Origin of the sequence: Breznakia pachnodae (assembly GCF_030814225.1) — a bacterium.
GTDB lineage: Bacteria > Bacillota_I > Bacilli_A > Erysipelotrichales > Erysipelotrichaceae > Breznakia > Breznakia pachnodae.
The window spans coordinates 692058-749728 of the sequence record NZ_JAUSUR010000001.1; the positions used below are offsets into that span (position 1 = coordinate 692058).

51 protein-coding genes, 1 tRNA gene and 1 other annotated feature (2 of these 53 cut by a window edge) are annotated in these 57671 nt (G+C 33.4%); of the genes, 31 read left to right on the forward strand and 21 right to left on the reverse strand.

Translation table 11 applies throughout. The features are described 5' to 3' along the window. Both J2S15_RS03265 and pepT read right to left on the reverse strand, forming a co-directional pair. A protein-coding gene (locus tag J2S15_RS03265; protein ID WP_307405441.1) for a Fic family protein crosses the window boundary here: on the reverse strand, positions 1 to 538 show its 5' end (the start). The gene continues 608 nt to the left of window position 1, outside the view; only the first 538 of its 1146 coding nucleotides appear in the window; it begins with the start codon at positions 536 to 538; its stop codon lies beyond the left edge, outside the window. A gap of 157 nt (positions 539 to 695) precedes the next feature. After that, positions 696 to 1913 carry a peptidase T gene (gene pepT, locus J2S15_RS03270; RefSeq protein ID WP_307405443.1) on the reverse strand — a complete coding sequence of 406 codons (1218 nt, stop codon included), beginning with the start codon at positions 1911 to 1913 and terminating at the stop codon, positions 696 to 698. Positions 1914 to 1995: 82 nt separating this feature from the next. Here pepT and J2S15_RS03275 point away from each other — a divergent pair, with 82 nt between their 5' ends. Both J2S15_RS03275 and J2S15_RS03280 read left to right on the forward strand, forming a co-directional pair. Further along, positions 1996 to 3324, forward strand: a complete 1329-nt coding sequence (locus tag J2S15_RS03275) for a hypothetical protein (protein WP_307405444.1) — start codon at positions 1996 to 1998, stop codon at positions 3322 to 3324. 76 nt (positions 3325 to 3400) lie between these two features. Beyond that, a complete protein-coding gene (locus tag J2S15_RS03280; protein WP_307405446.1) occupies positions 3401 to 4072 on the forward strand; it encodes a transaldolase family protein in 672 nt (223 codons plus the stop codon). A 50-nt stretch (positions 4073 to 4122) separates the two neighbouring features. Here the strand turns inward: J2S15_RS03280 and J2S15_RS03285 are convergent, their stop codons facing one another. From J2S15_RS03285 to J2S15_RS03300, 4 genes are all read right to left on the reverse strand, one after another. Beyond that, positions 4123 to 7440, reverse strand: a complete 3318-nt coding sequence (locus J2S15_RS03285; protein ID WP_307405448.1) for an Ig-like domain-containing protein — start codon at positions 7438 to 7440, stop codon at positions 4123 to 4125. 227 nt (positions 7441 to 7667) lie between these two features. After that, the gene (locus J2S15_RS03290; protein ID WP_307405449.1) at positions 7668 to 9155 is read right to left on the reverse strand and encodes a DUF1846 domain-containing protein; all 1488 of its coding nucleotides are present in this window, start codon (positions 9153 to 9155) and stop codon (positions 7668 to 7670) included. Between the two features lie 256 nt (positions 9156 to 9411). Further along, positions 9412 to 12747 (reverse strand): InlB B-repeat-containing protein, encoded by a 3336-nt coding sequence (locus J2S15_RS03295; RefSeq protein WP_307405451.1) that lies wholly within the window; start codon positions 12745 to 12747, stop codon positions 9412 to 9414. A gap of 256 nt (positions 12748 to 13003) precedes the next feature. Continuing rightward, positions 13004 to 16267, reverse strand: coding sequence for an InlB B-repeat-containing protein (locus J2S15_RS03300; protein WP_307405453.1), 3264 nt, complete (start codon positions 16265 to 16267; stop codon positions 13004 to 13006). A gap of 584 nt (positions 16268 to 16851) precedes the next feature. Between J2S15_RS03300 and J2S15_RS03305 the strand changes: the two genes are divergently transcribed. From J2S15_RS03305 to J2S15_RS03350, 10 genes are all read left to right on the forward strand, one after another. Continuing rightward, positions 16852 to 17841 carry an ABC transporter substrate-binding protein gene (locus J2S15_RS03305; protein ID WP_307405455.1) on the forward strand — a complete coding sequence of 330 codons (990 nt, stop codon included), beginning with the start codon at positions 16852 to 16854 and terminating at the stop codon, positions 17839 to 17841. Positions 17842 to 17853: 12 nt separating this feature from the next. Next, the gene (locus J2S15_RS03310) at positions 17854 to 18777 is read left to right on the forward strand and encodes an ABC transporter permease (RefSeq protein WP_307405457.1); all 924 of its coding nucleotides are present in this window, start codon (positions 17854 to 17856) and stop codon (positions 18775 to 18777) included. Continuing rightward, positions 18777 to 19586, forward strand: coding sequence for an ABC transporter ATP-binding protein (locus J2S15_RS03315; RefSeq protein ID WP_307405459.1), 810 nt, complete (start codon positions 18777 to 18779; stop codon positions 19584 to 19586). The genes J2S15_RS03310 and J2S15_RS03315 overlap by 1 nt, the downstream gene beginning before the upstream one ends. Before the next feature lie 22 nt (positions 19587 to 19608). Continuing rightward, positions 19609 to 20580, forward strand: a complete 972-nt coding sequence (locus J2S15_RS03320; RefSeq protein WP_307405461.1) for an ABC transporter substrate-binding protein — start codon at positions 19609 to 19611, stop codon at positions 20578 to 20580. A gap of 94 nt (positions 20581 to 20674) precedes the next feature. Beyond that, positions 20675 to 22183, forward strand: a complete 1509-nt coding sequence (locus J2S15_RS03325) for an ABC transporter permease (protein ID WP_307405463.1) — start codon at positions 20675 to 20677, stop codon at positions 22181 to 22183. Between the two features lie 11 nt (positions 22184 to 22194). Further along, positions 22195 to 22830 carry an ABC transporter ATP-binding protein gene (locus tag J2S15_RS03330; protein WP_307405465.1) on the forward strand — a complete coding sequence of 212 codons (636 nt, stop codon included), beginning with the start codon at positions 22195 to 22197 and terminating at the stop codon, positions 22828 to 22830. 177 nt (positions 22831 to 23007) lie between these two features. Then, positions 23008 to 23628, forward strand: coding sequence for an ECF transporter S component (locus tag J2S15_RS03335; RefSeq protein ID WP_307405467.1), 621 nt, complete (start codon positions 23008 to 23010; stop codon positions 23626 to 23628). Positions 23629 to 23637: 9 nt separating this feature from the next. Further along, positions 23638 to 24816: a bifunctional phosphopantothenoylcysteine decarboxylase/phosphopantothenate--cysteine ligase CoaBC gene (coaBC, locus tag J2S15_RS03340; RefSeq protein ID WP_307405469.1), complete on the forward strand. Its 1179-nt coding sequence runs from the start codon at positions 23638 to 23640 to the stop codon at positions 24814 to 24816. Between the two features lie 11 nt (positions 24817 to 24827). Continuing rightward, positions 24828 to 25604, forward strand: coding sequence for a type III pantothenate kinase (locus J2S15_RS03345; RefSeq protein ID WP_307405471.1), 777 nt, complete (start codon positions 24828 to 24830; stop codon positions 25602 to 25604). After that, a complete protein-coding gene (locus J2S15_RS03350; RefSeq protein ID WP_307405472.1) occupies positions 25576 to 26274 on the forward strand; it encodes a hypothetical protein in 699 nt (232 codons plus the stop codon). The genes J2S15_RS03345 and J2S15_RS03350 overlap by 29 nt, the downstream gene beginning before the upstream one ends. Before the next feature lie 36 nt (positions 26275 to 26310). Here J2S15_RS03350 and J2S15_RS03355 read toward each other — a convergent pair whose 3' ends face one another. The 9 genes from J2S15_RS03355 to J2S15_RS03395 form a co-directional block, all read right to left on the reverse strand. Then, a complete protein-coding gene (locus J2S15_RS03355; protein WP_307405474.1) occupies positions 26311 to 27363 on the reverse strand; it encodes an alcohol dehydrogenase catalytic domain-containing protein in 1053 nt (350 codons plus the stop codon). Then, a complete protein-coding gene (locus tag J2S15_RS03360; protein WP_307405476.1) occupies positions 27356 to 28390 on the reverse strand; it encodes a Gfo/Idh/MocA family oxidoreductase in 1035 nt (344 codons plus the stop codon). The genes J2S15_RS03355 and J2S15_RS03360 overlap by 8 nt, the downstream gene beginning before the upstream one ends. 10 nt (positions 28391 to 28400) lie before the next feature. Continuing rightward, complete coding sequence (locus J2S15_RS03365; RefSeq protein WP_307405478.1) at positions 28401 to 29777, reverse strand: PTS fructose transporter subunit IIC; 1377 nt, start codon at positions 29775 to 29777, stop codon at positions 28401 to 28403. 18 nt (positions 29778 to 29795) lie between these two features. Continuing rightward, positions 29796 to 30239, reverse strand: coding sequence for a PTS sugar transporter subunit IIA (locus J2S15_RS03370; protein ID WP_307405481.1), 444 nt, complete (start codon positions 30237 to 30239; stop codon positions 29796 to 29798). 5 nt (positions 30240 to 30244) lie between these two features. Next, on the reverse strand, positions 30245 to 30925 hold the full coding sequence (deoC, locus tag J2S15_RS03375; RefSeq protein ID WP_307405483.1) for a deoxyribose-phosphate aldolase: 681 nt from the start codon (positions 30923 to 30925) through the stop codon (positions 30245 to 30247). 126 nt (positions 30926 to 31051) lie between these two features. Continuing rightward, positions 31052 to 31831: a DeoR/GlpR family DNA-binding transcription regulator gene (locus J2S15_RS03380; protein ID WP_307405485.1), complete on the reverse strand. Its 780-nt coding sequence runs from the start codon at positions 31829 to 31831 to the stop codon at positions 31052 to 31054. A gap of 89 nt (positions 31832 to 31920) precedes the next feature. Continuing rightward, a complete protein-coding gene (locus J2S15_RS03385) occupies positions 31921 to 32772 on the reverse strand; it encodes a patatin-like phospholipase family protein (protein WP_307405487.1) in 852 nt (283 codons plus the stop codon). A 10-nt stretch (positions 32773 to 32782) separates the two neighbouring features. Beyond that, positions 32783 to 34318, reverse strand: coding sequence for a cardiolipin synthase (gene cls / locus J2S15_RS03390; protein ID WP_307405489.1), 1536 nt, complete (start codon positions 34316 to 34318; stop codon positions 32783 to 32785). Positions 34319 to 34327: 9 nt separating this feature from the next. Further along, entirely contained in the window at positions 34328 to 35278 is a 951-nt protein-coding gene (locus J2S15_RS03395; RefSeq protein WP_307405492.1) for a hypothetical protein, read from the reverse strand. A 157-nt stretch (positions 35279 to 35435) separates the two neighbouring features. Continuing rightward, positions 35436 to 35641 (forward strand) — a binding site (T-box leader). Positions 35642 to 35714: 73 nt separating this feature from the next. Between J2S15_RS03395 and J2S15_RS03400 the strand changes: the two genes are divergently transcribed. Genes J2S15_RS03400 through argF form a run of 8 tightly spaced genes read left to right on the forward strand, consistent with a single transcriptional unit; the run spans position 35715 to position 43995 of the window. Then, positions 35715 to 36932 carry an argininosuccinate synthase gene (locus tag J2S15_RS03400; RefSeq protein WP_307405493.1) on the forward strand — a complete coding sequence of 406 codons (1218 nt, stop codon included), beginning with the start codon at positions 35715 to 35717 and terminating at the stop codon, positions 36930 to 36932. 1 nt (position 36933) lies between these two features. Further along, complete coding sequence (locus J2S15_RS03405) at positions 36934 to 37362, forward strand: GNAT family N-acetyltransferase (RefSeq protein WP_307405495.1); 429 nt, start codon at positions 36934 to 36936, stop codon at positions 37360 to 37362. A gap of 14 nt (positions 37363 to 37376) precedes the next feature. After that, positions 37377 to 38741 (forward strand): argininosuccinate lyase, encoded by a 1365-nt coding sequence (argH, locus tag J2S15_RS03410; protein WP_307405497.1) that lies wholly within the window; start codon positions 37377 to 37379, stop codon positions 38739 to 38741. Between the two features lie 13 nt (positions 38742 to 38754). Then, positions 38755 to 39795, forward strand: coding sequence for an N-acetyl-gamma-glutamyl-phosphate reductase (gene argC / locus J2S15_RS03415; RefSeq protein ID WP_307405499.1), 1041 nt, complete (start codon positions 38755 to 38757; stop codon positions 39793 to 39795). 12 nt (positions 39796 to 39807) lie between these two features. Further along, on the forward strand, positions 39808 to 41025 hold the full coding sequence (gene argJ / locus J2S15_RS03420; RefSeq protein ID WP_307405500.1) for a bifunctional ornithine acetyltransferase/N-acetylglutamate synthase: 1218 nt from the start codon (positions 39808 to 39810) through the stop codon (positions 41023 to 41025). Positions 41026 to 41036: 11 nt separating this feature from the next. Then, positions 41037 to 41909, forward strand: coding sequence for an acetylglutamate kinase (gene argB, locus J2S15_RS03425; RefSeq protein ID WP_307405502.1), 873 nt, complete (start codon positions 41037 to 41039; stop codon positions 41907 to 41909). After that, a complete protein-coding gene (locus J2S15_RS03430; RefSeq protein WP_307405504.1) occupies positions 41906 to 43090 on the forward strand; it encodes an aspartate aminotransferase family protein in 1185 nt (394 codons plus the stop codon). The genes argB and J2S15_RS03430 overlap by 4 nt, the downstream gene beginning before the upstream one ends. Next, the gene (gene argF, locus J2S15_RS03435) at positions 43090 to 43995 is read left to right on the forward strand and encodes an ornithine carbamoyltransferase (RefSeq protein ID WP_307405507.1); all 906 of its coding nucleotides are present in this window, start codon (positions 43090 to 43092) and stop codon (positions 43993 to 43995) included. Before J2S15_RS03430 ends, argF begins: the two co-directional genes overlap by 1 nt. A 47-nt stretch (positions 43996 to 44042) precedes the next feature. On the opposite strand, the gene J2S15_RS03440 is transcribed toward argF, so the two are convergent. Beyond that, positions 44043 to 44732 carry a PRD domain-containing protein gene (locus J2S15_RS03440; protein ID WP_307405509.1) on the reverse strand — a complete coding sequence of 230 codons (690 nt, stop codon included), beginning with the start codon at positions 44730 to 44732 and terminating at the stop codon, positions 44043 to 44045. Positions 44733 to 44836: 104 nt separating this feature from the next. On the opposite strand from J2S15_RS03440, the gene J2S15_RS03445 reads away from it, so the two are divergent. The 11 genes from J2S15_RS03445 to J2S15_RS03495 all read left to right on the forward strand — a co-directional run bounded on the left by J2S15_RS03445 (position 44837) and on the right by J2S15_RS03495 (position 53024). Continuing rightward, positions 44837 to 45664, forward strand: a complete 828-nt coding sequence (locus tag J2S15_RS03445; protein ID WP_307405510.1) for a MerR family transcriptional regulator — start codon at positions 44837 to 44839, stop codon at positions 45662 to 45664. 165 nt (positions 45665 to 45829) lie between these two features. Then, positions 45830 to 45906 (forward strand) — tRNA-Glu (locus J2S15_RS03450). A gap of 186 nt (positions 45907 to 46092) precedes the next feature. Beyond that, complete coding sequence (locus J2S15_RS03455) at positions 46093 to 46710, forward strand: helix-turn-helix domain-containing protein (protein ID WP_307405511.1); 618 nt, start codon at positions 46093 to 46095, stop codon at positions 46708 to 46710. A 104-nt stretch (positions 46711 to 46814) separates the two neighbouring features. Continuing rightward, positions 46815 to 48050, forward strand: coding sequence for an MFS transporter (locus tag J2S15_RS03460; protein ID WP_307405512.1), 1236 nt, complete (start codon positions 46815 to 46817; stop codon positions 48048 to 48050). A gap of 9 nt (positions 48051 to 48059) precedes the next feature. Next, positions 48060 to 49091, forward strand: a complete 1032-nt coding sequence (locus tag J2S15_RS03465) for an ArsR/SmtB family transcription factor (RefSeq protein WP_307405513.1) — start codon at positions 48060 to 48062, stop codon at positions 49089 to 49091. Positions 49092 to 49167: 76 nt separating this feature from the next. Then, positions 49168 to 49497 (forward strand): PadR family transcriptional regulator, encoded by a 330-nt coding sequence (locus J2S15_RS03470; protein ID WP_307405514.1) that lies wholly within the window; start codon positions 49168 to 49170, stop codon positions 49495 to 49497. Then, positions 49481 to 50140 (forward strand): DUF1700 domain-containing protein, encoded by a 660-nt coding sequence (locus J2S15_RS03475; RefSeq protein ID WP_307405516.1) that lies wholly within the window; start codon positions 49481 to 49483, stop codon positions 50138 to 50140. The genes J2S15_RS03470 and J2S15_RS03475 overlap by 17 nt, the downstream gene beginning before the upstream one ends. Before the next feature lie 13 nt (positions 50141 to 50153). After that, on the forward strand, positions 50154 to 50951 hold the full coding sequence (locus tag J2S15_RS03480) for a DUF4097 family beta strand repeat-containing protein (RefSeq protein ID WP_307405518.1): 798 nt from the start codon (positions 50154 to 50156) through the stop codon (positions 50949 to 50951). Between the two features lie 120 nt (positions 50952 to 51071). Continuing rightward, positions 51072 to 51482 carry a hypothetical protein gene (locus J2S15_RS03485; protein ID WP_307405520.1) on the forward strand — a complete coding sequence of 137 codons (411 nt, stop codon included), beginning with the start codon at positions 51072 to 51074 and terminating at the stop codon, positions 51480 to 51482. Between the two features lie 251 nt (positions 51483 to 51733). Then, a complete protein-coding gene (locus J2S15_RS03490; protein ID WP_307405522.1) occupies positions 51734 to 52144 on the forward strand; it encodes a hypothetical protein in 411 nt (136 codons plus the stop codon). Between the two features lie 286 nt (positions 52145 to 52430). Further along, positions 52431 to 53024 carry a hypothetical protein gene (locus J2S15_RS03495; protein ID WP_307405524.1) on the forward strand — a complete coding sequence of 198 codons (594 nt, stop codon included), beginning with the start codon at positions 52431 to 52433 and terminating at the stop codon, positions 53022 to 53024. Positions 53025 to 53071: 47 nt separating this feature from the next. On the opposite strand, the gene J2S15_RS03500 is transcribed toward J2S15_RS03495, so the two are convergent. The 5 genes from J2S15_RS03500 to J2S15_RS03520 all read right to left on the reverse strand — a co-directional run. Then, entirely contained in the window at positions 53072 to 53581 is a 510-nt protein-coding gene (locus J2S15_RS03500; RefSeq protein ID WP_307405525.1) for a GNAT family N-acetyltransferase, read from the reverse strand. Positions 53582 to 53592: 11 nt separating this feature from the next. After that, complete coding sequence (locus J2S15_RS03505; RefSeq protein WP_307405527.1) at positions 53593 to 54267, reverse strand: DUF1905 domain-containing protein; 675 nt, start codon at positions 54265 to 54267, stop codon at positions 53593 to 53595. Positions 54268 to 54501: 234 nt separating this feature from the next. After that, positions 54502 to 57051, reverse strand: a complete 2550-nt coding sequence (locus J2S15_RS03510; protein ID WP_307405529.1) for an N-6 DNA methylase — start codon at positions 57049 to 57051, stop codon at positions 54502 to 54504. Between the two features lie 210 nt (positions 57052 to 57261). Further along, on the reverse strand, positions 57262 to 57504 hold the full coding sequence (locus J2S15_RS03515) for a hypothetical protein (RefSeq protein WP_307405531.1): 243 nt from the start codon (positions 57502 to 57504) through the stop codon (positions 57262 to 57264). A 125-nt stretch (positions 57505 to 57629) separates the two neighbouring features. After that, positions 57630 to 57671, reverse strand: partial view of a recombinase family protein gene (locus J2S15_RS03520; RefSeq protein ID WP_307405533.1) — the end only. The gene runs 264 nt beyond the window's last position; 42 of the gene's 306 nt are visible here — the last part of the coding sequence; its start codon lies beyond the right edge, outside the window; the stop codon is at positions 57630 to 57632.

A 57671-nucleotide genomic window follows, 5' to 3' on the forward strand; every position in this document is an offset into this window, starting at 1 on the left:
CTGCCATATCTTCAGGTGTAGGTGGAACATACCTTGCATTTGATAAGGTTCTCCCTTGACCACCAATCCAGTTTTGAGATGTTCTAAATTCAGCTGGATTCTTTTCCTGACCACGAACTCCCTGCATTAATATACCATGTATTTCTCTAAGCAAACGAGCAGAAAAAGGAAGTGTTTGAATACGTTCTAATGCAAATTCACTAGCCTTAATGTAATTGATAACCTCTGCAACATTACGATTGCTGTTTTCTTCAATCGTAGGATTCAAAACATCTTCTAATGTTGCTTGCGTTCCTTCAATTTGCGATGACATTAATGCTTCTTTACGTACATACATAGAAATGAATAAATTAACATTTGGAATATAACATGATAAATCATTTAACACAGCTAATTGAGCATGTGATGAAATCAGAAGTTTTATAATTTCATTTGTCAATTCAATATCTGGGTAAGGGGGTAACGGACTCGGCACAAATGATTGATAGGCTGATTCTCCTGATAAATTAGTTTTAAAATGTCCTGAACGATGTTCCATATTAGTTTCCTTTCTAGTATATATATATTGAAATACTAATATAATTATACCACCTTTATTTCGCATTAACAAAATAAGTTGAAATAAGGAATTAATTTTTACACCTTTATTTCAACTTATGTTAATTATTAGAAATAGCAAGTTCTTTGCAGTATCTTTATTTCACTTTGTCTTTCACAATATTAATTAAAATTTCAACCATCTTTTCCATATCTTGAATACATGCATATTCGTACTTTCCATGGAAGTTAGCTCCACCTGTTCCCAGGTTAGGACACAACAATCCATCGTAAGTTAATCTGGCACCGTCAGTCCCACCTCTGATAGGTGTGCTCTTTGGCTGTAATCCCATTTCTTTCATAATACGTTTTACATCATCAACAATTTCAATACGCTTCATAACAAGCTCTGCCATATTATAATAAGAATCTGTAATTGTAACCTTTACAACATCACCATACTTATCATTCATTACTTTTTGTGCCTGCATGAACTCTTCTTTCTGCTGCTCAAATAAATTACGATCATGGTTACGGATAATATACTCCATATCTGCATACTCTGCTTGTCCATTCAAATATGTAAGATGATTAAACCCTTCATATCCACTCGTCTTGGCTGGATCTAATTCGACTGGCAAAAGAAAATGGAATTCCATTGCTAGCTTACTAGCATTCACTAACTTATCTTTTGCTTCACCTGGATGAATACTACTTCCTTGAATATGCACTTCAGCTGTAGCTGCATTAAAGTTTTCATAATCCACAGATTCAATTTCACTACCATCTACCGTGTATGCATAATCAGCATCAAACTTTTTAATATCAAAGTTATCGGCTCCTCTACCCACTTCTTCATCAGGCGTAAAAGCAATCTTAATTGCTCCATGCTCTATTTCGGGATGTTCACAGAAATACTTACACATTTCCATAATCTCTGCTACTCCGGCTTTATCATCTGCACCTAGCAGGGTTGTTCCATCTGTTACAATAATATCTTTACCTATTGCTGATTGTAGATGTACATATTGTTTTGGACTCATTGTAATATCATAGTCCTTGTTTAAAACAATTTCTCCACCATCATAGTTTTTTATGATTCTAGGTTTTACATCTTTTCCAACCATATCTGGTGATGTATCCATATGTGAAATAAAACCAATCGCTTCTACATCCTTTGGCGTATTTTTAGGGATACTTCCATAAACAATTCCATATTGATCCACATGAGCATCTTCGATTCCCATCGCCAACATTTCATCAACCAGCAGTTTTGCCAGATTCAACTGTTTAGCAGTTGATGGAGCATCCTTACTTCTTGGATCTGATTCTGTATCAATTTGAACATAATTCACAAATCTTTCAATTAAATTCATATTTTCACCTTCTTTTCGTTTTTATTATACCTCACTTTTGATTGTTATGTTCAAGCAAGTAGAAATTTGGTATAATTACAGTATGAAAACAATATTAAAGAAATGTAAAATATTATTAGGAATTAGTTTTTTAGTTTTATTTATTGGAGTTGACACAATATCTGCAGATACCGATCTAAGGTTCTATGATGATAGCGATTATTCAACTACCTATACAATAGAAATAGATAACGATATTTTAGCAGCAAAAGGTTATTCAGCTGAGTCTCTTGAGGATCAATTAAATACGAAAGATTACATGAGCGCAACTACTTATGATTATGGTAATGAAACAGAAATCACTGTAGAAGACTATTATATGAATCTGTTTGATTCACTTGATGACTCATATTATGACATTAATAGTTGGAATGACTCCGTAACAATAAGCATTAATAAAGATTCACTGCAAAATTATATTCTTTCTATATTTGACATGTTTACATTAGATGAACTAAAAAATGCAGATGGACAATTATTATTAACAATTACATTACCAGGAGAGATTACTGATTCTAATTATAATGTTGATAATGCGTACAGTTACTCTGTATCCTATGACTTATTAACACTTGAAGGACAATATATTGAAGTTGAAGGATCAATTGAACCTTATAACGCAGGTTATGATAGTTACATCGATGACACAAGTAATGATGACAGTTTTGAGGGCATTATCAATACACTATTTGAATCTGAGGCTTTTACAATTTTTATTATCTTATTTGTAATCATTGCAATTACACTAATTATTGCAGTTGCTCAAGTACGTAGTATGAAAAGACGTGGGCCAAATAAAAATAGAAACAATAATTATCGAAGCAGAAATACTCGTAATGTATATAAGCCTGAAAGTATGGAAAGACAAACGATGGATCGTCAAAGTAGAAATTCAAAAGTTGAGAAGAAATCAATTTTTGCACAAATTACTTCAGCAATCAACGAAATAAAAGAACAGGCAAATGAACAATTGAATTTAAATAATGGATTGGGTGGTAATAAGACAAAAACTGGAAGCATTCCATATACGACTTTAGATGAAAAGAAAACTTCTACTAAATCATATAATGATAATCGTTATAGAAAACCAGTTACGCCAAAAGATATTAACTTAGAGAAAACACCTGAGAAGGAAGAAACAACATTCACATATACAACAAACAAACCAGAAGCAAATGTGGAAGTTGATAAAGGATCAGCTGTCTATGAAGAAACAATCGTTTCAACTAGTGATACTACAGCTTACAACACACAACCTTCTACTACTTCTTTATTTAAAATTTATTCCAACATTGCAGAGGAAGCTGAACCAGCAGAAGCTGCTGAAGAAGCAGTTGCTGCAGAACCAGCAAAAGCTGTTGATGAAGAGTAAAAGTTCCAAATTAATGGAACTTTTTTTATTGTCTGTGCTATACTTATCTTGAGAGAAATGTGAGGAGAAACTAATTATGGAACTAATTTTAGACACTGCTGATACTTCTGCAATTGCTCATTTTAATGAATACCTGACAATTGATGGAGTAACAACAAACCCAAGTATTATTACGAAGAGCAAAAAGGAGTTTGAAACAGTTATCAAAGAGATATTAGAAATCTTAGATGACAAGCAATCACTTTATGTTCAAGTCATCGCTACAACATGCGATGAGATGGTGGAAGAAGCAAAGTATATTGATTCATTACGCAATGACAATATTTATGCTAAAATCCCTGTAACAAGCGAAGGTTTAAAAGCAATCAAAGCTTGTAAAAAGATTGGAATTAAAGTACTTGCTACAGCAATTTACTCAGCAAACCAAGGATTCCTTGCTGCACTATCTGGTGCTGATTGCCTAGCTCCATACGTTAACCGTATGGATAACCTGGGAGATGGAGTACAATGTGTGTTGGACTTAATTCAAATGCTGAAGGCAAATAACATGGATACACGCGTTATTGCTGCTTCATTTAAAAACACACGTCAGGTACACGAACTGATTACTGGTGGAATTCAGTCCGTTACTGTACCAACCGATGTTCTTGCAAATATGATGAGTCATCCAATGACTGATATTGCTGTAAGTGACTTTACAAATGATTGGAAAACAGCTTTCAATCGTACAACACTTGTAAAGAAATAAGTCTTGAAAAGCATCAAAAAGGAGCATTCATTGCTCCTTTTTATTTTCGATTAGTGAAGTCTCTTTCTTCTATTTAAGTATAATATTGCTGCTCCACTTATAATCATAATAATAACCACAGCAGTTACATTTGTTGAATCTCCAGTTACTGGATCTTTTGCTTTTTCAACTACTTGTTGATTATCTTTTGTTTGATTTTTATCACCTTGTGGTTTTGTAGGTTTTGTTGGATTATCTTTATCAGGATCTGTATTTACTTCATCCTTTTTGTCTTTTACACTCACTTCAAAACTTTCAGTTATATTAGTGTATGCTTCACTACTTACTGTGATTGTTGCAGTTCCTTCTTTTAGTGCCTTTACTTCTCCACTTTCATTTACAGAGACTACATTAGAATCAGAACTTCCATAAACAACATTACTATTCATAACATCTTCAGGTGTAAACTTTGCATCTAATTGGAATGTCTCACCAGTGGTTAAATTCATATCATCTGTATTTATCTCAATATCTGCAACAATCAAGCCAAAGTTTTTTTCTACAACTTTTCCATTTTCATCATGTCCATTGCTAGTTATAGTGATTGTTGCAAAACCTGGTTCAACAGCTATTACTTCACCAGTTTCATTAACTGTCGCAACTGCTTCATTATCTGAGGTATATGTAACACCTTGTCTTGTTGCATTATCAGGAGTGATTTTTGCTTTTATTTGATATTTATCTTCTGGATTCAATACTGTTGAGTCTTGATCCATTTCTATTCCTGTTACTGGTTCATTTATTACAAATAACAAGCTATCAACTTCTTGTTTACCTTCTTCATTATTACCTTCACTAGTAACTGTTACAAATGCTGCACCAGTTGAATTCACATCAACTATACCAGCTTCATTTACTGTAAGAACGTTTTCATCTGATGATTTATATATTAAACCTTGTTCAGTAGCGCTTCCTGGTATGACTTGTGCATCAATTGTATATGATTCTTCTAATGATAACGGAACGATAGCTTCATCTAAATCAATGTCAGTTACAGGTTTGTATTTTTCTTTAACCGTTATTTTAAAGGCTTCTGATACTTTTTTTCCATCTTTAGCTGTTCCACTACTTGTTATTTTAATGTATGTATTACCAACACCTTTTGCAGTAATTTTTCCATTTTTATCAACTTCTGCAATCGTTTTATCACCTGATTTATATGTTAATCTCTGATAAGTAGCATCAGTAGGTTCAATACTTGCTGGAATTTGATATGAATCACCAACTTCTATAGTTGTTTCTGTCTCATCTAATTTAATTCCTTTAACTGGTTGAATAACCGCCACGACAACTTGATCAGATATAGAACTTCTTTGTCTGCTTGAATCCTTACTTTCTACACTCACTACAGCAATTCCTTTTCCCTTTGCAGTGATTAAACCATTTTTATCTACTGTAAGAATTTTTTCATTTGATGATTTATAAGATAAATCTTTATTTGTTGCATCAGAAGGTGACACATTTGTTGTTATTTGATGTGTATTTCCAACCATTAATGATATTGGTTTTTCTTGTACTTCAACACCTGTGACTGGTTGAATTACAGTTACTTCAATACTATCTGATTTAGGTGTGCATGATCCATAATTATCCTTGCTAGTTGCAGTAACCGTTGCAGTTCCTCCAGCTTTTGCTGTTATTTCCCCACGATTGTTTACTGTAAGAGTTTTTTCATCTGATGAACTATAGATTACACCTTTATTTGTTGCATTTTTAGGATATATTTTTGTTGAGATCTGTTTCGTATCTTTTACCATCATTGAAAATGATTTTTCTTGTATATCAACATTACTTACTGAAGTATATTTAGGTGTTACAATTACAGTCAATACTGCAATCTCTGGCGTTCCGAATTTATTATTTCTTTCACTGGTTGCTGTAATAATTGCCATCCCTACTCCTGTCGCTGTTATATTACCATTTTCATCTACTGTTGCTGCATTAGTATTAAATGATGTATATATTATATTCTGGTTAGTAGCATCTAAAGGTTTCACTTTTGCTTTCATATTATCTGTTCCTTTAATATGCATATTAATAAATGGTTTATCTAACTCAATATATGATACAGGTATATACTTTTGTTTTACAGTTACAGCTATTGATGCAGTTTCTTGTTCACCTTTTTCATTTTCACCTTGGCTTGTTACTGTAATTGTGGCTGTTCCTTTTCCTGTTGCTGTTATCTTTCCATTTTCATCAACGGTTGCAACATCTTCCTTATCTGATGTATAACTAACTTTTTTATTAGTAGCTTTTTCTGGTTCTACTATTGGATTTACTTGATGTGTGTCTTTCACATACATTGTAATATCTTTATCTTTCTTATCCAAACAAATACCTGTTACTGGAATGATTTTAGGTTTTACAGTTACAGCTATTGATGCAGTTTCTTTTTTACCTTTTTCATTTTCACCTTGGCTTGTTACTGTAATTGTGGCTGTTCCTTTTCCTGTTGCTGTTATCTTTCCATTTTCATCAACGGTTGCAACATCTTTATTATCTGAGGTATAACTAACCTTTTTATTAGTAGCATCATCTGGTTCTACTATTGGATTTACTCGATGTGTGTCTTTCACATACATTGTAATATCTTTATCTTTCTTATCCAAATAAATACCTGTTACTGGAGTAATTTTAGGTTTTACAGTTACGGTTATTGAGTCTCTTTCATGCTTACCATATTCATTTTCACCTTGGCTTGTTACTGTGATTATAGTTGTTCCTTCTGTAATCCCTTCCAGTGTTCCAAATGAGTCTATCGTTGCTATGTTTGGTTTTGAAGAACTATATGTAATTCCTTTATTTATAGCACCAGCTGGAGTAATTACAGCATTCACTGTCTTTTCCTCACCTACATAGATAGTTTTTAAATTTTCTTCATTATTAATAAATATTCCTTCTACTGGAGTATTATCCTCAACATTAACATTGAAATATTTTATAGGTTTAGATTCAAATTGTCCAATCAGACCAAAACCTACCCATACTTCTTTTGATACTGTTATTGTAGCTTTACCAACAGAATTAGCAGTTATATTTCCATAACTATCTACTGTTGCTACTTTATCTTCATCTGAAGAATAGTCTACATCTTGATATAAATAATCTTTTATTCTGTATTCTTCACCTACATTTAGGCTAACACTCTCTTGCTCTACATCATTATGACCATATGGATAGTCGTAACGATCTTCGTTATATTGAGTTTCATGTTTACTAGAACTATTATCCTCTGCATTAATCCTTTCTTTACTAACCCCCAAAACTGCAAATACCATAAATAATGATAGTGCACCTTTTAAAATCACACTTCCAAATTTTTTCATTTCGCTCTCCTTTTTTTATGGAAATATCTTTTTCTTTATCACTTTAAAACTCTCTATTTCCTTCTGAAATTCTTAGTTGTGTATACTTCTCATATATACTCCCAAGAAAATTATAGTCCTCCAAAATACCGATGTCAATAATTAATAATTAACTTATGTATATTTTATAACGATAGTACAATATAAAAAGATATAAGTATATTCACCTATATCTTCATTTAATAAAACTATTTTTTATGATATAACTTTTTCGTTCTGAACTGTGGACTACATGTAAGATTCATCTGTAATTTAGTGAATATTCGCTCATCCTCATTACGTAATATGATTGTTGAATGTGCCTCACACCCTTTTAGTTTAGGTAGTTGCTTCAATGCATGTTCAGCTGTTGGATTGGTAGTCGCAGCAACTGATAACATGACAAGCATTTCATCTGCATGAATTCTTGGATTATTATTACCTAGAATATCAGTCTTTAACTCCTGAACCGGTTCTATAACTCTACGAGAAATTAAAGCTAATTCATCATCTATATTTCCTAATGTTTTAATTGCATTTAACAACGCTGCCGATGATGCACCAAATAGTGTTGTCGTTTTACCTGTTACCACTCTTCCATCAGGAAGTTCAATTGCAACTGCTGGTTCATTTGTTAGGTCAGCTTTCTTTTGAGCAATCTCCACAATCTTACGATCTGCAGCGCAAATTCCAGCATGATTCATTACAATTTCAATCTTCTGAATTGGTTCTTCACCACTGTTCCCCAAACGTTGTTGCACCAGTGCATGGTAGTATCTTCTTATGATTTCAGCTTTTGATGCTTCCACTGCTGCTTCATCATCAATAATACAATATCCTGCCATGTTTACTCCCATATCAGTAGGAGATTTATATGGTGATTCATTTTGAATTTTTTCAAATATATTTTTTAGTACTGGAAATACGTCTGTATCACGATTATATGATACAACCGCTTCTCCGTACGCTTCCAAGTGGAATGGATCAATAATATTAACATCATCCAATTCCGCTGTAGCAGCCTCATATGCAAGGTTCACGGGGTGCTTTAAAGGAATATTCCAAATAGGGAATGTCTCATATTTTGCATATCCTGAATTTAATCCTCGCTTATGGTCATGATACATCTGCGATAAACAAGTTGCCATTTTACCACTCCCAGGTCCCGGTGCAGTAACAACAACCAAAGGTCGTTCTGTCTCAATATATTCATTTTTACCAAAACCATCATCACTTAGAATATGTCCAACATTTGCTGGATATCCATCAATTACATAATGACGATATACTTTTACACCTAACTTGTCTAAACGATTCATAAATACTTCAGCCGCACCTTGTTGTTGGTAATGACTTACTACTACACTCCCAACAAACAAATCAATACTTCTGAATGCATCAATTAATCGTAACACTTCCTGATCATAGGTAATACCTAAATCACCTCTCACTTTGTTTGTCTCAATATCATTTGCATTGATAACAATTACAATTTCAACTTTTTCTTTTAGTTGAGCAAGCATTCTTACTTTAATATCTGGAAGAAATCCTGGCAACACTCTTGATGCATGATTATCATCAAACAGTTTACCTCCAAACTCCAAATATAATCGATTATCAAACGTATTAATTCGTTCCAGAATCTTCTCACTTTGCAGATTTAAATATTTCTCAGTATCAAAAGCTATTTTTCTCATATCTATTCCTTTCATACACAATAAATATATTATAACAAATTTCCAATCGTTATCCTACGACAAAAAAGAAAAGATAGCAGATTTTCATCTGCTATCTCAAGAAAGATAAATTTTATCTATTTAATAGATATTAACGTTTTTATATACCATACGTACGCCCTTCAAAATGCCTATCCTATGATCAACTATTTTCAAGAGTAAATTTTACCTTTCATCGTTTAGACGTTTAAGATTAACTTTTAGTTCAAAAAACCGTCTATTTTTTGAAAAGTTTTTTTCTACTAATTGCAACCAACACTGTTAATGATGACAATCCTAATAATGCTAATAATGAAGTTAGGTTTGTTGAATCACCAGTTTCTGGTTGTGTAGAAGGTTTTTCTTCTGGTTTAATACTTGGCTTAGGATCTGTTGGTTTTGTAGGATCAACAATAATTTCTTTTGTCCATTTCGCATATAGCGTCATGTTTCCACTAATTGTATCATCTTCAAAGTTCCATGCTGTTACACATTCAGCTTCCGTATACCAACCATCAAAATAATAACCTTCTCTTGTTGGAATAGCTGGTTCAGTTACTTTATCACCAATACTCATTCCGGTTTGTGAATCCACTGAACTTCCACCTTGAGAATCAAAGTCTACTGTGTATAGTTCTTTTTCATCTTTATTTTTATTCCAGTCTGCATACAACGTCATATTACCTGTAATTGTATCATTACTGAAGTCCCATGCTGTTGTACATTTTGCATCTGTATACCATCCAGCAAATTCATATCCTTCTCTTGTTGGATCACTGGGTTCAACTACTTTAGAACCTGAAGCAAGTCCTGTTTGAGAAGATACTGAACTACCACCTTGAGAGTCAAATGTTACTGTATACAATACTTTTACTTCTGTCCACTTAGCATATAATGTTGTATGTCCAGTGATTGTATCATTTTCAAAATCCCATGTTGTTGTACATTCAGGTTCATTATGCCATCCAGCAAATTCATACCCTTCTCTTACTGGGTCAGCAGGTTCTGTTACTTTTGAACCAGCTTCTTTGTTGTTTTGTGGAGCTACTGCACTTCCTTCTTGAGAGTCGAATGTTACATTGTATAATTCTTCCCATTGAGCATAAAGTGTTGTATCTGCAGTAATATTGAATTTAGCACTTTCTGCATATGGTGTTCCTGTACCATTCGATTCTGTATTCCATCCTGTAAACTTATATCCTTCTCTAGTCATTGTCTCTTGAGTTTTAACTGTTACTTCATCTCCACTAGAATAAAGAGCACTATCTGATGGTACAGTTCCACCATCCGATCCATTTCCATCATATATAACAGATAAGTCAGGAGCCAGTTTCCATTCGCCATATAAAATCAAATCAGAATCTGCTGTTTTTGTAGTTGCTGTACTTGCACTAACTCTTGTTGAAGCACCACCTGTTGGCGAAGTATTCCAACCTACAAATACCCATCCTGTTGGTTCACTAGGTTTACTATATGTGGTATAGTTAGCAGTCTTTGATGACAACAATTGATAATAAACAGTTGGAGAATCTTCTGAATAGTAACTTGTTCCATCGTAATAAGATGGTAAAGTTAAATCAGAGAATGTACTTCCTGCTAAATTTGTTTCATAACGAACCCACTGCATATCTACTGCACCTATATCAGAAGTAGTACCTCTACTATTATTATTTTCATCATAATCAAATTTAAATGTTGTTGTATCAGCATGGTTATCTGCCAATCCAATAGTTGCATCATCTTTGTCTTCTGGTTGAATTGGTAGTGTTGTTACCGCGTAGTAATATGCTGAATTTGGATTTCCAGCTTTAATTCCACCTATATCTACCAATGTTGGAGTTAGACTTCCAAATATTTTAGTAACATCTTTATCAATCAAATTACCTTCTTGGGTTACTGTTGAGTATTCAGCATAATAATTTTGATTAGCAGCTCTTGCTGCTTTATTTCCACTAATTATATTATTATACAAATCACCTTTAGCATAACTAAAAGAAATTCCTCCACCAGAATTCGAAGCTGAATCACCTCTTTCCGCTTCATTACCATAAAAAGTATTATTAGCTACTAATGCATATGTAATATTACTAGAATTTCCATTTACTTCTATAGCACCACCAGCATCAGCTCCATCTAGCCCTATACCATACGAAAGTAAAATTTGACGTCCTTTAGCAACATTACCAACAAATGTTGAGTTTGTAATACTATTCTCAGTACTGTTTGACATAACCAAGGAGATGGCTCCCCCCTCATCATTTGCAGTATTTCTAACAAAAGTCGAACTATCAACCTTTAATGCTCCTTGATTCGAAACATTTGCTTGGTTGTGAAAATAAATCGCACCACCATCAGCGGTTGAGCCATTACCAACATTTTTTTCAAGATATGATCTTATCACATTACCCTCAAAATATGAATGATTAACAATCAGATCACCTTGAGAATATTTTACAGCAATTCCACCTCCACCTGTAGGTGAAGTATTAGAATTTTTTTGATAAGATTGATTATCTATAAATGCTACATTATTAAAAGTCATATCACTTTGCATGTTTTCAGAAAATACCGCTCCTCCTGCATAATTAAGTGCTCCTGCAAGATGTCCGTATGCAAAATTCCCAACCACTGAAGAGTTTTCCATTGTAAATGGACCACCTTTCATATAAATAGCTGCTCCTTGTACACTGTCTGCATTAAACAAAAAGGTTGAATTTGTGATTGTAGTTCCTTTTGTTGGCTCAACAAATAATGCTTTCGATTTAATCTTAGTAAATGTACAATTATTAATTACCACACTTCCGCTTGTACTACCAGAAATTCCACCACCTGCCTTGGCAGATGTGATTGTATCTAATATAGTTGTTCCCGAAATATATGAATCATCTATATTTCCAACAAGTGTTAAATTTTCAAAAGTTAAACTCCCTGTTCCACTGCTAGAAATAACAAAATGTTTTTGACTTTCTTTTGAATATATAGTCACATTTCCATTTCCTTTTATGACAATATTTTTGTTACTTGCCATTGGAACGTCAACTTTTGAAGTCAAAGTAATATCATTCATAATATTAATAGTCTTTGTACTCCCAGAAATTGATCCAATATCTGATAATTCTGCATTTAACTCAGCTTCTGACGTCACATCAACTTCATCAACAGCACTTCTCAATAAACTCTTCTTAACTGGAGTTTCTTCAGTAGTAGTTTTAGTTTCTTCTTCCACAACCACTTCTGGTTCTTCTACAGTTACTAACCTTTCCTTTGTTACTTCACTTTCATCTGATGGATCAATCGCTTGATATGTTACTGTATACTCGCCTATTGTAGTAACATCAAAATCACCATCGTCTAAAACCGTTACTTCAACTTCTTCACCATTCTCATCTGTTGCAGATACTTCATCCAACAAAGTGAATACTTCATCATCTTTGTCTACTGTTATATCCTCCGCAATAATTTGAATTTTTGAATCAGTTGAATCCTCTTCAGTTGCACTTATCATGTAATTTACAGGAATAACACCTGCCACAATGATAGCAAGTGCACTGAAAAAACTTAAAACCTTTTTCATAATCGCCCCGCCTTTCAACTTATTACCTAAGTAATAAAATATTATAGCCCTTCACCTCTATAATATTAGATATAAATTATTGTACCAATAGGGAAAATTTATACCTTCATCATTTAGACTAACCAACGTTATGTTTCGTTCACGTTTTTTTTATTTTTTTAAAATTAATTTTTTTGTGACTCTGCAAAGTTAGAAAAAGCTCTATATTTACTTGATATTTCAAGTGAATATAGAAGCTTTTCATTATATATTAATTTTACTTTTTATTTGAATTATGCCTCTTCATTATTACTAATACTGTAATTATTGATGACACTCCCAACAATGTTAATAGCTTTGTTAGATTTGTAGAATCACCTGTTTTAGGTTGTTCTGTTTTCTTGTTATCCAAAGTCGCATTTGGTTTCTTACTTGGATGTGTTGGTTTGTTTGGTTCAACTGGATTCACAATAATTTCTTTTGACCATTTTGCATATAATGTGATGTCTTGAGAAACTGTATCCTTGTTGAAATTCCAAACTGTTACATATTCTAAATCTGTGTACCAGCCTACAAAGTAATAACCTTGTTTTGTTGGAATCTCTGGTTCTTTCACAAGCACTCCCTTTTCTAAGTTTGATTGTGATTCTACTAAGCTTCCACCTTGTGTATCAAAGGTTACAGTATATAACTCTTTTTCCTTCTCTATCTCATTCCATTTTGCATATAGAGTAGTATGTCCACTAATTGTATCATCTGCAAACTTCCAGATTGTTGAACATTCAGTATCTTTATGCCAACCAGCAAATGTATATCCTTCTTTCAATGGTTCCACTGGTTTATTTACATATGCACCTGTTTTCAGTCCTGTCTGAGGTTGCACTGTACTTCCACCTTGTGTATCGAAAGTTACTGTATATAGTTCTTCCCAGCCTGCATATAGCGTTGTATGACCAGCAATGGTATCAGTATTAAATTTCCACTCGGTTGTTGTTTCAGGCTCTTTATACCAACCTGTGAACTCATATCCATCTCTTGTTGGTGGTGTTGGTTCTTTTACTAACGCACCTTTGTCTAATCCTGTTTGAGATGGTACTGCACTTCCTTCTCTTGAATCGAATGTAACTGTGTATAATTCTTCCCACTGTGCATATAAGGTTGTATCTTTGGTAATCGTAAATGTTTGATCCTTCGTATATGATTGGCCTGTTCCACCTCTCAAAGTATTCCAGCCAACAAACTTGTGACTTGTTTTTGTCATTGATTCCTGACCTTTTACAGTAACATCAGCATCTTTACTATACTCTGTTGGATCCACTGGTACACTGCCACCATCTGATTCATTTCCATCATAAGTTACTTTAAACGTCTTATCTCCATAAACTGCATATAATGTTTGATTATCATTTACATAACTAATTGATTTTCCAGGTGTATAATCTTCCATAGCTGTTTTTGCGTTTGGATCTGTAGACCACCCAATGAACTTCTTATCTGATGGGGCACTAATATCTAATGTAGTCTCTCCTACTACTGTTGATGTACTGGCAGTAACTCCTACATCATAATAAGTAGTTGGTGTTGTACCTTCATAATAAACGCTTCCATCATAAGATGTTAATGCATCTAAGTTGAAGTTACCTCCATTTGCATCATACTTAATCCAACTAGACTCTACTGATCCAAAATCTTTATACCTAGTATAGTTTCTACCATCACTTCCACTAATTACATTTGCACTTTTATTATCTGTTATTCCTTCTGGTTTAATTGGAATTGTTTTTAGTGGTGATTGTTCAACACCTACTTTAATTGATGTTAAGTTTGGTTGTAGCGAAGCACCATAACTACCAAATGCATCTAATGCAGTAGTCGTTGGTGATGCACCTTTATCAGCATTTACAACATTTACTTTTAGTACCGATGATAATGGACTGTTAGAAACATCCTTATAAGAACTAGCAGTATTCACTTCTCCGTTAGTACCATATACCTGATTACCTATATATACAGAGTTATTATAAGTAACCGTTGATATCGCAAGAGTACCAGCACCACTTAATCCAATTGCTCCACCTTGTTGAGAAACTTTTGTATCTTTACATCCAGAAACATTCCCAGTAAATGTAGTACCTTCCACTTTATTCGTCATTGTAGTTTTTCCACCATTCTTAAAGAACTGAATGGCTCCACCGCTACGATTTCCTCCTGTTAATCCATAAGCTTGGTTATTAAAGAAAGTAGAATCTGTAATTGTTGTCGCAAGACCAGGCATTCCTGTTCCCTGAATCATCATTGCTCCTCCATCGTCCCAAGCAAGATTACTATCAAATGTAGTCTTATTAATATCTATAGTAGCTCCTGCCTGACCATCAATTACATAAATTGCTCCTCCATCAAAGGTACTTGAAACATTTCCTTCTGAACCATTTGTCTGATTATTATAAAAGTAAGATTCATTAATAATTATTTTACCTTGTAGATAGTGCATTGACATTGCACCACCTCCACCACCAAACTGGCCACTAAAAGAACATTTATTTATATTGTTTCTTAATATTGTATTATTAATATTTAAGGTTCCAGTATAAAATTTAGACGCAATTGCTCCACATTCATATCCTGCACCATAGCCAATACTATTTTCAATTGTTGAATTGTTGATTTCAACATACGAAGCACCATTTAGCTTAACTGCAGGTGCAGTGTTTGATGCTGTATTATCACTAAACAATGTATAGTTGAAAATTGTTTTTGCACTATTTGATGTTGAAATATTCGTTGCTCCTGCGGTTGCTTTTGTAAATGTCATATGATTTAAATTCAACTGTCCATTTGAATGTGAAACTGCAAGTAATGTATCGTTAAATCCAGTTCCATCTACTATAAGATTTTGAATTGTTAAGGATCCACTTCCTGCATTATTTACAGAAATTTTACCATTTGTCCAAGTCAGATTATTTCCTTCAATCACTACGTTCGTATTTGGCATTTTCAAAGTTACATTAGCAGATGTAAATCCACTTGGATTAAGTGTAATTACTGCATCTTCGCTTGCATTATTAACAGCGTCTTCTAATTCACTCACAGTATTTACTGTTTTTGAACCAGATCGCAATTGCTTTTGTGTCTTTGTTTTTTTCACAGATATAACTTCATCAGTTACTTCCTCTGTTATTTCTTTTGTATCTTCGTCATCCTCCGTATTTTCTATCACTGTTACAACTCTTTCTTTTGTAACTTCACTTCCATCAGTTGAATCAACTGCTTGATAAATTACAGTGTATTCTCCAGTTGCTGTAATATCAAACAATCCATCATCTAAAATTGAAACCTCTACTTCATTTCCTTGTTCATCAGTTGCTGATACTCCATCTAATAATGTAAATTCTTCATCCCCCTTATTTACTGTAATATCATCTGCAACAATCTGAACTTTAGGTTCTGTTGCTTCCTCATTCGCTCTTGCTACATAATTCACTGGAATTATGCTCGCAAGTACAAGCGTTAGTATTCCAAAAACTTTTACTACTCTTCTCATAATCGCCCTCTCTTTCGTCATATATTATGTAATAATTAATAGCCTTCAATGCTATATAGTAGATATGACTCTCTTATTAAAAATCAATACTATCTTTTTACATCCTTAGGTTACCACTGTTTTTTTCTATCACCACATTTCATCCATTAACGTCCTATTTTTTGTTATGAACAGACATTTTAGTTATTGAAAATCAGTTTCAGTTCAATGTAAAATTTTCATTTTTGTGTTGACACGTTGTTTCATTTGTGATAAATTTTAATAAACCATTGATTGGGAGATAAAACAAAAATAAGCGCTTATAGAGAATTGACGGTTGGTGGAAGTCATAGAGAAGCTGTTTTGTAAATGGACCCATGAGGGCTAGATGAAAACTTTTATAGTTAGTATTCAAGACGTTCACCTACGTTACAGGGTTAAGAATGTGATAGCATTTGAAAGTTGGGCGTTTTCGTCAAACAAGGTGGCACCGCATGTGTTTTATACACTTGTCCTTGAGGTATGTTTTTATACCGTGGACAAGTGTTTTTTATTTATTTGGAGCCTGATAATGCATCATAACAAACATATGGGAGGAAAAGAAAATGAAAAAATTGTTATGTTTGGGGTTAAGTTTAGTTTGTGTATTTAGTTTGTTTGGATGTGACAGCAGTGATGATAAAGAGTCAACTGGTGGAGAAAAAGAAAAATTCAAAGTAGGAATTGTTCAGATTGTTGAACATCCTTCTCTTGATACAATTCGTGAAGCTACAGTAAAAGAACTGGAAGCTTCTGATCTAGATGTTGAAATTCTTTATGAAAATGCAAGTAATGATCAAAGTTTACTATCAACAATCTGTCAGAAATTTAAAGATGAAGACGTGGATGTAATTGTTGCAATCGCTACACCTAGCGCAATGGCAGCAGCAAACTTCTCAGATGATATTCCAGTAGTATTCTCTGCAGTAAGTGATCCTGTTGGAGCAGGTTTAGTAAAAGATCTTGAAAAGCCAGACGGAAATATTACAGGAACGAGTGATGAAATTCAGGTTGATTTAATTTTAGATTTAGCAGTTGAGATGTATCCAGAAACAAAAACAATTGGTTTCTTATATAACTCAGGTGAAGCTAACTCAGTATCAAACTTAGAAAAAGTTAAAGATTATGCAAGTAAAAATAATTTAGAAGTTGTGGAAGCAGCCGTTACTAACACAGGTGAAGTACAAACTGCGACTCAAACATTAATTGATAAAACTGATGTTATCTTTGCACCAAACGATAATACAGTTGCATCAGCAATGGATATCGTATCTTCATTAACTACAGAATCAAAAACACCATTGTTTGTTGGAGCTGATTCAATGGTTGGAGATGGTGGATTGGCAACTGTTGGAATTAATTATGAAGATTTAGGTACATCAACTGGTGATATGGTTATTAAAATCTTAAACGGAACTAGTCCAAGTGATATTCCAGTAAAAGTATTTAAAGAAGATTTAAGTGTATACATTAATACAACTGTTGCTAAAGCAATTGGATTTGATGGAATCGATAATTTGAAAGAACAACACGAGGACGTTGTAGAAGTAGAATAGAAAGAGGTTTATATGAGTCTTGGCACAATATTAGGAGCAATCGAATTAGGTCTTATCTTTGCGATTATGTCCTATGGAATATTCATTACATTTAAAATATTAGACTTTCCTGATTTAACCGTAGATGGAAGTTTCACCCTTGGCTGTGTAGTCAGTGCTACATTGGTATTGCAGGATCAATCCCTTTTAGGGATTGTCCTTGCAGTCGGTGCTGGAGCACTCGCTGGGTTAGTTACTGGGTTTCTGCATACAAAAATGAAGGTGCAGTACATCTTAGCAGGAATTATCACGATGACAGGATTATATTCCATCAACCTTAAAGTTGGTGGAAAGCCTAATCTTTCATTGTATGGGAAAGAAACAATCTTCACTTACTTTTCAAGTTTTTTAAATAACCTTGGATTACCTGCTGATTTTGTTTCTCGTTATTATAAACTAGTTCTATTAATATTAATTGTATTAATTCTTGGTGTCCTTTTATACTTATTTTTCAAAACACAAACTGGTTTGGCAATTCGTGCCACTGGTAACAATGAAGAAATGGTTCGTGCATCTTCAATTAATACAGATGCAATGAAAATGGCTGGATTAGCCCTTGCAAATGCTTTTGTGGCATTAAGTGCTTCTATCTATACGCAACATCAGATGTTCTATGATATCTCACAAGGGATTGGAATGATGGTGGTTGGTCTTACCAGTATTATTGTTGGTGAAAGTCTATTTGGAAGAAGAACCATCTTAAACAGTTTTATTTCACTGGTACTAGGTGCTATTTTATATCGTTTATTATTATCATATGCATTGTCGCTTGGAATGAATCCTAACGACTGGAAATTACTATGTGCAACATTAGTTGCTGTTGTAATCTCACTTCCAACGGTTAAGAAGTTCATCGAAAAGAAACAGAAGCAACGTTCAAAAAGGAGGAAAGTATAATGTTAGATATCAATAATCTCAGTATTACTTTTCACCCTGGAACCGCAAATGAAAAGAAAGCATTAAAAGAAGTATCACTACATTTAGATGATGGTGACTTTGTAACTATTATTGGTAGTAATGGTGCTGGTAAAAGTACATTACTAAATTGTATTAGTGGTTCTTATGAATCTGATGATGGAACAATTGTATTAGATGGAAAAGAAATCCAGTATATGAAGGAACATAAGCGTTCAAAAATGATTGGTCGACTATTTCAGGATCCTTTAAAAGGAAGTGCACCAGATATGACAATTGAAGAAAATCTGGAGTTGGCTTTCCGTAGAGGAAATAAGAAAAATGGTCTTTATGATCGTTTCCTGAAAATTGGTCTTACCAAAGATGAACGTGAATTTATGAAAGAGAAAATATCCCACTTGGAATTAGGTTTAGAAGATCGATTTAATACGAAAGTAGGATTGTTATCTGGTGGTCAGCGTCAGGCATTAACATTAATGATGTCTACCATCAATACGCCTACCCTGTTGCTGTTAGATGAACATACAGCAGCACTGGATCCAAAGACAGCGAAGAAGGTTATGGAAATTACTGATAAGGTAGTAAATGAAAATAAGATTACTACAATTATGATTACCCACAACATTCAACAAGCTTTGGAATATGGAAATCGTATGATTGTAATGAGTGAAGGTAATATCCTGATGGAGTTTAGCAAAGAAGAAAAAAGCAAAATGAGTGTAGAAGATGTAATGAAGATATATCAAAGTAAAAGTGCTCAAGACTTGTCCGATAAAATGATTTTAGATTAATCAAAACATAAGGAGAAGTTTGATGAAAAGATTAAAAATAGGAATTATAGTATGTTTATGTATCGTATTTATGGGTGGTTGCAGTAGCAGCAAAAGCGAAGAAAAAGTAAAAATAGGAATTGTTCAGATTAGTGAACATGAATCCTTAAATATAATTAGAGAAGCATATATTGAAGAATTTGAATCGTTAGGTTATAACGAAGATAATAGTGAAATTATATATCAGAATGCAAATGGTGATATGACAAACTTAAAGACAATTATGGAACAGATGGCAGCCGATGATGTAGATATCATTGTCCCAATCAGTACACCATGTGCCCAAGTTGCAGCACCATACGCAGATGATATACCAGTTGTATTTGCAGCAGTCAGTGATCCTGTTGCTGCAGGTTTAATGGATGATTTAGAACATCCAAACAACAACATCACTGGAGTATCGAATGAAATTCAGGTAGATCAGATTTTAAATGCAGGTATGACATTATACCCAGAGATGAAAACACTAGGTTTATTATATAGTTCAGGTGAAGTCAATGCAGTCAGTTCCATCGAGAAGGCAAAAAGCTATGCAAAGGAGCACAACCTTGAAATCGTGGAAGTGGCAATTAACAACACCGCAGACATTCAAAGCGCTGTCCAAACATTGAATGAACAAGTAGATGCAATTTTTATTCCCAATGATAATACCATTATTAACGCAATGGATATTGTCACTCCTCTAACTAGGGAAGCAAAAATTCCTACTTTCTGTGGTGTTGATACCTTTGTGAAGTCTGGTGGTTTATTAAATGTTGGTATTGATTATGTAGAAATTGGAAAAGAAGCTGCTCAGATGAGCAAGAAAATTCTTGATGGTACTCCAGTAGAAGAACTACCAGTAAAAGTATTTAAAGAAAATCTTAATTTATATGTAAATGAAACAACTGCAAAAGAGCTAGGAATTACCTTTGATTCATTAGTGGATTCCTACCCTGTTGTAACATTTGAATAAGTGAACGAAACGTAGATGATTATTCATTTACGTTTTTACTTTCCTTCATTAAAAATACACATTACTTTTGTACTTTTAATGCGGAGGAAATGTTATGTACTTAATAAAGAATGCGATACGAAACATCGTACGCTCAAAAGGTAAGAATCTTCTGATTGCTTCCATCATATTTGTAATTGGGTTATCTTGTTGTATTGCTTTATCAATCAAGCAGGCAGCAAATACCGCAAAGGAAGAAGGAATGGATCAGCTGAATATTACAGCAACCATCAGTTATGATCGTCAGGCAATGATGCAGGATATGCAACCGCCAAGTGAAGGTAGTGAAGACGAATCATCAAGTGAAGATTCACGTGAAGCAATGCGTGAGGCAATGCAGGGACAAAATCTGAGTTTGGAAGAACTACAGACATATGCCGAAGATAGTAATGTGAACGATTTCTACTATACTTCATCTTTATCACTAAATAGTAATGATGATCTTCAGGCAATTGAATCATCATCACAAGGATTTGGTGGTAATGGTGGTGGAGGAATGGGTGGTGACACTGAAATAATGTTCACCTCTGGAGACTTCACATTATTAGGTTATTCATCTTATGATGCAATGAGTGATTTTGTAAGTGGATCTAGTTCTTTAAGTGATGGAGAATACTTTGATTTGGAAAGTGATGATCAATGTATTATCTCAGAAGACTTAGCTACTTATAATTCAATTTCAGTTGGCGATACAATTACATTAATTAATCCAAACAATGAAAATGAAACATTTGAATTAACAGTTACTGGTATTTATTCTATGACTTCTACACAAGGTGGCTTACAAATGAGTGATCCAGCAAATCAGATTCTAACAAACACAGCAGTAGTTGACAGCATTACAGCAACATCTGCTGATAACAGTGAAAATGAAGACAACAGTTCTTATTTAGAATCAACAATCCAAGGAACATATGTATTCTCAGATGTTGCAGCATATGAAGCATTTAGTGAAGACGTATATGACTTAGGATTAAGTGATGAATTTGTGGTTCAAAGCGCTGATGTAACTTCTTATGAACAATCATTAGAACCATTAAACAATCTTGCAGATTATGCAAACACATTCTTAATTGTAATCTTAGTAATTGGTGGAGTAATCTTAGTTGTATTCCAATTATTAAGAATCAAGGAAAGAACATATGAAATCGGTGTACTAAGTGCAATCGGGATGAACCGTAAAAAGATTTCATTCCAGTTCTTAAGCGAATTATTTATTATTACCGCAATTTCAATGGTATTGGCAATTGGAGTCGGTAGTGCTACCAGTGTACCAATTACTAACGCATTATTAGAAAATGAAACAACGACAACAGATACTTCAAGCGATAGTGATTTCCCTTCTGGTATGGGTGGTGGCCAAATGCAAGGTGGACCTGGACAATCAGGTGGTATGGGAATGCAAAGTACCAACTATATTGATGAAGTATCAAGCGCTACAAACTTAACTGTAGTTATTCAAATTTTAGGCATCTCATTACTATTAACTATTTTATCAGGAGGTGTAGCAATCTTATTTGTATTACGCTATGACCCTATTAAAATACTTTCACAAAATGATTAGGAGGAAATAATATGAATCAATTAGAACTACAAAATGTTTCATTCTCATACAATGAGAAGAAATCAATCTTAAAGAATATTAATCTTTCTTTTCAAGAAGGTAAAATTTACGCCATTACAGGAAAGTCAGGAGCTGGTAAAACTACATTATTATCACTACTGTCATTACTGCAGAAACCAGTATCTGGTGACATTTATTACTGTGATAAGAATTTAAAGGAAATGGATCCTTATAAATATCGCAGTACACAGATTGGTGTTATCTTTCAATCCTATAACTTGTTACCACTATTGAATGCAGTTGAAAATGTAATGCTTTCTATGGATATTGCAAGTTTAAAAGATGTAGATAAAAAGAAACATGCAATTGAGTTATTAGAAAAAGTTGGTTTAAATGAGGAAGATATCTACAGACCAATTCGCAAGTTATCAGGTGGACAACAGCAACGTGTAGCAATTGCACGTGCAATGTCTTACTCCCCTTCATTGATTCTTGCAGATGAACCAACAGGTAATCTGGATTCGGATACAGAAAAAGATATCTTAAGCATTTTTCAAAAGTTTGCACATGAAGATAATAAATGTATTATCATCGTAACGCATTCTCCATCAGTTACAAAAGTAGCGGATTATGTTTATCGTTTATAAAGCAGTGCTTCGGCATTGCTTTTTTTCGCTTATATTTTTTTGCAATTCCTTGCGATTGCAGTATAATATTACTATAGTTTCAGGAAAAGAAGTGATCAGTAGTGACATTTACTTTTCATTAAACAATTATTTTGAAACTAATACGTTGCATTCGAAAGAAGTGACAGTGGAGGTACTATGAAAAAAACGAATATGAAGCGATTTACACTTTTCGCGCTATTTTTAGCGATTGAAGTTGCCGTAAGTGTAATTCCATTCCTAGGGTTTATACCACTAGGATTTATCAATGCCACAACATTACACATTCCTGTAATTGTTGCTGCCGTTGTATTAGGCAAAAAGGAAGGAGCCGCTATTGGGTTTGTGTTTGGTCTGATATCTTTGATTAAACATACAATGGAACCAAGTCTATCAAGTTTTATTTTCTCACCATTTGTAACAGTTGGAGAAACTAGTGGAAACTTTGCAAGTATCCTAATTGCAATTGTTCCTAGAACACTGATTGGATTTGTAAGTGGACTCATTTTTGAAAACTTAAAGAAACGAAAGATTAACGATGTTGTATCTGTCAGTATCAGTGCAGTAGCTGGATCACTTACCAACACCATATTGGTAATGGGGGGAATCTATATCTTCTTCGGTGGAGCATATGCTGCTACTGTTGGGATTGCTTATGAGGCACTCGTTGGATTTATTATGGGGATTGTAACAACTAGCGGAATCATTGAAGCAATTGTTGCCGCAATTATTGCAGTTGCCATTTATAAAGCAAGTAAAAAGACACTCAGTGGAATATAGGAGAATCTTATGAAAAAAACAGTTGTGATTGGAGTAACGAGCAGTATAGCTACATACAAAAGTGTTCAGTTAGTGAGTGATTTAATAAAAAAAGGGTATGATGTAGAAGTTATTATGAGTAAGAATGCAACCAATTTTATTCAACCGTTAACGTTCTCATCACTAACAAAACACAAAACTTATGTAGAGACATTTGATCGTGAAGTAGACTATGATGTAGAACACATTTCATTAGCTAAAAAAGCAGATGTGTTTATGATTGCACCAGCAACTGCAAATGTAATTGCTAAGGTTGCACATGGATTAGCCGATGATATGCTGACAACTACATTTTTGGCATCTACTTGTCCAAAAATTATTGCACCAGCAATGAATACTAAAATGTATACAAATCCGATTACGCAAGACAATATGAAAACCTGTAAATCTTATGGTATGAGTTTTGTTGAACCAAAGACAGGTTTACTTGCTTGTGGAGATGAGGGGTTAGGTAAACTTGCAGATATTGATACAATGATTGATGCTATTGATATGGCTTTACAAGAAAAGAAACCACTAGAAGGCAAACGTGTACTAATTAGTGCTGGACCTACCGTAGAAGCAATTGATCCAGTACGTTTTATCTCAAACCATTCAAGTGGAAAAATGGGATATGCAATAGCGAAAGCAGCTAGAAATCTAGGAGCGCATGTTACATTAATCAGTGGTCCAGTAAACCTTAAGCAATTAAATGGAGTAAATACAGTAAATGTAAAAAGTGCTCAAGATATGGCGTTCCATATGAAGGCGCACTTCCCTGATTGTGATTATATTGTAATGGCTGCTGCTGTTGCTGATTTCACACCAGAACATGTAGCTGATGAAAAAATTAAGAAAATGGATAACCAGAATACAATCAATCTAAAGAAAACCGAAGATATCCTTGCCTACCTTGGTAAGCAGAAAACAAACCAGAAAATTTGTGGATTTGCGATGGAAACACAAAACGTGTTAGAAAATGCCAAACGTAAATTCGAAGAGAAAAACTGTGATCTTCTGGTTGTTAATGATTTAAAAGTTGAAGGTGCTGGTTTTCAAGGAGATACCAATAAAGTTACTCTGATTAAAAAAGATGGTAATAAAGAACTTGAATTAATGAGCAAAGATGAACTTGCTTATAAGATATTAGAAGAACTACAAAAGGTATAAGGGAGAGACATATGTTAGTTGCTATTGATATAGGAAACACAAATATCTCAATTGGACTTTTTGATGATAGTAAGTTAATAGCGAATTATCGACTTACTACACTATCAAAAAGAACAAGTGATGAATATGGATTTTTAATTATTAGTTTCCTTCAAAACGAAAAAATTAATCCAGAAGATATTAAAGATATAATCATTGCGAGTGTTGTTCCTAAAATCATGCACTCATTCACAAACTCAATCCGTAAGTATTTTAAAAAAGAACCAATTATTGTTGGACCTGGTGTAAAGACTGGTGTATCAATTCGTATTGATAACCCCAGAGAACTTGGTGCAGACCGATTAGTTGATGTAGTTGGTGCTTATTATATCTATGGTGGAAATGTATTAGTCATTGATTTTGGCACTGCTACTACCTTTGATTATGTAAATGAAAAAGGTGAGTTTATCGGTGGTGCTACTAGTCCTGGTATTGAAATTAGTGCACAGGCATTATCATCTCGTGCTGCTAAGTTGCCTGAGATTGAAATTAAGGCCACTGGCACTGTGTTAGCTACTAATACTATTGATAGTATGCAGGCAGGTGTTTACTTTGGTTATATGGGTCATACAGAGTTTATGATTAAAAAATTCAAAGAAGAACTAGGAAAAGATATTAAGGTTGTTGCAACTGGTGGGTTAGGACGAATTCTTGCGGAAAACATTGAAACAATTGATGTTTATGATCCTGAACTTACCTTTAAAGGATTGAAGATCATTTATGATCGCACCAAAAAAGCATCTTCGTAGTTCAGATGAAGAATTAAGTAGAAGAGGATACATTGATCATCTTGATATAAGTGAATATCAAGATGATTTTTATTCTAATGTCACTCTGCTTAATGATAAAGATGCAGTAAATAGAAGTATTGCCGCAAGAAAGTTAAGTACTTATATTAACGAGAAGGATACCATACAACAATTATTAACTCGATTATTAATTGAAAAAGCACTGTATACAAAATTAGAAATTTGCAATTCGCTAAGCAAAGCAGATAAAGATGGAGTTACACAAATGCTTCCATATTTAGGAATCATTCCAAATAAACAATATACTAGTTTGCCAGATCGTGGTTCCAAGAAGAAAAGTTTTCCACTATCTAGAGATATTATTGCAAGGACAATTGGAAGAATGGATATTACCGTTTTGATTACATTGTTGAATGCTTATAACGATTGCACACTAATACAGAAAAGAGAATTGTTGGATGCAATTGGTTATCTGATATTTACAAACAATTATAAAACTGCAATTGTATTTGGGAAATTAAAGTATTGTTTTGAACATGAAACAGACGAAGTAATCAGATGGAAGATTGTAATTATCTTTAAATTCTTATTACCTTATTCAAAAGCGTTTCTGGAACAGTTTACAAAAGAAGATGGATTACTTTACGAAGAAGCACAAAAAGTATTATAAGATGAAGAACCCCGACAAAATTTGTCGGGGTTTTGATTATTTAAATACAATTACATTTTTCAGGCTAACTGCATTTCTTGCATTTTTTAAAGCATCTTCAAACTCTTCAATGGAGTATCGATTACTAACTATTTTATCTAATGGTAATTGCCCACAGGCAACCATCTTTGCACTTGTACGATAACTTTTCAAGCTAGCTCTGGTACACCCAAACACACGAAGTTGTTTGTAATGTAATACATTAGCATCAAGATGAACTTTCTCTCTTCCCTTTGGTAATCCACCAAAAAACAGAAGTCGTCCATTCATTGCCATATACTGAAAACTTTCTTCCTGAGCCTGAGGTGATGGTGCAGCTACAATACATAAATCTACACCCTTACCATCCGTTTCTTTCATTACCATATCTTTTAGATTTTCACTTGTATAGGTGATAAGTTTTGGTAAGATCGCTTTCGCATCTTTTAAACGACCTTCTTGAAGATCATTCATGATTACGTTACACGCACCTTTGGCATAAGCAAGCATTGCATGCATAATACCAATTGGACCAGAACCAATAATTAGTACTGTATCTCCAGGAATTACTCCTGCAATTAATTGACCATTATAAACGCAGCTAAGCGGTTCAATTAAAGATGCTTCCTCATAACTCATTGCATCATCAATTAATGTGATATTACCTTGTCGAACTGCTTTTGCTGGAACTCTAACATACTGCGCAAATCCTCCAGGCATGTTGATACCAAATGCTTCATAGTTATCACACAGGTGCGTTTCTCCACTAATACAGTGGTCACAAATTCCACATCCCATGTTAGGAGCCAAAGCAACTCGCATTCCTGACTTATAAAAGTTTACATTTGAACCAACTTCTACAATCTCTCCTGCAATCTCATGGCCAAGAACTAATGGATGTTCTTCGTCAACATTTGTATAACCATTGTTATACATCCGTACATCAGTCCCACAAATTGATGCAGCCCTCACCTTTACCAGAACTTCATTATCGCTAATTACTGGGATATCAACTTCGGTATTACGAACCTTTTCTTTACCCAATAATTGTACGACTTTCATTTTAGCCATTGCTCTTTTCCTCCTCAACATATACGATTCTTTCTTCTAGAAGTGACTGTAATGCAAGTCGTACTAAACGTACAGACATTAACCCATCATACCCAGTTACTTCTGGTTGTGTATTGTGTAAGATACAGTCAATAAAAGCCTGATCTTCTCTTGCATATGCATCTTTAAATAAGTATGTCCAACTATGCATTGCTGATTTATTTACTTCTCCATCTTTATTAGCAACCACTACATTCAACTTACTTTGATCACCAACTAAAATACTTCCATGGGTTCCTAAGATTTCAGCACGAGCATCATACCCATATTGAACATACTGCGCACCATCTACTGCTCCCAGTTTACCATCATTAAATTTCATATTCATCGAAACTGTATCATAGTAGTCTGGATATTTTTCTTTCATTTCAGGAGAACGAAAGTTTCCACCGATTGCATAAACACTTTCTACTTCACTACCAGTAAACCAGCGAAGTGTATCCAAATCATGAGAGTTTACTTCCCCAATTGGCCCACTACTCTTGGAAATATCATACATCCATTCTTTTAGTTCACTAGGGCCATGTGTTAATGACTTCACCAATACAACATCACCTATGACACCTTGATCAACTAATGCTTTTGCCTGTCTGAAACTTTCATCAAAGCGACGCATAAATCCAACTTGTAGTTTTACATTGTTTTCTTTTGCAACATCAATCATTAACTGACATTCTTCTTCATTTACTCCAAACGGTTTTTCACATAAGATATGCTTCTTTGCTTTTGCTGCTGCAACTACAATTTCACAGTGAAACTGAGTTGGCGTAACAACAATGACTGCATCAATATCATCATCTCTTAACACTTCACGATAATCACTATATCCAATTTCTACACCCAATTCTTCTTGCGCAGCTTTTAGTGATTCTACATTTGGATCACAAACTGCAACCAAACGAGCATTTTGTACATTTTTCGCATAATTTCGTCCATGTATCATCCCTGCTCTACCAGTACCAATTAAACAAACATTTATAGATTTCATTTTGCTTTACCTACGCTTTTGCATTCTTTTTAACTGCTTGCATTTTTAACGCTGTTACTAATAATCCACTTACTACTGTACCAACTGCTAGCGCTACTACATATAACAATACATTCGAAACTGCACCTGGAATCAAGAATACAAAGAACCCACCATGAGGTACCGCAATACCACAGTTGAATGCCATTGATAATGCTCCAGTAATTGCAGAACCTATTGTTACCGAAGCTAATACACGAATTGGATCAGCTGCAGCAAAGGGAATCGCACCTTCAGAAATAAATGACAATCCTAATACCCATGCTGATTTTCCTGCTTCTTGTTCTTCTGCAGAATATAACTTTTTATTTAAAATTGTTGATGATAATGCCATTGCTAACGGTGGAACCATACCTGTAATCATTACTGCACCCATAACAGTACTTGTTTCTCCAGTTCCTAAACTTGTGAGTGAAGCAACTCCAAAGAAGTATGCTGCTTTCCCTATTGGGCCAGCTAAGTCGATTGCCATCATTGCTCCAAGAATTAATCCCAATACAATTGAGTTCATTCCTGACAAACTGTTTAACCAATCCATAATTGCTTCATTTAAAGCAGTAATAGGAATACCAACAACAAACTTCATTACAAATCCAGTAATTAATACTGATAACACTGGAAGAATTAATATTGGCATTAATCCTGAGAATGATTGTGGTAACTTAATAATCTTTTTTAATCCAATAATTGTATAACCAGCAACAAACCCTCCAAGTAATGTTCCTAAGAATCCACCATTCATTGATGACATTAGCATACCTGCTAACATCCCTGGTACAAGACCTGGACGATCAGCAATTGAGTAAGCAACATATCCACCAAGAATTGGCCACATCAGACCCATTGCCAGCCCACCAAATTCATTTAATGCACCTGCAAGATCACCTTCTGAATTAATACCACCAAAAGCAAATGCTAAGGCAATACACAATCCTCCAGCCACTACAAATGGAATCATGTAAGATACACCAGTCATTAAGTGAGCATAAATTCCAGTTTTACTTGTTTCTACTTTTTCTGTTTTTGCTTCTCCATTATTATATATTGGAGCATCTAAACTACGTTTCAATAATCCTTTACCATCTTCAATTGCATCATTTACATCTACTTCTAATAACTTTTTCCCTACAAATCGTTCTTTCTTTACGGTCGTACTAGCAGCAATTACAACTGCATCTGCTGCTGCAATATCTTCTGCAGTCAATTGATTCTCAGCACCAATTGAACCTTGTGTTTCTACTTTAATATTATATCCTAACTCTTTCGCTGCCATCTCTAGTCCTTCAGCTGCCATATATGTATGAGCAATTCCTGTTGAACATGAAGTAATTGCGACGATCTTTTTCATAAAATATATCCTCCTTAATTATTCAAATATTTTATAAACATCTTCTTCACTTTTAACATTCATTAATGCATCACGAATTTCCTGATGCATCAGTTTCCTTGATAATTGACTTAAAATCTTTAAATGTTCATCTTTTGATGTCTCTGGTACTGCAATTAGGAATAATAAATGTACTGGTTTATTATCTAATGAATTATATTCAATTCCATCTTTGATTCTTGCAAAACAAAGACTTGGTTCTACTACTGTATCTGATTGACCATGAGGTATCCCCACACCAAAGCCAATCCCCGTTGTATACTCTTCTTCTCTTGTCATTACAGCATTGAAGTAAGTATCATAATCTTTTATTTTTCCTTCTTTCATCAATAAATCAATCAAAGATTGAATCGCTTCTTTCTTATCACTGACCTGTAAATCCAGATTCATTAATTGTGGTATCATTAAATCTTTTATTGACATATCACTTACCCATTTTGCTTTCTTAACTCTTCAATGATTTTGATTCCTGAACTTGTCCCCAAACGCTCAGCACCCGCTTCAATCATTGCTTCTGCAGTTGCAAGATCACGAATTCCTCCTGCAGCCTTTACTTTTACTTTGTCCCCCACGACCTGTTTCATTAACTTCACATCTTCAATTGTTGCACCAGCTGTCCCAAACCCAGTTGATGTCTTAACAAAATCTGGTTGAACTTCTTTTGCAATCTCACATACACGAATCTTTTCATCCTCGCTAAGGTAACATGTTTCTAAAATAACCTTACTAAGTACTTCATGTTCTTTACAGACATCTACAATCTCTTTCATTTCCCGTTTGATATATGCATCATTACCATCCTTTAATTCTGTAATGTTGATTACATAATCAATTTCATCGCAACCATTCTTGATTGCATCCTTTACTTCAAATACTTTCGTTTCAATTGTAGTCTGTCCTAATGGGAAACCAATTGCTGCTCCTACATGCACTTCACTATCCTTTAATAAATCTGCACATAGAGCAACTGGAAATGAGTTAATGGCTACCATTTTGAACTCATATTCCATAGCTTCCTCACATAGTTTTTTAAATCCCTCCTTTGTTGCATCTGCCTTTAGCAATGTATGATCAATCATATTTGCTATCATTTTTTCATTTGAACTCATTTCTTTTGTTTCTCCTTTTCATTTACAACTATATTCTATCATTTACTTTCATATTGTCAATATTTTAATTGTATTTATTTTCATTTGCTTTTGTTTTCATTTGTTTGTATTAAAAAAGACCATCCTTTAGATGGTCTGAACATTTATCTTTAAAGCTTCTAATTTCTGTAAGTCTTTCTTCTTTATATTCTTATCTGTTACTATCACATCAGCTTTTGTTGTTTCACCAAAAATACAGAAACTCTCTTTTCCAATCTTACTCGATTCAAAGAGGATAATTTTTTGTCGAGCAATATCCAACATTGCTCGTTTCAGTTCTGCTGTCCCTACATTAGGTGTAGAGTAACCACGTTCTATTGAAAAGGATGTGGTAGCCACAATTGCCTTGTCGACGGAATACTTTGCCATTTCTCTAATTACACTTTCACCTGCAGCATATTGGAAATGATTACGTACGGTTCCACCAAGAATCGTAATATTGAAATCAGTACGTTCACTTAGCATGATTGCTATCTGCAGATCATGGGTCAGTATATGCAAATCTTTTAAATCTGAATTCGCAAGAGCTGTTGCAAATGCCTGACAGGTAGTTCCTGTATCAATTGCAATAGAGTCTTCATCTTTCAATAGTGATACTGCATGCTCTGCAATCCGACGTTTCTCTTCTGTAACTTCACGAACATTCGGAATATCTTCCAAACTCTTATTATGATTACGAATCGCACCACCATGGGTCCTTACAAGTAAGCGACTATATTCCAGTTCACGAATATCAGTACGAATGGTACTTCCTGATACCTGAAAGATATCCACAAGATCAGCAACTTGTACCCTGCCAGTTTCATCCAGCAATCTTAATATTTCCTGTTTTCTTTCCTCAGCATAAAGAAATTTATTTTTTTCCATTACTTTGACATCCTTTCATATTCTTTCACTTAACCACATAATAACATCATTTAGTTTGAAATGAAAGTAAATAAAAAGGGCAATGCCCTTTACTTAATAAATTCTTTAATCATATCCAAGCGATCCATTGTATCTTTATACCCCAATTCAAACCAGCCTTTTAGCTTGTCTTGATCTTGTGTATAACGAGTAATTCCTTGGTCTTCACTTGGACGAAGGATAATCGCTTTTCCTTCTTTTTCCAGTTGCCTTATAATATCCCATTGCTTTTCATAGTTTAAATGACGAATCTTTAAATCTCTTGCTACATGTGGGAATTTACGGTATCTCATTTTCGCTAAACGAATTTGCCAGTTTGGTGCTGGCTTTCTAACATATCCTTCTTCTTTCGTAGAAATAAATATATGTTTTTCATTTCCCTGACGAATACTTTGTTCGATTGGAATCATATCAATTAACCCTGCATCCATATATAATCCATGATTGAACTTATACGGTTTTGTTAGTAACAGCAATGCACAACTAGCTTTAATCAATGTCTGGTCTTTTGTTAGAAAACTCTTGTCATAGTATTCTACTCTTCCTGAGTCAACATTGTAAACACCAATATCTAACTTTGTTTCACTTTTATAAAATGTATCATAATCCAAAGGTGCTCGCTCTTCTAGAAAACGAAAGGTTGCTTCAATTCCAAATAATCCACCTTCTTTAAACAATGGTCGAATACCCACTGCATCCTTTTGTGCTCCTGCTTCAATTCCAGTAATCTCTAAACGAAATGGCTGTCTTGATGCATAAGGAAGTAAATTCTCTGCACCAGCACTAATCCCTACACTATATGGGAAGTAAATTCCCTGGTCTAGAAAGGCCTTCAGTACTCCGCTTGTATAAGCTGCTTTTGTTCCCCCACCTTCACAAATTAATCCAACTTTTTGATTCATCATTTTCCTCCTACATAAGTGGTGCAAATATATTTAAGATAGCACGAAGAATACGAATTGGTAAATGTTCCTTCCTGCACATCTCATATGTTATTTGCTCACTCTCTTTAAGTGTGTCTAAGTAATCTTTTTTAATATCTGCAATCAAGCTGCTCTTATAGAACCAGATTCCACACTCATAGTGTAAATAATATGAACGGAAATCCATATTCGTAGTTCCTACAATAGCATATTTATCGTCGGCTACAAAGTTTTTCGCATGAACAAATCCAGGTGTATATTCATAAATCTTTACGCCATTCTTTGTCAGGTCCTGATAGTTGTGTCGTGTTAACTGAAACACATACCACTTATCAGGAATATGTGGAACTAAAATACGTACATCCACTCCATTCTTTGCAGCTAGTATTAAACTTGTCTTCATCTCCTGATCAATTACCAGATATGGAGTTGTAATGTATACATAATCCACAGCATTGTTGATCATATTAATATGCGTATATTCTCCAACATTTTCATCATCCGTTGGTGTATCTGAGAATGGTTGTACAATCCCATCATCCGCATAATCTTCAAAATATTCACGAGGTTTATGGAAATTCGCATAAACATCTTTTTCCTTTTCATCAAAATTCCAGAATTGTAGAAACATCAGTGTAAAACTCCACACTGCTTCTCCTTCAATCATGGCACCGCCATCTTTCCAGTGCCCAAAACGTTCTATTTTATTAATATACTCATCCGCAAGGTTGACCCCTCCAGACATCGCAACAACACCATCAACAACAAATATCTTACGGTGATCACGATTATTCATCTGTACTGCAATACGTGGTTTAATCGGATTAAACACTTTGGTTTTAATCCCCTTCGCATTTAATACTCGATCATAATAATTAGGTAATTTTGATGCACATCCAAAATCATCATATAGTAAACGAACATCAACACCTTCGGCAACTTTTCGCTCTAATATTTCTAATATTGTTGACCACATATACCCTTCATCAATAATAAAATATTCCAGAAAGATAAATTCTTTTGCACTTTCAAGTTTTTCAATCATCACTTCAAAGTTTGATTCTCCAGTCGCAAAAAAAGTTGTTTTTGTTTTCCCATAAGGTGGAAACATCGATGAGTTCCAGATATAGTTCATCTGTTTATAAGCACCCTCATCATTTTCTGCCAGATACAAATAAGAATCAAGTTCCCCATCAATATAATTCATCATATCTCGATGCAAATCCTGATCACGAACGCGTAATGCTTTTGGAACTTGTTTTGCCCCAAACATCAGATACAGCAACCATCCAAAAATTGGTAAACCAATGATAGTAACCGCCCATGTCAGTTTATAGGATGGGTTATCACTTCGATTGATTACATAAATACCAACAATAAATGAAAGGATATTAAATACCATATAAGCATTCAATGAGAACATACTTAAAACATAGACTCCAAACAATAGAATACAAACTTGTACTATAATAAGAAATCCTACGATTACTATTTTATTGGTAAGTAGTCGTAATAGTTGTTTCATACATTCTCCCTATTTCTTCTTCTGCAAATATGCTACCAGCATTTCACAAACTCCATTTAATAGTCCTTCATCACTTGTAGTATCTTTTGAAGTCGATACATTTGGCACTGCCAACAGTTCCCCTTCACGATTACCACTTGTAATCATCATTGCTTTTGGTAATCCTTCAATTACCGTATTGTTCTTTCCTTCTTCTCCAATATGCTTTGTCTTCAGTGTTGTTTCACCTTTGTATACTTTTCCTAAGTCTTTCGCAATTGATTTACTGCTGCGATCACTCATCATTTGCAGCGTATCACCATTTCCTAAACAGAATAATGAAATTAACTGTAAGCTTGATTTATTTGCTTTTGTCAGATAATTCATGATTGCTGGATTGGCAACTCCACCTGCTGGTTTATTACCATCACTAAATATAAACATAACTTCCTTACGTCTGTTTGCAGGAAGTGCATTGGCAATATCCAAAGCCATCACAATTGCATTTGTATTGTTTACACGATTCTTTTTATTCCCAAACCCACGAAATACAAATATTAACATAAATCCAAGTAATACAAAGAATACTGGATATAAATACGTCATCACTTTTGCTGGTACCATTCCTGGCAGCAGATATGTAAATACCAATAATAATCCATAAGCAATAAACATTGGTATATAAGTAGGCACAAACATCTTCTTCATCTGATGAAATCCATCCTGTGGGAATGAACGATAGTTTGGCCACATAATTTTTGCTGGTGTATTATAAGGAATCACAAACGTTGTTTTTGCCTGTTTTGGACTTCCTATATATATATGTCTCGCTTTGGAAAATTTCACTCGTTCTTCTTGTAAGTCTGAAGTGTATCCTAGCTTTCCAAAATCTTCACTTATAGCATTGTAAAAAGCCATCTTTTCTTTTTTAGAAAACCTTTTTCCAAATTTATTTAAATACAGTTCTTTATAATTTTCCATCATCTAATACCTCAATAGTATCTATTATACATTAAATCAGAGATAAATTAATAAAAACATTAAAAATGTAAGAAATATGATAATTATTTACATTTGATGAAATTTGTTACATTTAGTATTGACATTTTGTTTCACAACCTTTATGATATATCCAATACAAAAAATGTTGACTAGGAGAGTACATATAATAAATGTATTAAGCGAGATAACGGTTGGTGAAAGGTTATCATACTATATTATATGGAAACGCACCTACGAGTGTCTGTGGGAAATAAGTATCACAGATCGCATCATCTAGCGTTATAGATAAGTGGCCTTAGGGCAACTAGAGTGGTACCACGTAAAGGATTCGGCGTCTCTGGAATATTTCCAGATGCGCCTTTTTTATATACTGGCGTCAACAATTGTATACCTAATAAACTAAAGGAGAAGAAACATGAAAAAGGAAATTAAAAAAATTGTATTAGCTTACTCAGGAGGTTTGGATACCTCAGTTATGATTACATGGTTAAAAGAAAACTACAACAACCCAGAAATTATTGCGGTTTCAGGAGATGTTGGACAAGCAGATGAATTAGATGGATTAGAAGAAAAAGCACTAAACACTGGTGCCAGCAAATTCTATGCACTTGATTTAAAAGATGAGTTTGTTGAAGACTATATCTTCCCTTGTCTAAAAGCCAATGCTGTTTATGAAAACGTTTATTTATTAGGTACTGCATTTGCACGACCAATCATTGGAAAAGGACTTGTAGACATTGCATTAAAAGAAGGAGCAGATGCTATTTGTCATGGATGTACTGGTAAAGGAAATGACCAAGTACGTTTCGAACTTGCTATAAAAGCTTTTGCACCAGAGATGCAGATTATTGCACCATGGCGTACATGGGAATTAAAATCTAGAGAAGATGAAATTGAATATGCAGAAAAACATAACATTCCATTAAAGATTAATAGAGAAACAAACTATTCAAAAGATAAAAATATCTGGCATTTATCACATGAAGGATTGGATTTAGAAGATCCGATGAATGAACCAAAATATGATGATATCTTAGAAATGGGAGTTACTCCGGAAAAAGCACCAGATGTTCCTACTTATATTACCCTTGAATTTGAAAAAGGAATTCCTGTTGCATTGGATGGTAAAAAGATGAAAGGTCAGGAACTGTTGTTAGCACTAAACAAAGTTGGTGGTGAAAACGGAATTGGTATCATCGATATGGTAGAAAACAGATTAGTAGGAATGAAATCTAGAGGAGTTTATGAAACACCTGGTGGAACGATTCTATATAAAGCACATGAATTATTAGAAAGTATTACCTTAGATAAGGAAACGCAACACTTCAAACAACATGTAGCAATTAAGTTTGGTGAAATCTTATACAACGGTTTATGGTTCACTCCATTAAGAGAATCATTAAGTGCATTTGTAGATAAAACTAGTGAAACAGTAAACGGAAGTGTGAAACTGAAATTATACAAAGGAACAATCTCAAGTGCAGGTATCTCTAGTCCAGATACATTATACTCTGAACAAATTGCTAGCTTTGGCGAAGATGATTCATATGATCAAAATGATTCAGCTGGATTCATCAATTTGTTTGGTCTTCCAATCAAAGTAAAAGCAATGTCAGATGCAAAAAAGAAATAGCATGATTCGCTTATTAAGAATCGATGATTATTCTCAAGTATATAAATTATGGACACAGATAGATGGTATGGGGATGCGTTCACTAGATGATTCCAAAGAAGGAATTGAAAAGTTTCTAAAACGTAACCCTACCACAAACTTTGTGGCTATAGAAGATAACCAGATTGTTGGTATTATCTTATGTGGTCATGATGGACGTAGAGCATACATCTATCATACTGCAGTTAAAGTAGACTATCGTAAGCAAGGAATTGCAAATCTATTAGTAGAACATGTGAAAGATAGTTTATTAAAAGAAGGAATCAATAAAGTTGCCTTGGTTGCATTCAAAAGTAATCAATTAGGTAATGACTTCTGGCAATCTGTTGGATTCACAAAGCGCGATGATTTATATTATCGAAATTTATCACTTAACTCAAATAACAAGTAGAAAAGGAGCACACTATGAAATTATGGGGAGCAAGATTCACAAAAGAAAGTAATCAGAAACTAAATGACTTCAATTCTTCTATTGGTGTTGATTCACTAATGTACAAAGAAGATATCCAAGGTAGTATTGCTCATGCAACAATGCTTGGTAAACAAAATATTATTCCTATCACGGATTCAAATTTGATTATTCAGACGTTAAAAGAAATTGAGAAGGATATAGATAACCAGCAACTGGAAATTGATCCAACTGCTGAAGATATCCATATGTTTATTGAACAGGAACTGACAAGCAGAATTGGAGATGCTGGTAAGAAGTTACATACAGCAAGAAGCCGTAATGATCAGGTTGCTTTGGACTTTCGTCTATATACAATAAAAAAAGGAAATGAACTCGTCGAGTTACTAAACACTTTTATTGTTGTACTTTGTAAGAAAGCAGAAGACAACACGGAAACAATTATGCCAGGGTATACCCACTTACAAAGAGCACAACCAATTACCTTTGCTCATCATTTGATGGCATATGTGGAGATGTTCAAAAGAGATATTGACAGAATCTCACAAAGTATTGAGCGTACCAAAGTATCACCACTTGGTTGTGGTGCTCTTGCAACTACTACCTATCCAATTGATCGTGAACTAACAAAAGAATTGTTAGGTTTCAATTCTATAGCTCTTAACAGTTTGGATGGAGTTAGTGATCGTGATTTTGCAATTGAGTTAGCGAGTGATATTTCTATCACCATGATGCACTTATCAAGACTAAGTGAAGAAATTGTTCTTTGGAGTTCATGGGAATTCAAATTTATCGAATTGGATGATGCCTTTGCGACTGGTTCAAGTATTATGCCGCAAAAGAAGAATCCTGATATCTGTGAACTGATCAGAGGAAAAACTGGTAGAACATATGGTAACCTAAATAACTTACTCGTTATGATGAAAGGATTATCACTTGCATATAATAAGGATATGCAGGAAGACAAAGAAGCATTGTTTGATAGCATTGAAACTTTAATTGTATGTTTGGAAACCATCACTCCAATGATGGAAACATGTACAGTAATCAAAGAGAACATGCGTAATGCAGCAGCCAAAGGATTTATCAATGCTACTGACTGTGCTGATTACCTTACGAAAAAAGGTATGCCATTCCGTGATGCTTATCAGGTAATTGGAAAATTAGTAAATGATGCAATTGAAAATGACAAAGTATTAGAAACATTAACGCTTGAGGAATACAAGCAAGCAAGTGATTTATTTGAAGAAGATATTTATGAAGCAATCTCATTAGAGACTTGCGTAAATAACCGTAATGTTGTTGGTGGACCTGCTCCATCAGTTGTAAAAGAACATATCAAAACTGTATTAGGTAAATGAAAGGAGTAAACATATGGAAAAAATAAAAGTTGGAGTAATTGGTGCCAGTGGTTATGCTGGAGCTGAACTTGTCCGTTTACTGCTTTCCCATCCAAACGTAGAAATCGGTGGTATCTATTCAAGAAGTTATACAGGAAAACCAATCAGTGATTTGTATCCAGGTTTTCAAAACGTTTCTTATTTAGTATTCGATGATGAAGATAGTGTTATTCATAATAGTGATGTCATATTTGCATCATTACCTCATGGAATTAGTGAGAAGTATGCTAAAAAATGTTTTGATGCAAATAAAAAGTTTATTGATGTTGGTGCAGACTTTCGTTTATACGATGAAGAAGATTATAAAGAATGGTATAACCTTCCTTATAATGAAAAGGAACTTCATAAAGAAAGTGTATATGGATTATCAGAAATATATAAGGATAAGATCAAAGATGCATCAATTATTGGTAACCCTGGTTGTTATCCAACATCTGTTGCACTTGCAATGTATCCAATTCTAGCCAACACATTACAAAGTGATGATCATATCATTATTGATGCAAAATCAGGCGTCACTGGTGCTGGTAAAGAATTAAGTGAAGGAACTCACTTTCCTACGATTAACGAAGGATTTCATCCTTATAAAGTAGCACAGCATCGTCATACACCAGAAATTGAACAAAGCTTAAGTGATTTTGCTAAGAAAGATATTACAGTTACCTTTGTTCCTCATTTACTACCAGTAAATCGTGGAATTATATCAACAATCTATTGTAAGGTAAATCCTGAAATTACATTAGAAGCGATTCATAAATTGTATTGTGATACATATATTGATCATAAATTTGTACGTGTCTTACCACTTGAAAAAGTGAGTGACTTAAAATATGTCACCTATAGTAATTACTGTGATATTTCACTTCATCTTGATAAACGTACCAATACACTTATCGTTGTAAGTGCAATTGATAATATGGTAAAAGGTGCCGCAGGGCAAGCAATCCAAAACATGAATATCATGTATGGATTTGAAGAAGATGCTGGATTAAATTATATTCCACCATCATTCTAGAGAGGATAGAAAATGGAAAACATAAATAAAATAGGGATATGTGCACCAAAAGGTTTCTATGCCAATGGATTGCACTGTGGTATCCGTAAAAACAAAAGCAAAAAAGATTTATCACTAATCTACAGTGATGTAATGTGTACAGCAGCAAGCTGCTATACCCAAAATAAAGTAAAGGGTGCGCCAATCTACGTTACTAAGGAACACTTAGAAGATCATAAAGCTCAGGCAATTATTATCAATAGTGGGAATGCCAATACATGCAATGACAATGGAATAGAAATCGCCAATCAGATGTGTGAACTTAGTGCAACTGCATTAAAACTGAAACCTGAAGATATAATTGTTGCCAGTACCGGAGTAATTGGTGAAAAACTAGATATTACACCCATTCAAAATCATATTGGTGAATTAGTTCAAGGCTTGAATGATAACAATTCTCTGGCTGCTTGCGAAGGAATTATGACAACCGATACAATAGCAAAGCAATTTGATACTGCTTTTGAAATCGATGGTCACACTTGTCACATTGGTGCAATTGCTAAAGGGAGTGGAATGATTCACCCCAATATGGCTACCATGCTTGCCTTTGTAACAAGTGATGTTGCAATCAGTGAAGACATGTTAATCGAAGTACTGCATGAAGTATGTAATGATACCTTCAATATGGTAACCATTGATGGAGATACCTCTACAAACGATATGCTAAGTATCCTTTGTAATGGCAAAGCTGGTAATCCTGAAATTAGAGAAAAGAATGAAAACTATGCAATTTTCAAAAATGCATTATTCAAAATATGTAAAGATTTATCGAAAGCAATCGCCAAAGATGGTGAAGGTGCTACCAAACTCTTAACATGTGCTGTTGTGCATGCAAAGAGTGATAAAGATGCAAAAGCAATTGCCAAGAGTGTTATTGCCAGTTCCCTTGTAAAGAGCGCCATGTTTGGTTGTGATGCCAACTGGGGCAGAATCTTATGTGCAATTGGATACAGTGATGCACAATATGATGAAACAACCATTGATGTTTCTTTTGAAAGTAATGCAGGAAGTATTGCAGTATGCAAAAACTCACAAGGATTACAGGTAGATGAAGAGAAAGCATTAGAAATATTAAAAGCCGATGAAATCATTATTCATGTTGATATGAATAATGGTGAAGAATCTGCAGAAAGCTGGGGCTGTGATCTTACTTATGATTATGTAAAGATCAATGGCGAATACCGGACATAGGGAGAATGAACATGATGAAAGATGCAATCAAGGAAGCAGAGATATTATCTCAAGCCCTTCCTTATATACAAAAGTACAGTCACAAAATCATTGTTGTAAAGTATGGTGGCAATGCCATGAAGAATGAAGAACTAAAACACAATGTAATGACCGATATTGTTTTATTATCAGAAATTGGTATTAAAGTAGTGTTAGTTCATGGTGGTGGTCCATCTATCAACGCAATGTTGGATAAAGTTGGAATCAAACCAAAGTTTATCAATGGGTTGCGTTACACTGATAAAGAAACGATGGATGTGGTGCAAATGGTATTGGCTGGTCAAACCAATAAAGAACTAGTATCCATCTTAAATGGTAAAGGTGCCAAAGCCGTTGGTGTATGTGGAAGTGATGCCAGTTTAATTGTTGCGAAGAAGTACGAAAGTGAAGATGACTTAGGATACGTTGGTCAAGTAGACCAAATTAATCCTTCCCTTATTTATGACTTATTAGATCAGCATTATATACCAGTTATTGCATCAGTAGGATGTGATAGTGAAGGTAATGCATATAATATTAATGCTGATATTGCAGCATCTTCAATTGCTCAAGAATTAGGTGCCGAAAACATGGTATTGGTTAGTGATGTTCCTGGAATCTTAAAGGATCCAAAAGATGAAACAAGTTTATATTCAAATATTTCCAGTGATCAGATTGACGAATTGATCGAAAGCGATTATATTAGTGGTGGGATGATTCCTAAAGTAAACTGTATTAAAACAGCTTTAGCTGGAGGTGTGAAGAAGTCTTGTATCATTGATGGAAGAATACCACATTCCCTATTAATTGAGATTCTTTCAAAGCAAGGAATAGGAACGCTCTTCACCAGGAAGGAAACACTATGAACAATACAATTAAAATGAAAGATGCGCTTTACATTGCAAACACTTATAATCGTTATCCATTGTATGCAAAGTATGGAAACGGTTGTTTAATCATCGATGATGAAGGAAAAGAGTATATTGATTTCACTAGTGGAATTGGGGTAACAGGACTGGGACACAGCTTTGAACCTTGGGTTGAAGCTACGACAAAACAATTAAAAGATTTAGAACACATATCAAATTTGTTCTACACAAAACCTGCAGTGGAAGTTGCAGAAAAGTTGTGTAAGAAAACCGATATGAAACGTGTCTTCTTTGCAAATTCAGGAGCAGAAGCAAATGAAGGCGCAATCAAAGTAGCACGTAAATATGCGTATGATCTTTATAGGGGAGATCGCAGTGAGATTATTACGTTAAAGAATTCATTTCATGGAAGAACGCTTGCAGCACTAACTGCTACAGGACAAGATAGCTTCCATCAAAACTTTGGACCTTTTGTAGATGGATTCCAATACGCTGAAGCAGATAACTTTGAAGACTTAAAGAATAAAATATCAAATAAGACACTTGCCATTATGGTGGAAATTGTACAAGGTGAAGGTGGAGTTGTTCCTTTAGCCAAAACGTACTTGGATGCCATCCAAGATATTTGTGATCATCAGGATATCTTACTTATCGTTGATGAAGTACAAACTGGGATAGGACGTTGTGGTTCCTTCTTTGCTTATATGCAATATGGATTACACCCTGATATCGTAACTTGTGCAAAAGGACTAGGAAATGGATTACCAATAGCGGCTATCCTATTAGGAGATAAATGTGCAGATACATTAGAGTTTGGTGATCATGGTACTACGTATGGTGGTAATCCTGTTGCCTGTGCTGGTGCAAGTGTAGTAATGGATTATATGAATGACAAACTATACGCTCATGTAAACCAAATGGGAAACTTGTTAACAACAAAACTCTCAGCTATGAAATATGTAAAAGATGTAAGTGGACTAGGATTAATGTTAGGGATTGAAATTGATGAATCAATTAACCCAAGAGATGTTGTAATGGAGTGTATGGATAAAGGTATCTTAATCCTTACTGCTAAAAACAAATTACGTTTATTACCTCCACTTGTTATAAATGAAGAAGAAATAGAAAAAGGATTAAATGTATTAGAAGAAGTTCTAATAAAACTAGGAGATAATTAATGAAACATTTATTAAAGATGAGTGATCTTAGTAAGGAAGAACTATATGAACTTTTAGATTTAGCTGATCAGTTAAAAAAAGAAGTAAAAAATGGTGAGTTCAAACCTTACTTAAAAAATAAAACGCTTGGATTGATTTTTCAGAAATCAAGTACAAGAACAAGAGTATCCTTTGAAGTAGGAATGCAACAGTTAGGAGGGTATCCCCTATTCTTAAATGCTAATGATATGCAAATTGGTAGAGGAGAACCAATCAAAGATACAGCCCGTGTATTATCTAGATATCTAGATGGAATCATGATTCGTACTTATGGACAAGATGAAGTAGATGATTTTGCGAAATATGGAAGTATTCCTATTATTAATGGTCTTACAGAATATGCACATCCTTGTCAGATTTTAGCTGACCTAATGACCATCCGTGAAATCAAAGGAAAACTGGAAGGTTTAAAGATGTGTTATATTGGTGACGGAAACAATATGGCGAATTCACTGATTGTTGGTGCACTAACTGCTGGTATGAGTATTAGTGTTGCCACTCCTAAGGGATATGAGCCTGCTGAGGACGTGATTAAAGAAGCAAGTAAGAATCCAGGATTCGAATTAGTTAATGACCCTGAGGTAGCTGCAAAGAACGCTGATGTAGTTGTGACTGATGTTTGGGCAAGTATGGGTGATGAAAGCCAGGCAGAAGAACGTATGAAAGTATTCCAAGGAACTTATCAGGTAAATGATAAGATTATGGAATTAGCAAATACTAATGCAATGGTTCTACACTGTTTACCTGCACATCGTGAAGAAGAAATTACTGAAAAAGTATTTGAAGCACACGCAGATGAAATTTTTGAAGAAGCAGAAAATCGTTTACATGCTCAAAAGGCAGTATTGGTTAAATTATTAGGATAAATGAAAAGATTGCTCGAAAGCAATCTTTTCTTATGGAAAAATTATTCTTAATAGACCTCACCATATATTAGGGTATGGATGTGAACCGATAAAAATAGCAATTCAGTATCTGATAATGCAAATGCATATTTGTTTTTAATAAATTCACTTATTTCGCAAGCACTTTCATATGCTATACGATACTTCTTCTTAAATGTAGGAATCCAGTCCTCTACACTACTTCTGTCTTTTTGATTTCTAATAATTCTAAATGATAAATACTTTACATGTTCAATGAAACTATGTACAGATATATTATTCATATCCATATTAAACATAAAACGATATTTCACTAACTTAATCATTTCCAATGTTAATGTTAGCATTGTTAATACCTCTGATGTAGATATTCCAAACTCTGCAGCAATAAGCAATATCGCAATATCACATGCATGATAAGAATTTAATTCTGTATCATATTTATTATTTATATCAGTTGTAATATATTTTGCTGCTGTAAATTCTTGACTAAATAAGGTGCCAACATTATAAAGAAGAACCTGATTCACCTGCGCTTTCGTCTGGTCACTCATTGCATTTATTAAGTATTGAGGTAACGTAATATGAATAGAGTTGTCTAAATTACTCGCTATACACTGTTTTGCATGTGATACATATTTTCTTGTTAACTCTCCATAGTTTATATCTCTTGTTGTATATTGTGTTGTAAAAGAATTTCTTAGTTCTGTCTGTTTCATCTGACACACTCCTTTCTTTGCTTTTCTTTCTAACTATATTGTAAAGTGTCTAGCAACTTGACAGTCAAGCATTATTAAAATAAAATTAAAATAGAGGTAAACTTATGGAAACTTTTGATAAAGAGAATTATCTTTCGACAGGCGCATTTGCGAAAGCAGCTGGGATAAAAAGAAAACACTTGATCTATTATGATGAAATTGGATTATTTTCTCCTGAAGTAATTTTAGATAATGGATATCGTTATTATTATCATCGACAGTTATATACATTAAATATGATTTTAACCCTTAGAGAAATTGGTATGCCTTTAGAAGAAATAAAGGACTTTACCAAGAATCGTTCACCTGAAAAAACAATTTCTACTTTCGAGCGACAAGGAGAAAAAATTCAGGTGGAGATTGACAAATTAACACAAATAAAAGATATGATGAATATGCAGGTCGATAATATAAAATTAAGTCAAAAAGTAAAGATAGGAGTAATCAAAGTACTCGAATTTGATGAAGAACCAATTTTTTTAAGCCCTGCTTACTCAACTAAGAAGAAAATAGTATCACTTTCAAAAACAATTTCTAAGTTTTATCAATATGCCTCTTCTCAAGGGTATGAAGCTACTTTCCCTTGGGGAATCCGTGTTGATAGTGAATACTTTAATCAAATTCTTTCTAATAATGAATCCCCAAGATTTTATTATTGTGTCCCTAAATCCGATAATTATAAACCAGCTGGTACATATATAACAATATATTCTTACAGTGCTTATAAGGATCGTTTCAAAATTTATAAAAGTCTTTTGGATTATGCAAAGAAACATAACTACAAAACAGGTCAATATTTTTATGAGGATTGTTTGCTAAATGAGATTTCAGTAGAACGCCCTGATGACTATATTATTCGAATATCAATCAAAATTGAAGATGACAATATTTAGTACTTAGTCACGTTAAAATGTTCTTTTTACTTTTTTAATTTCAGCCCATAAATAAGGGCTTATTTCACATTGAAATATTTTTTTTGGAAATTAACAAAAAGTGCTTGACTATTAGTTATGCATTTGATAAAATTACCAATGTACCTGTCAAAAAGGTATGGTTGTGGCCCGTTGGTGAAGCGGCTTAACACACCGCCCTTTCACGGCGGCATTCACGGGTTCGAATCCCGTACGGGTCACCATTTAATAAATGAAACCAAACAATATGTTTGGTTTTTTTTATGACAATTTATTGACAGGAAAATGCATATAACGTAATAATAAAACTAAGAGGCAACCACTAGTTGACAAAACTCCAACTACAGATGGTGGTCGTGCTACTATGAATATTGTTAGAATGACATCATCAATAGATGGAGGAATTAATTATGAATATTTCAGATAGAATACAAGCATTAAGAAAAGCAAAAGGAATTTCACAAGAAGAATTGGCAGATCAAATTGGTGTATCGCGTCAGGCGGTATCAAAATGGGAAAGTGAACAGAGTATCCCAGATATTGATAAGATTATTATTTTAAGTGAATACTTTGAAGTTACTACAGATTATCTGTTGAAAGGAATTGAAGAAGTAAAGAGTGATAATAAAAATGCACAATCCAATGCCTATATCTTTGTCATTGTAGCTACCGTGTTTAATTTCATTGGTTTGATTTTTGGTTGTGCTACCTGGTATGAAGATCAGACACCAATGGCGATTGTAATTGGGCTTATTATTATGGCAGTAGGTTGTTTGGCATATGGGGTAGGTTCAATCAACTCTACTCCTCAGACCAGAAAACCAGCAAATCAGCATTTTTGGTTAATTAATATATGGTTACTTAGTTTTATGCCTGTGTTCTTTCTTTATAATATGATGTTCTCAGGTACTTCTGCTCCCTATCCTATACTCATGGCTTCAGTTACATCAGTAGTAATACCTGGTTTTATTTATCTTATTATTTGTATTGCAGTAATCCTTAAGGTAAAAAGCAAAAAGATGAAGTAGACTTATGCACTTGCATAGGTCTTTTTTTCTATGTTAGACAATTATCTAATTTATGTTTGACTTATATCTAACATGATGTTAGAATACAATCAGAGGTAAACATCATGGAACAAACTATTAATCGAAAAACATTATTTCAGACACAGAAACAATATACTAAATATATGGCTGCCAATCTGATCAATCGCTTTGGTGATTCATTAGATGCAATAGCTACATCGTGGTTAATCTATCAGGTTACTGGAGATGCAAGTATGTCTGCTATCACTTTGGTATTCAATTATCTTCCTACCATCTTATTTACGCCATTCTTAGGTGCATTAGTAGAGAAACTCAATAAGAAATATGTAATGAGTATTGTCGACTTCCTACGTGGCTGTATCGTCCTCTTCTATGCCTTTGGTTATGTAAATGGGCTATTAAATGCACCAATAATTCTTGCATTAACTTTTACCATTTCTACGATTGAAGCATTTGGAGAACCTGCTGTTTCAAGTTTCATTCCATCAATTCTGGAAGAAGAATATTATGAAATTGGTATTGGTACCAACCGTTCTTTATGTGGTGTAATGGAACTGATTGGTGCTGGATGTGCAGGGTTTATTGTATCCTTCTTTGGAATTCTGGGTGCTTTCCTAGTTGATGCTGCAACATTCTTATTAGCTTCTTTTATTAAATTAACAATTAAATATAAAGATAAATCCAATGGAACTACTCAAAACGAAGCTTATCTTACATTATTAAAAGATGGATTTAAATATTTAAGAAAATCTAAAGTGTTAGTATTCTTCTGTTGTGTTGCTGTTATCCTGAACTCTCTATTAGTTCCTTATAATGCATTTATAGCAGCCTATATTTCAGAATACTTAAACAACAATGCATCTTACCTTTCAATCTTTTCTGTCAGTATATCAATTGGTGCAATACTAGGTGGTTATATATATCCATTTGTTGCCAAGAAGTTATCTATACCTGCACAACTTTCAATGGCAGCAGTTGCATCAGCAGTTGCTTATATAGCTATATATTTGTTTCCAATACTGTCCATACCTACGTTTGTTGGTGTTGGTATTATTGTCGCCTCCCTGTTATTTTTGGGAATGTCAATTGGAGTTGCCAGTTCAGCACTTAGTGTTACATTTATGAAACAAATCGAACATGAGTATCTTGCTCGTACATCTGCAATCTTCTCATCTGCAGCAATCTTCGGAATGCCATTTACATCGTTCTTACTATCAATCCTAATTCGATTTACTGGTATATTATATGTATTTTTAATCTTTGCTATCTTCTGTGTATTTATTTTTGTTATACTAAAGAGGAACAAAACGATAGATTAGGAGATCATTATGATTACAATTAATTCAGATATAAGAATAGAATATGAAATTACCACTTACTTAAATCGCAAATTACTAAATGAGCGATTAACTACTGTAGATAAAAAATATGTGGAAATTGCAGATAAAATTGTTCAGTCCTATAAAACACTGGAGTCTTGCTATCTAAACGTATATGAAAAATATAAAGAATTATTTGATTTACTCACATATGTCAGTGAAGATAACACATGGGTTGGCCATTCGTTTTTCTTTATTCTTACATCTGATCAAACGAAACATTCAGATAAAGAGAAATTTAAAATTACCATTAAAGAAGATCTTGATGGTGCCAATACTCCTTATTTTGATCATAACTCCGCAGTTAGTGATAAAGAATTTTATGAGTTGCTAAATCACAGTGAAATTGATAAAAGCGAGAAATGGAATCTATCACTTCTTTATCAGAACTTTGATTACTATATGTCATTATTTCAATCAGCGTTAAAAGAACTTAGCGTACCCTTTTCTAAAGAACTAAAAAAATACAAGAAGGAAATTGAATATTTCGTAAGTGATTGGAAGAAACAACTTCAAGGACCAAGCGCTAACACTTATATAAGGGATCGCTTCCACCTAGATATCGCAAACGATGTAACAAGTGATTATAATTTATATCCTAGTATCTTTGGACAAAACTCAATTACGTATACAGAATATTCTTTATACTTTGGAATTATCTTTGATTCATCATTTGAGTTCAGCGAAGAAATAAATGAAGATAGCTTAATTCGTTATCTTCGTCTGTTGAGCGACCCAAGTAAGTTCACAATTATAAAAGCATTATTAAAGCAACCGATGTATGGTAAGGAACTGGCTGAGATACTAAATCTAACACCTGCTACTATCTCTCATCATATGACTGATTTATCTTCAGGTGGATTGATTCATTTCGTCCAAGGAAAGAACAAAAGAATCTACTATCACGTTGATGAAGACATGATGTCACAGCTTGAAGATGCAATGCATTCTCAGCTATTCAGCAAGCTCAAAACAAAGTAATCTTAAAAAAGATTACTTTTTATATTGACAATAATATTATATGACGTATAATATTGTATGAGAGGAGTGTGATGATATGGTATTCCAACTTGGATCATCTCTGTTAGATGCTTGTGTCCTTTCTATACTACGTAAAGAAGATGCTTATGGTTATAAGCTCACACAAGAAGTAAAACAGATTATGGATGTATCAGAGTCAACTTTATATCCCGTCTTACGCCGGCTAACCAAAGATGGATATTTAAAGACATATGACCAACAACACGAAGGTAGAAACCGTCGTTACTATACTTTAACTGATTTAGGACAAGAACAATATTATTTATACTTAGAAGCTTGGAGTGAATTTTCCAAGCGAATAAATTCAATTATGAAGGGAGAGACTAGTCATGAAGGAAATGAGTAAAAAAGAATACATTGCTGATTTATCTTACCATCTGCGTGATTTACAAAGAGAAGAATTTGAAGATGCAATTCATTATGTAGAAGAATATTTTGAGGAAGCTGGAGAAGACAATGCTTCACAAGTTATTGAAGAATTAGGGCCTCCAAACAAACTTGCTGCAACGATTCGTGCTGAATCAACAATCAAGAACAATCAACAGCAACAAGAAAGAAGAAGAAAAAGAGAAGATGCAAACAACAGAGAGGATTACGTTCCTCGTTCAGGAAAACGTGATTTAAAATCATTATGGATTATCATTTTAGGAATCTTTGCCTTACCAATTGCCTTACCATTGGCTCTGGCAGCATTCTTAATCGTATTTGTATTTTTCTTAGTAATATTCTGTTTGATTATTGCTGGAATCTGTTGCATGATTGCACTTATTATTTTCTCAGTACCTGCGTTTGTAAGCAGTCTGGCATTAATGAGTACAAGTTATGCAAGTGGACTTGTTGGATTAGGAATTAGTTTTATCAGTTTAGGAGCAGGTTTATTAATCCTTACTGCACTAATCCTAGCAATCCGTACATTTATCCCATGGGCAGTACATTGCCTGTCTGGACTGTTCCAAAGATTCAGTCGCAGAAAATCATATTCAGTATAGAAAGGAGAACATGATGAGAAAAAGAAAACCAACATTTATATTAGTAATCGTGGCTTGTGTCTTTCTAGTTCTAGGAATTGGAATCCTATCTGTCGGAGTTGTTCAAGGAGGAAATGTACACTTCAAACAACAACGTTTTGGACCAGTTAGCACTGTAGTATTCACGGATAAGAAAGCAAGTAAAAATAATGACACTTATACATCAGACAATAAAGTAACTTCAATTGAACTTGATGCGGATCTAGGAGATATCACATTTGAAAAAGGTGATGAATTCTCAGTAGAATTTAAAAACTTTGATGATGGTGAAGTGAGTTTTAAAGATGACAATGGAGATATCACCATTGATACAGGAGTAAAATCAATCAGTATATCGTTAGCTGGTTTTGATAATGCAGATCGCAGAATCATTGTTACGGTACCTGAAAGTTGTAAAGAAATCGAAATTGATGCAAACCTTGGTAGTGTAAAATTAAGCAACCTTACATTAGATAAATTAGATGTAAAAGTTGACCTTGGTAGTATTGATGCTACTGGTATTAATATTAGAAAAGGTGATTTTAACCTTAACTTAGGCGATTTAGATTTCGAAGGTAATGTTAGTGAAGAATTAAAAGCAGATGCAGACTTAGGAAGCATTGATATACTACTAAATAAAACAAGATCAGACTATAGTTATGATTTAAAAACTGATTTAGGTAATGTATCTATTGAAGGATCAAGTCACCATGAATATAAAGATTCAAATGGATCTAAACCATTAATTAAAGGAAAAGCCAGTCTTGGTGATATTGATATTGATTTCAAATAAAAATTCAGTGATTATACAGTTATAGTCACAACCAAAGATATTTAATTTATATATGATATAATTTAAATAGTCGAATCATAGTACATCTATGTCCAGGGCTATTGTGGAAGGAGGTGTACTATGAAGAAAAGCATAGTATTGGTAGTTTTATTTACATTACTATTCAGTAGTGGCTGCTCATCTAATGATGACACAGCAAAATCAAACCAAGATGATAATACAGTTAATACTTCATCACAACAAGAAACTAAAAGTGATGAATCCAAAGCAGATGACACTGTAACTACATCTTCCCTATCTCAACTTCAGTATGATTATGTTATCAATACATTTGAAGAGTATGGATATACTCCACCAAGTAGTGATAATTGGATCATTAAACATGAAGGAGATAAAAAGATTGCCATTATTATCAAAGAAAAAGATGGCAATCAATACAATGTAAATAAGTTGATTTTCTTATGGGAGAATGACGAAGCTCAACTTCTGTTAGTGAAAATTAATAATCAGGTTATGCATGGAAATGAATAATCTAAGAAAACTCAATCAAAAAACGATTGAGTTTTTTATACATTAAGTGATATTTATCCAATAGATAACAACTTTCATATAGTTTGTTTCCACTCCCCATGATATAATTTAGAGGAAAGAGGTATCACAAAAAGATAACAGCATATAAGCTTTTTAGTTTTTGTGACAGGAATAAGAAAGGATAAAAAATGGGGATCAAAGACAAACTAAACAAAACGCTTAGCAGCACTTTAGACAAAGGGGAAGACCTTTTGAAAAAAAGTAAGGACAAGTTAGGCAAGGACGATGATGAAGAGGAAGTAGAAGAATTAAAGCCAAAGACAGTTGTAGGTACAAAATCATGTGTAGGATGTGGAGCACCAGTTCCCTTAGATTCTCCTGCATGTCCATATTGTACAACCGCAAATGCCAACTACATTGGTGAAAACACTTCTAGTAGTACAAATAGCAATTCACAGCAAGATAACAGCACTATGAGTCACGAGGAACTAAAAGGACCGCGTTGCCCATACTGTGGAAATCCTTATATTGTCAAGAAAAAGAGGAGTGCGGCAAAACATACTGCAGCTGCCATGATGACAGGTGGACTCAGTCTTGTTACACTTGCAGCTCCAAATAAAAAATATAAATGTCCATCATGTAATAAAACATTCAAGCTGTAACAAAACAAGCCCAAATCACCTAATTGATTTGGGTTTTATAATACTTACTTTTACGTTCCATAGAATCTACTCTCTACAAGCAAGAGTATTAAGCCACAAAGTACCTTTTCATATAGTGTTATTTTATCTAATTACATAGTTTCACATTCCTCTTAAAATATTCTTATTAGTTCTCCAAATAAAAATCTAATCAAAGACATAAGCTGATATATGGTATAATTTAAATGATTTTATTTTAATAACTTAACTATAATTTGTTGTAGTTAAAATAAGAAGGGGATAACATATGAACACTGTAGTAAAAAAAAGTAAACTATTATTAATATCTGCAATTATCGGTGCAGCTTATATGATTTATATTATTGCATACTTTGCAGGAGCAACAACTGAAAGTATTGGTGGTGCACTGGCAACTGCACTTGTATTACCGCATATGGCAGCTGTAATCATTGCTGTATTCTTTAATGTTCTTGGATATATAATGAATAATCGATGGCTTGCATTAGCAAGTGGAATTTTCTATATTGTTTCACTTATCTTAATGCCTATCTATTTTATGTTCGTAATTATTGAAGCAATCCTAAGTTTTATTGCTTTCGCAAAGATAAAGAAAGAACCTGAAATAAGGATACGAAGAGAATCTTATTTAAATGACAGAGATGCAATTGTTACAACAACCAAGAAAGAAGTTACGCAAGAAATAAAACCCGAGCCAATTCCAGTTGTTACAAAAGCAAAAGTTGAAATGAAAGCCACTCCTAGTTCAAAACAAACAACTTTAAAGTTTGATGTGAATAAACTGGCAAACTTAGTTATTATATTTTCAGCAATTGCTCTATTGTTTGGATTCGGTGTTCTAATATACGTTTTAATAAAATAGCAATCAAAAAGTATTGATCTAATTTTAAATCAATACTTTTTTTACGACTAAATTGTATATATGTATTCGCAAATCTTCTCATTATCTGCACTTGTGATATCTTCATTCAATAATTTAAATCCACATTTCTCTAATACTTTACGTGATCCAATATTATCAGCATTACATATTCCATAAATACTTTGAATTTTTAACTCATTCATAATAAAAGGTAAGAACACATTTAATGCTTCTGTCGCATATCCTTTACCTGTATATTTTTCGGCTATATGATATCCTATTTCATATTTTCCATCATCAATTGGAACCGCTTGAATATATCCAATGTTTTCACCACTATTTAAAACAATTGGATAAACTTGTGGAACATCATTGTTTCCATAGTTACTCATAAAGTATTCAACAACTTCCCTAGCCTCTTCAATTGTCTCAAAATACTCATCTGGTATAAATCGTTTTGTATTCTCATCATGTGAATTATGATAAACACTCTCAACCATATCACTACTAAACTTAACTATTTTTAAACGTTCACTCTGAACTTTTATACTATTCATATATTAACTCCTTAATCTATATAGATTTCCATATAACTAACAATTCTTTTACTATCATAATCATATTGTACTTCTACTGCAGGATTATAATATTTTTCATTATAATATACCATTAGTAACCCATTTGGTTCTGCCTTAGCATTTATAATACAACATTTAGGAAAATCAACTTGTTTTCCTTTTGTATAGATAAACTTATCTGCATGCCTAATTCCATAGTAATCAAGTGCTTCAATTACTTTACTTATACTAACTTCCCTTTTTGTATTACTTTGCATAACTTTCATTGCTTCATCAACACTGACGTTTGCTAACATTGCAACACACGCATGATAACCACAAGCATCAGCTGGTGTCTTAATATAATTTATACTATCTATTTTCCTTATAGGTTTTTCTTTATTATAAGGACTATTTGCAGTAATTCGACTTAACTTATCAATAATTTCAAACTGAACATATAAATCATTTCTTCTTTCTAATTTCTTTATTATTGTTTTTGTAATTGGGATATAGTATTTACCGTCTCCCTTAGGAACTAACTTACACTCAAAAGAAACATTTTCAACCATTACTGATACAGAAATCATTCCTTTCTGATTGCATGTATCCCAAACGTTAAATGGTATTTCAATAAATGTTCGATTACCTGATTCTAATAATCCTGATGTAAATGAATATGGCATAATTACTTCCCCTTAATATAATATCTAAAGTATAGCATAAAAAAAGAACCATATCTTTAAGATATAGTTCGTCTCTTTCTATATGGTGCGTTCAATCATACTATGGTCGAACTTCACTTATACAAGTTAATATATATCAAGTACTAACTTTATATAGATATAATACCATACTTTATGTGAAATTACAATAGTTTTATGGCAAAAAATATATTAATGTTTAATAAACATCGTATTTTACTTTAAAAAATCACTTAATAGATTATTAATCATTTCTATTTTAGTCCTCATATTATTTTGCATAACCATTATTTCATTAATTGAACCATTGACTGATTCCATTATTTCCTTTTGCTCACTTTTTGATATATTTGGTATTCTTAAGAGTTCTAGATCATTAGTACCAAAATTATCTCGAACTGACCCAGAAGCTAGCACTTGTATTTGATATTTCATAAACGGTGTTTTTAGTAATTGTACTAAATATTTAATATCAATATCAACATTTCTCAACACTACATAAGCTGGGCTTGTAATCAAACTCTCATCATCAGAATCAATCCATATTATTGAACCAGTATTAATTCTATAAGGATTAAAAACAATATCATTTTTATATAGCCTTTGTGGTAATCCAGATCGTGTAGACAAAATATCATCTACAGTTTTTTCTTCTATTTCTGTGACAGTACCATTTAGTGTTTTCACTACAGATACATATTTGTATACCTTTTCTACATTATTATTTAATTCTTTCTCTGTTAACTTAATTCTTTGCGTATTATTTTCGCTAATATCTAAACTAACAAATGAAGAAAGCAACGTAGTTGTTTCTTTTTTAAAGAAATAGTAGGTAGGATCAATTCTTAAAGGAACATGATCAAAATCAATTCTCAAAAATTTAACCATTGATTTTTTCCAATTCTCACTTTTTTCTATATCGCCATATTCAATAGAAGCATATTCTAAAGGATCTGCAACTATTGTTTCAAAATCATTATTCTTTAATTTATTAGCAATAATTTGAAAATCGCTTCCTTCATATCCTCTTTTGATTATTTTTCCTGAAGGTTCATACCCTATCTGATTAACTGAAGCGAAATTTATTGTCATAACATGATTTTTATTAATCCACGTCCTTTTATCAGACAATATAATTTCTTTTTGTCTATCACTTGTATTTTTGTATGCTACTAGCACCACCGTATTAATAGTATCTACTCCAGACATTACAAAACTATGTTTTGGCAACTTTACAATTGTATCAATTGTGAAATGACTTAAAATGAAATCTCTTGTTGCTGAAGTTTTATTACTAAAAATCCCCTCAGGCAATACAATTAGTAATCTTCCCCCAGGTTTTAGTAATTTCCATGCTCTTTCAACAAATAAATTTTCTGTTTTCACTTTTGAGAATTTAATTTCACCGTTCTTATCGCGTCGTTTTTTAGACAAAGTATACCTTGATAATACTTTTTGATCCTCCTCTGTTGATCCAAAAGGAGGATTAGCTAATATAACATTAACACCTGAATTAGGATCATCATTATTATACTCACTTGCTAAATAGGGATCCCCATTAAAATCGCTAACATCTAAACCATTACCATGTTGGATTTGTTTTCCATCACCCCATAATAACATATTCATCTTTGCAGTTCTTACCGCCCTTGGCTCTGCATCAATACCAAATATTTGTGTTTTTGCAATTTCCTCTAGTTCTTCCCTTGTTTTACCTAGAGCATCTATAAAAACTTTAGGTAAGGTATCAATAAGTTTCATTTTTTCTTCAAATGCTTTTATCAAAAACCCCCCAGACCCAGACGCAAAATCAAGAACTTTATCATTTAATGAAATTTCGGCTCTTTCTATCATAAAGTCGACTACTGCACGAGGTGTGAAAAATTGTCCTAATCCTTTACCTCTTAATTGACTAGGTAAAAATTCCTCAAATGCCCTACCTTTTATATCAGTCAAAGAATCTTTTAAATCAAAATCTTTATTTAAAATATCCAACACTGTAATAAGCGCTTTTGGAGTTAACCCAATTTTAGTGTTTATAGCAAAAATACCTGGATAATAACTACTCACTTTTTCTTGAAACCATTTATCAACAAACTCAGATTGGGCTTTTATTACTCCCATAGCTTTAATTCTCTCAATAGTTAACTGTTCATCATCAGATAAACTATCATTAATAATTTTAATAAACAATACTTTACTAAACTCATCAAATGCAGATGAGGGATCTAATTTATCTATCGATCTAATTTTCGTATGAATTACTCTAAATGTTCTTCTATAATCAACTATTTTTGGACTATCCGTTTCTACTTCATCAGATATTTTCATATTATCTACAATATTTTTTTCAACCGAATCAATAATTTCTATTAACTCACTATATCCTGTCGTTTCTAATTCATCAACCTTTTTATCTAAAAGTATATGTTTCTTATTCCCTTCTTGATAGAATCTTACTATTATTCTATCTGCATTAGTAAGAATAGAAATGGGAGTCTCTAATTGAAAAGCATATGAATCAATCTGACCAAAGTATTGCTCTAATGTAACATTTGGAGATTTTGAATCAATTACAATTAAATTCTCATTTGAATCACTTTTGATTACAACATCTGCTTCCTTAGTTAAAACACTCCTTCCCTGATGAATTTTTATTGGTACATGAAAACTAACTCTATCACTCGGTATAGAAAGTATTTCTTTTATTAAATGTGAATATACAAACTTTGTTTCAACTTCTGCTTCATTTCTATAATTTGACATATACACCTCTCTAGATTATTAGCACATCTTTCATAATTATATATAACTTCACAAAATAAAACAACCTCTCTTGAGCCATTCTTCCCAACATACGGTCTAAGTTACTATTAACTTTTTGTAACATTCACTAGCCTCACTCTAAATAATTATAATAATGACTAATTTCTTTTAAATTCCACAAAAAAAGCATCTTTCTAAAGATGCTTAATATTATACATATTTCGTTCCCCTAAATCCTGTATTAGTATCATGTCCAATTATTTTAGAAATCCTTCCATTACTATCAAAATAAACTTCATAAGTATCATGTAATTTTGAATTATTCATAGGCACTAACATTTGAACATATCTTCCCATATCCTTATAAATAATTTTGTCCTCATCTTGGATTGCGTCATATTTTAACATATCCAAAATTGAAAGTTTTGCATTCCTCACATCATAATAACCCATACTAAACACCTCCTTTTACTTATATTTTTATAATATAAATCCTTATTTATTATGTCAATTAATCATTTATGATAATTCATCTTTCTTTCTTAATAAACTATCACAAAGTTGTGGATGCACTTCTATCACCTCAACATTATATTCATTAAATTTTTTTCTAATTCAAT

Bases quoted from the DNA above. Each gene is read 5' to 3' on its own strand.
- J2S15_RS03460 (WP_307405512.1), top strand. From the start codon at position 46,815: ATGGAACAAACTATTAATCGAAAAACATTATTTCAGACACAGAAACAA.
- J2S15_RS03325 (WP_307405463.1), top strand. From the start codon at position 20,675: ATGTACTTAATAAAGAATGCGATACGAAACATCGTACGCTCAAAAGGT.
- J2S15_RS03335 (WP_307405467.1), top strand. From the start codon at position 23,008: ATGAAAAAAACGAATATGAAGCGATTTACACTTTTCGCGCTATTTTTA.
- cls (WP_307405489.1), bottom strand. From the start codon at position 34,318: ATGAAACAACTATTACGACTACTTACCAATAAAATAGTAATCGTAGGA.
- J2S15_RS03355 (WP_307405474.1), bottom strand. From the start codon at position 27,363: ATGGCTAAAATGAAAGTCGTACAATTATTGGGTAAAGAAAAGGTTCGT.
- J2S15_RS03505 (WP_307405527.1), bottom strand. From the start codon at position 54,267: ATGCCATATTCATTTACATCAGGATTATTAGAATCAGGTAATCGAACA.
- J2S15_RS03310 (WP_307405457.1), top strand. From the start codon at position 17,854: ATGAGTCTTGGCACAATATTAGGAGCAATCGAATTAGGTCTTATCTTT.
- J2S15_RS03455 (WP_307405511.1), top strand. From the start codon at position 46,093: ATGAATATTTCAGATAGAATACAAGCATTAAGAAAAGCAAAAGGAATT.
- J2S15_RS03515 (WP_307405531.1), bottom strand. From the start codon at position 57,504: ATGGGTTATTATGATGTGAGGAATGCAAAACTTTCAATTTTGGATATG.
- argF (WP_307405507.1), top strand. From the start codon at position 43,090: ATGAAACATTTATTAAAGATGAGTGATCTTAGTAAGGAAGAACTATAT.
- J2S15_RS03380 (WP_307405485.1), bottom strand. From the start codon at position 31,831: ATGGAAAAAAATAAATTTCTTTATGCTGAGGAAAGAAAACAGGAAATA.
- J2S15_RS03445 (WP_307405510.1), top strand. From the start codon at position 44,837: ATGGAAACTTTTGATAAAGAGAATTATCTTTCGACAGGCGCATTTGCG.
- J2S15_RS03370 (WP_307405481.1), bottom strand. From the start codon at position 30,239: ATGTCAATAAAAGATTTAATGATACCACAATTAATGAATCTGGATTTA.
- J2S15_RS03405 (WP_307405495.1), top strand. From the start codon at position 36,934: ATGATTCGCTTATTAAGAATCGATGATTATTCTCAAGTATATAAATTA.
- J2S15_RS03465 (WP_307405513.1), top strand. From the start codon at position 48,060: ATGATTACAATTAATTCAGATATAAGAATAGAATATGAAATTACCACT.
- J2S15_RS03495 (WP_307405524.1), top strand. From the start codon at position 52,431: ATGAACACTGTAGTAAAAAAAAGTAAACTATTATTAATATCTGCAATT.
- J2S15_RS03485 (WP_307405520.1), top strand. From the start codon at position 51,072: ATGAAGAAAAGCATAGTATTGGTAGTTTTATTTACATTACTATTCAGT.
- J2S15_RS03500 (WP_307405525.1), bottom strand. From the start codon at position 53,581: ATGAATAGTATAAAAGTTCAGAGTGAACGTTTAAAAATAGTTAAGTTT.
- J2S15_RS03295 (WP_307405451.1), bottom strand. From the start codon at position 12,747: ATGAAAAAGGTTTTAAGTTTTTTCAGTGCACTTGCTATCATTGTGGCA.
- J2S15_RS03350 (WP_307405472.1), top strand. From the start codon at position 25,576: ATGATCGCACCAAAAAAGCATCTTCGTAGTTCAGATGAAGAATTAAGT.
- J2S15_RS03305 (WP_307405455.1), top strand. From the start codon at position 16,852: ATGAAAAAATTGTTATGTTTGGGGTTAAGTTTAGTTTGTGTATTTAGT.
- J2S15_RS03360 (WP_307405476.1), bottom strand. From the start codon at position 28,390: ATGAAATCTATAAATGTTTGTTTAATTGGTACTGGTAGAGCAGGGATG.
- J2S15_RS03320 (WP_307405461.1), top strand. From the start codon at position 19,609: ATGAAAAGATTAAAAATAGGAATTATAGTATGTTTATGTATCGTATTT.
- deoC (WP_307405483.1), bottom strand. From the start codon at position 30,925: ATGAGTTCAAATGAAAAAATGATAGCAAATATGATTGATCATACATTG.
- J2S15_RS03285 (WP_307405448.1), bottom strand. From the start codon at position 7,440: ATGAAAAAATTTGGAAGTGTGATTTTAAAAGGTGCACTATCATTATTT.
- J2S15_RS03300 (WP_307405453.1), bottom strand. From the start codon at position 16,267: ATGAGAAGAGTAGTAAAAGTTTTTGGAATACTAACGCTTGTACTTGCG.
- argJ (WP_307405500.1), top strand. From the start codon at position 39,808: ATGGAAAACATAAATAAAATAGGGATATGTGCACCAAAAGGTTTCTAT.
- J2S15_RS03330 (WP_307405465.1), top strand. From the start codon at position 22,195: ATGAATCAATTAGAACTACAAAATGTTTCATTCTCATACAATGAGAAG.
- J2S15_RS03275 (WP_307405444.1), top strand. From the start codon at position 1,996: ATGAAAACAATATTAAAGAAATGTAAAATATTATTAGGAATTAGTTTT.
- argC (WP_307405499.1), top strand. From the start codon at position 38,755: ATGGAAAAAATAAAAGTTGGAGTAATTGGTGCCAGTGGTTATGCTGGA.
- J2S15_RS03430 (WP_307405504.1), top strand. From the start codon at position 41,906: ATGAACAATACAATTAAAATGAAAGATGCGCTTTACATTGCAAACACT.
- J2S15_RS03475 (WP_307405516.1), top strand. From the start codon at position 49,481: ATGAAGGAAATGAGTAAAAAAGAATACATTGCTGATTTATCTTACCAT.
- J2S15_RS03440 (WP_307405509.1), bottom strand. From the start codon at position 44,732: ATGAAACAGACAGAACTAAGAAATTCTTTTACAACACAATATACAACA.
- J2S15_RS03345 (WP_307405471.1), top strand. From the start codon at position 24,828: ATGTTAGTTGCTATTGATATAGGAAACACAAATATCTCAATTGGACTT.
- J2S15_RS03510 (WP_307405529.1), bottom strand. From the start codon at position 57,051: ATGTCAAATTATAGAAATGAAGCAGAAGTTGAAACAAAGTTTGTATAT.
- J2S15_RS03280 (WP_307405446.1), top strand. From the start codon at position 3,401: ATGGAACTAATTTTAGACACTGCTGATACTTCTGCAATTGCTCATTTT.
- J2S15_RS03290 (WP_307405449.1), bottom strand. From the start codon at position 9,155: ATGAGAAAAATAGCTTTTGATACTGAGAAATATTTAAATCTGCAAAGT.
- argB (WP_307405502.1), top strand. From the start codon at position 41,037: ATGATGAAAGATGCAATCAAGGAAGCAGAGATATTATCTCAAGCCCTT.
- J2S15_RS03395 (WP_307405492.1), bottom strand. From the start codon at position 35,278: ATGGAAAATTATAAAGAACTGTATTTAAATAAATTTGGAAAAAGGTTT.
- J2S15_RS03365 (WP_307405478.1), bottom strand. From the start codon at position 29,777: ATGAAAAAGATCGTCGCAATTACTTCATGTTCAACAGGAATTGCTCAT.
- J2S15_RS03470 (WP_307405514.1), top strand. From the start codon at position 49,168: ATGGTATTCCAACTTGGATCATCTCTGTTAGATGCTTGTGTCCTTTCT.
- pepT (WP_307405443.1), bottom strand. From the start codon at position 1,913: ATGAATTTAATTGAAAGATTTGTGAATTATGTTCAAATTGATACAGAA.
- J2S15_RS03385 (WP_307405487.1), bottom strand. From the start codon at position 32,772: ATGAATCAAAAAGTTGGATTAATTTGTGAAGGTGGGGGAACAAAAGCA.
- argH (WP_307405497.1), top strand. From the start codon at position 37,377: ATGAAATTATGGGGAGCAAGATTCACAAAAGAAAGTAATCAGAAACTA.
- J2S15_RS03480 (WP_307405518.1), top strand. From the start codon at position 50,154: ATGAGAAAAAGAAAACCAACATTTATATTAGTAATCGTGGCTTGTGTC.
- coaBC (WP_307405469.1), top strand. From the start codon at position 23,638: ATGAAAAAAACAGTTGTGATTGGAGTAACGAGCAGTATAGCTACATAC.
- J2S15_RS03400 (WP_307405493.1), top strand. From the start codon at position 35,715: ATGAAAAAGGAAATTAAAAAAATTGTATTAGCTTACTCAGGAGGTTTG.
- J2S15_RS03315 (WP_307405459.1), top strand. From the start codon at position 18,777: ATGTTAGATATCAATAATCTCAGTATTACTTTTCACCCTGGAACCGCA.